Source organism: Sphingomonas donggukensis, from assembly GCF_023674425.1.
Classification (GTDB): Bacteria; Pseudomonadota; Alphaproteobacteria; order Sphingomonadales; family Sphingomonadaceae; genus Sphingomonas; species Sphingomonas donggukensis.
This window is the reverse complement of record NZ_CP098401.1, coordinates 2,834,959-2,892,445: the sequence shown is the minus strand read 5'-3', so window position 1 is coordinate 2,892,445 and position 57,487 is coordinate 2,834,959. Positions and strand designations below refer to the sequence as shown.

Genomic DNA, 57,487 nt, shown 5'->3' with positions numbered 1-57,487 from the left:
TGCCGCATGCGGCGATGGCGATGATCGAAACCGCGGAAGTGGTCGCAGAACGCTACGGCATCACTCGCGAGGCGCAGGACCGCTACGCCGCCGAAAGCCAGCAGCGTGCCGCCGCCGCCATTCCCCGCACCGCCGACGAGATCGCCCCGATCACCGTCGAAAAGGCGCTGTTCGACCGCGAGGGCAACCAGACCGGGACCGAGACGGTGACCGTCACCGGCGACGAGGGCATCCGCGCCGGCACGACCTACGACGGCCTCGCCGGGCTGAAGACCGTGTGGTCGGGCGGGACATTGGTGCCGGAGAGCCACAATATCACCGCCGGCAACGCCAGCCAGCTGTCGGACGGCGCCGCCGCGCAGATCCTGATGGAGCGCGCCGCCGCCGAGGCGGAGGGCAAGAATATCCTCGGCCTCTACCGCGGCTTCCAGGCGGCAGGCTGCGCCCCCGAGGAAATGGGCATCGGCCCGGTCTTCGCAATCCCCAAGCTGCTGGAGCGCGCCGGGCTGTCGGTCGGCGACATCGGCCTGTGGGAGTTGAACGAGGCATTCGCCAGCCAGTGCCTCTATTGCCGCGACCACCTCGGCATCGATCCCGCTAAATACAACGTCAACGGCGGCGCGATCGCGGTCGGCCACCCGTTCGGCATGACCGGCAGCCGCCTGGTCGGCGCCGCGCTGCTCGAGGGGCGCCGGCGCGGGGTGCGCTATGTCGTGGTCAGCATGTGCACCGCCGGGGGCATGGGCGCGGCGGGGTTGTTTGAACTAGTGTAGCGCAAGCCGCAGCGAAGCTGCGACGCGCACTGGCTACACGATCGGCCGGCGGCGCCAAAAGCGCCGTCCGACGACGCGGCTTTGCCGCGGCGCGCCCGTTACTGGATCACCACCGGCGTCGCCGCATCGCGCCCGACCACCGTCGTCCACGCCCGCACCCGCCACGCGGTCACCAGCCCCTCGGTCACATAAGGATCGGCCCGCGCAAACCCCTCCGCCACGGCGGCGTCGTCGCCCGCGAACAGCAGCACCGCGCGATCGACCGGATCAGCGAGCGCCCCGCCGAGCACCAGCTCACCCCGATCCACTGCCGCCTGCGCCAGCGTCAGATGCGCGCTGCGTAACGCGGCACGACGCTCCAGATAGTCGGCGGCCAGGTCGTAGGTCAGCAGCCAGTGCGCCACGCCGTCACTCCGCGAACAGCAGCACCGGCGTTTCGAGCAGCTTGCGTACGGCCTGGACATAACTCGCCGCGTCCCAGCCATCGACGACACGGTGGTCGCAGCTGATCGACAGGTTCATCACCTTCGCCCGCACGATGTCGTCGCCGCGGAAGACCGGGCGCTCGACGATCTTGTTCGGACCGATGATCGCGACCTCCGGCCGGTTGATGACCGGCGTCGTCGCGATGCCGCCGAGCGGCCCTAGCGAGGTGACGGTAAGAGTCGATCCCGACAGCTCGTCCGACTTGGCCTTGCCGGTGCGCGCCGCCTCCGCCAGACGGCCGATCTCGGAGGCCAGCTGCCACACATTCTTGTCCTGCGCGTCGCGGATCACCGGCACCATCAGACCGGCATCGGTCTGCGTCGCCATGCCCAGATGCACGCGACCCGACCGCGTCACCACGCCCGCCTCGTCGTCGTAACGCGCGTTGAGCATCGGGAAGTCGGGAATGGTGCGGCAGATCGCGACGATCAGGAACGGCAGCATCGTCAGCTTGGGCCGGTTGCCGCGGTTGGCATTCAGGTCGCCGCGCATGTCCTCCAGCGCGGTGACGTCGATCTCGTCGACATAGGTGAAGTGCGGAATCTGCCGCTTCGACGCGGCCATGTTCTCGGCGATGCGGCGGCGCATGCCGATGACCTTGATCGCCTCATCCTCGCGAGCGCGGCTGGCGTGGGGGGCGTGATAGCCCTGCCCGCCCGAATAGCGCAGGTATGCGTCGAGATCGGCATGGCGCACGTGGGCACCATCGTGCTTCACGGAGCCGAGATCGATGCCGAGATCCTTGGCGCGCGCACGCACCGCGGGGGAGGCGAGAGCGTGGCGCGCGGGTGCCTGACCTTCTTCCGTTCGTCCTGAGCTTGTCGAAGGACGTGTCTCGGGCGCGGCGCTTGGGGCATGTGCTTCGACAGGCTCAGCACGAACGGGGGTTTGTTGAGCGGGGACAGGCGTGGGCGCTTCCACCACCACTTCCTCGACCCCCGGATTCTCTGCCTCGACGCGCTCCTCGACTGCCTCGACAGCCGGCGCTTCGCCCTCGGTCTCGATCACCACCAAAGTCGATCCAATCGGGATCTGGTCGCCGACTTCGCCCGCCAGCGACACGACCGTGCCCGCGACGGGAGACTCCATCTCGACGGTCGCCTTGTCGGTCATCATGTCGGCGAGTTGCTGATCCTCCTCGACACGGTCACCGACGGCGATGTGCCAGGCGACGATCTCGGCCTCGGCGATGCCTTCGCCGATGTCGGGCAGGCGGAATTCGAAGCGGGCCATGTCAGTCTTTCCGTTCGTTTCGAGCGAAGTCGAGAAATCTGTTTGCGAACCCCGTTTCTCGACTTCGCTCGAAACGAACGGGGTGGAGGTCTTTCCTCCTAGTCCTTCATCACTTTTTTCAGCGCGTCGCCGATGCGGACCGGGCCCGGGAAATACGCCCATTCCAGGCTGTGCGGGTAGGGCGTGTCGAAGCCAGTGACCCGCTCGATCGGCGCCTCGAGGTGGTGAAAGCAGCGTTCCTGCACCTGTGCCGACAGTTCCGCGCCGAAGCCGCCGGTACGCGTCGCCTCATGCACGATCACGCAGCGCCCGGTCTTCTTCACCGACGCCTCGATCGTCTCGATGTCGAGCGGCACCAGGCTGCGCAGGTCGACGATCTCAGCGTCGATGCCCAAGGTCTCGATCGTGTTCATCGCGACATGGACCATCGTGCCGTAGGCGAGGATGGTGACGTCGTTGCCGGCCCGCACGACGTTGGCGGTGCCGAGGTCGATGCGGTAATAGTCCTCGGGCACTTCGCCGCCGGGATGCGCCGACCAGTTCTTCGACGGGCGATCGTAATGGCCGTCGAACGGGCCGTTGTAGATGCGCTTGGGTTCGAAGAAGATCGTCGGGTCATTGTCCTCGATCGCGGCGATCAGCAGTCCCTTGGCGTCGTAGGGCGTCGAGGGAATGACGGTCTTCAGGCCCGAGACATGGGTGAAGATGCCCTCCGGCGACTGGCTGTGCGTCTGCCCGCCGAAGATGCCGCCGCCGAATGGCGAGCGCACCGTGATGGGTGCGGTGAACTCGCCTGCTGAGCGATAGCGCAGCCGTGCCGCTTCGCTGACCAGCTGGTCGAGCGCGGGGTAGATGTAGTCGGCGAACTGGATTTCGGGGACGGGACGCAGGCCGTACGCGCCCATGCCGACCGCGACACCGATGATGCCGCATTCGGTGATCGGCGTGTCGAACACGCGGGTCTTGCCATATTTCGCCTGCAGCCCCGCGGTCGCGCGGAACACGCCGCCAAAATAGCCGACATCCTCACCCATCACGATGACGTCGGGATCGCGCGCCATCATCACGTCCATCGCCGAATTGATCGCCTGGATCATGTTCATGCGGGCCATCAGAGGTTCCCCCCCACGGTGACGCCGGCGCTGGCGCGTTCGGCGCGCATCTGCGCCTGCTGTTCGCGCAGATGCGGGGGCATTTCCTCAAACACGCCCTCGAACATGGTGTCGAACGGCTGGTGCATGCCGTGACCGAGGATGCCGTTCTTCTCGGCCTCCTTCTGCGCGGCCTTCACCTGGTCGGACAATTCCTTGTCCATCGCCGCATGGCGAGCCTCGTCCCATTCGCCCAAGCCGATCAGGTGATCGCGCAACCGCACGATCGGGTCGCCGAGCGGCCACGCATTGGGCTCGCCCGCCGAGCGATACTGGGTGGGATCGTCCGACGTCGAATGCCCCTCGGCGCGGTAGGTAAAGTGCTCGATCAGCGTCGGCCCCTGGTTCGTCCGCGCGCGCTCCGCCGCCCATTTCGTCGCGGCATAGACGGCGAGCGCGTCGTTGCCGTCGATGCGCAGGCCGGCGATGCCGTAGCCGACCGCCCGCGCGGCGAAGGTCGTCGCCTCGGCCCCGGCAAAGCCCGAGAAGCTCGAGATCGCCCACTGGTTGTTGACGACGTTGAAGATCACCGGCGCGCGGTACACGCTGGCGAAGGTGCAGGCGGAGTGGAAGTCGCCCTCCGCGGTGCTCCCCTCCCCGCACCATGTCGCGGCGATGCGGGTGTCGCCCTTGGCCGCCGACGCCATCGCCCAGCCGACCGCCTGCGGATATTGCGTGGTCAGGTTGCCGGAGATCGAGAAGAACCCGAAGTCCTTTTCCGAATACATGATCGGCAACTGTCGCCCCATCAGCTTGTCGCCGCGGTTCGAATAGATCTGGTTCATCATGTCGACGAGGTTGCAGCCCCGCGACAGCAGGATGCCCTGCTGGCGATAGCTCGGGAAGCACATGTCGTCGTCGGCCAGCGCGGCGGCGGCACCGATCGACACCGCTTCCTCGCCCAGCGACTTCATGTAGAAGCTGGTCTTGCCCTGCCGCTGCGCGCGGAACATGCGCTCGTCAAAGGCGCGGGTCAGCGCCATGTTGCGCAGCATCCGCCGCATCGCGTCGGGCGACAACCGCGGGTTCCACTGGCCGCCAGCGGTCCCGTCCATGTCGAGCACGCGGACCAGCCCGAAGGCGAGATCGTGGAAGGCGTCGGCCCGCTCGGACGTATCCGGGCGCCGCGCGGCATCGACCGGAGGCACCGTCACATCGGCGAAATCGACCGCGTCGCCGGGGCGGAACTTGGGCTCGGGCACATGCAGCGCGAGCGGCGGCAGGTTGGATCGACGGGACGCGTCGGACATGGGCTCTCCTACGGGCGGTCCGACCCGGACAACGCCCGAAACCGCTTTGCGACCCTTGTAATAAAATTTCAAGAGGACTCGCGACGTCCGGACGGCTTCCGCAATCGGGTCAGTCGCCGACGCGCGGGCGCAGCGCGTAGCCCATCGAGCGATCGAATCGACGCCCGGTCAGCGCCAGCGTCTTTTCGACCAACGCCCGGAGTGCAGGGTCGAGCCGGTATTCATGCCGCATCACGATCGCATACCCCGCCGCAGTCCGATGCTCGATCGTCACGCTAGTGCCATCGAGCGGGTCGGGTGCCGGCGGGATCGGCGATGGCGGCAGCGGACGACCGAATTCGTCGGTCAGCCCGGAGTGATCCCGCGTCCGCGCGTCAAGCTGCGCCGCGCGAAGCACTGCCGCGAACGCCTTCTGTTCACGCTGCGGCACGCGGTGACGTTCGCGCAGCAAAACGGGATTGCGGGCATAATCGGCTTGTCGATCCGACAGGACCACCAACTCAAGGGTGGTGCGGCCCGACCGATCGCGATCGATCGAGACGATATGCCGCTGATCGAAACTGGGTCGGACGAATATCCGGTATCGCTCCCGATAGCCCTCCAGTGCTGCGACGGGGGCGATGTCGGGGAGGCCGATGGCGCGCAGGAACGGCGCCTGCTGCGCACCGACCACGCCGGGCGTGGCGAGTGCGAGCAGGATCGCCGCGCGTCTCACTGCGTCGGAAAACCCCGGCGCCGGAACAGCGCATTGACGTCCGGATCACGCCCGCGGAACGCGCGATACGCTGCCTTGCGGTCGGTTTCGTTGCCGGTCGACAACAGGGTCGTGCGGAACCGGTCTGCGGTCGCCTTGTCCCAGACGTTGCCGGTTTCCTCGAACGCCGCCCAGGTGTCGGCGTCCATCGTTTCCGACCACAGGTAGCTGTAATAGCCCGCCGAATAGGCGTCGGACGAGAACAGATGCCCGAACTGCGGCAGGCGGTGGCGCATCACCATTTCGCGCGGCATCCCGATTTCGGCGAGCGCCTGCTTCTCGAACGCGGCGATGTCGGTGACCGGTACCTCGCGGTCGTGCAGCTTCATGTCGACGATCGCACTCGACAGATATTCGACCGTCTCGAACCCCTGGTTGAAGGTCGAGGATTTCTCGATCTTGTCGACCAGCGCCTGCGGCATCGGCTGACCCGCCGCATTCTTCGCATAGCGATCCAGCACGTCGCGGGTCAGCAGCCAGTTCTCGTTCACCTGGCTTGGATACTCCACGAAATCGCGCGGCGTGCCGGCGAGGCCCGGATAAGTCACGTTCTGCAACAGCGAATGGATCGCATGGCCGAATTCGTGGAAGGCGGTGGTCGCATCGTCCAGGCTGACCAAAGTCGGCTCGCCCTTGCCCCCCTTCGTGAAATTATTGTTGTTCGACGCCAGCACCGTGCGCGCGCCGCCCAGCGTCTGCTGCCCGCGATAGCGCGTCGCCCACGCGCCCGACCGCTTGCCCGCGCGGGCATAGGGATCGAAGTAGAAATAGCCGACATGTTTGCCGGTCTTGATATTCGTCACCTCGAAGGTGCGGACGTCGGGATTGAAGACGGGAATCACACCCGTATTCTCCTTGAACCCCAGGTCGTACAGCCGCCCCGCCGCGTAGAACGCGCCGTTCAGGATATTGCCGAGTTCGAGGTACGGTTTGATCTCGGTCTCATCCAGGTCGTACTTCGCCTTGCGAACCTTCTCGGCGTAGAAGCGATAGTCCCACGGCTCGATCGTGATGTTCGCCTTGTCGGCATCGGCGACCGCCTGCATGTCGGCGACCTCTTGGCGGACGCGCGCGACCGCGGCGGGCCACACGCGCATCATCAGGTTCATCGCATTGGCCGGCGTCTCCGCCATCGTGTCGTCCATGCGGAGGTAGGCGTGGTTCCTGAACCCCAGCAGTTTCGCGCGATCCTGACGCAGCTTCAGGATCTGCGCGATCGTCGCCTTGGTATCGTTGGCGCCGCCATTGTCGCCGCGGCCCACGAACGCCTTGAACACCCGCTCCCGTAGCGTGCGGTCGGTGGCGTAGGTCAGCACCGGCTGCACCGACGACCGGGTGTTCACGATCACCCATTTGCCGGCCAGTTTGCGCTCGTCCGCCGCCGCCTTCAGCGACGCCTTGAAGCTGGTCGGCAATCCGGCGAGCTGCGCCTCGTCGTCGATGACGATCCACGTCTCCTCATCGGCCAGCAGCTTGCGCCCGAAGTCGGTATAGGCGCTCGCCAGCTGCTGGTTGAGCGTCGACACCTGCGCCCGCTGCGCATCGGTCAGCAGCGCACCGCGGCGGACGTAGCTGCGGTACGTCCGCTCGACGAGGCGCAGTTGCTGCGCGTCGAGCTTCTGCGCAGCGCGGGTGTCGTACACCCGCTTGATCTTGGCAAACAGCAGCGGATCGAGCGAAATCTCGTCGTAGAAGGCGGCGAGCTTGGGGCTCAGCTGAGCGTCGAGCGCCTGCACCTCCTTCGTCGCGAGGTTCGACGTGTACACGCCCCACATCGACCCCACCCGGTCCATCGTGTCGCCGGCAAGTTGCAGCGGCACGATCACGGTCTGGAACGTCGGCATGCTGCGATTGTCGCGGATGGCGTGGATCTGCCGGCGGTACTCGGCCATCGCGACGTCGAACGCGGGCGGGAACATCGCCGGTGTCACCTTGTCCCACGGCGGTACGCCACCGTTCGGACCGGCCCAGGGCTTGGTCAGGATGCTCGCGTCGGCGGCGGGGGCGGCGACGGCGACGGGAGTTGAGGCGGTTTGCGCGGTGGCCATGACCGGAGAGGTCGTGGCGAGCAGGGCGAGCGTCAAGCGAAGGATCATGGCGAAACTGTAGCGGCGGCGCGGAACGGGTCCAGTGCCGTTGGCGACGCGGGGGATGCACGGAGACGCTTTCGGCTGGTCGCTGACTGGTTGACTCAGGGCTCGATTGGAACAGAATAGGAACATTCTGGTTTTCCGAGTCGTGCCCCACGTGTCCAATCCCGCCGTCCTTGCCGAACTGCGCGCGCAATTGAGCGCGATCGAGGGGGGCGGATTCCGCCGCCGCCCGGCGCTGCCGTTCGGGGTCGATGCGCTCGACGACACGCTGGCGACGGCGGGGCTGCGGCTGGATGCGCTGCATGAAGTCGCGGGCGCATCGCCGTCGATGGGCGACGATGCCGCGACGACATTGTTCCTCGCTGGCATCGCCGCGCGCGCGTGGGGCCCGGTGCTGTGGGTGGTGCGCCGCCGTGACCTGTTCGCGCCCGGATTGGCGCAGGCCGGGCTGTCCGCCGCGCGCGTGATCTATGCAGAGGCGCAGGACGATGCCGACCTGCTCGGCATCATGGAGGAGGGGTTGCGCCACAAGGGGCTGGGCGCGGTGATCGGCGAGGCGAAGCGCGCCGGCCTTGCCGCCACGCGCCGGTTGCAGTTGGCGGCGGAAGGGGGTCGCACGATCGCGCTGCTGATGAAGCGCCACGGACGCACCGGCGATGATCCGCTGGGACCGCCATCGGCGGCGGTCACCCGCTGGCGCGTCGCCACCGCGCCGTCCGCACCGCTGCCTGTCGCCGGCATCGGCCGCGCGCGATGGCAGGTCGAGTTGGTGCGGCAAAAGGGCGGCGCACCCGGACACTGGACATTGGAGGCATGCGATGAAACGGGTCGCTGCGCTCTACCTGCCAAGCTGGTCGATCGATCGGTGGCGGGTAGCGGCGCGTCGCGCGCCGCGTAGCGCAGGCGCGTCGGAGCAAAGCTCGATGGCGCCGATGCGCGGCGAAGCCGTCGCAGCGCCCCGCCCGACCAGCGCGCACAGCGCGTCCGACGACGGCGCGGGCTTTGCCCGCGACGGAGCCGCTGTCGCGCGCGCCCAAGACGGAACCGAAGAGTCACACCTCCACCTCCCCTCCCCCCGCAACCCCGGCGCCCCATCCCGACACCTCGACGCGAGCCTCGCCACGCTCGCCACCCACGTCGCCGCTGAGCGCGCCACCGCCTGCTCGGTCCCGCGCGGCGGCGGCTGGCGCCCCGGCGCGCGCTGGGCGAAGGCCGAGGTGCAGGCCGCGATCGCCGCGCTACCCGCGCACCAGCGCCCGCCGATGCGCGAACTCGGCCGCCACAGCGAGGTCGCGGACCATCCCTTCAAGCGCCTGCGCGGCGATGATGGGGGTGCGGCAAATTCCTCCCCGGCACGGGGAGGTGGCGCGCGCAGCGCGACGGAGGGGGCGGGCCGCAACAGCTTGGCGTGCGGCGAGGCGGGGCTCTCATCAATCCTCCCCGGCACGGGGAGGGGAACCGCTCGCGAAGCGAGTGGTGGAGGGGGATCGCCGCGAGCGCACCGCCCGTTGCCCGCCCCCTCCACCAGCTGCGCTGCCCCCCCTCCCCGTGCCGGGGAGGATTCGCCACTCGTCCTCACCCACAAGATCGGCTCCCGCGTCGAGGTCGCCGCCGCCTGCGAACACGCCCGCGCGCTCGGCATCGTCCCCGGCATGGCGCTGACCCAGGCACGCGCGCAGACGCCGGGGCTGGTGGCGCGCGACGCCGATCATGCCGGCGACGCCGCCGATCTCGACCGGCTGGCGGTGGTGCTCGCGCGGCGGTTCGCGCCGATCGTCGCGATCGATGGCGCGGCGGGGTTGCTGATCGACATCACCGGCACCGAGCATCTCCACGGCGGGGAAGCGGCGATGGCGCGCAAGCTCGTCCGCCAACTGGCACGACGTGGCTATGCCGCGCGCGTCGCGATCGCCGACACGCCCGGCGCGGCGCACGCGCTGGCGCGTCACGGCGGGCAAGCGATTACGCTTTGCCATGACGCGGCAACCGCGCTTGCCCCCCTCCCCACACCCGCGCTGCGCATCGGCATGGCGGCGGTCGAGCTGCTGCGGCGGCTGGGCATCGATACCATCGGCCAGTTGGCGCAGGTCGCGCGCGGGCCGCTGGTGCGGCGTTTCGGCCCCGGCATCGTCGCGCGGCTGGACCAGGCGCTGGGGTGGCTGCCCGAGCCGCTGGTCCCCGTTATCCCTGCCGAGCCGATCGCGGTCGTACAGCGTTTCGCCGAGCCGATCGCGACGGCGGAGGCGATCGAACATTGGCTGGGGATGCTCGTGCCCCGCCTGACCGCAGAGCTCGCCACCGCCGGCCTCGGCGCGCGCCGGATCGAGGTGATCGCCGACCGCGTCGATACTATGGCGCAGCGCATCCGCATCGGCCTGGCTCGCCCCAGCCGCGATCCCGCACACATCCTGCGGCTGCTCGTGCGGCGGATCGGCGATGTCGAGCCGGGGTACGGCATCGACGCGATCACCCTCCACCTGCGCGCCGCCGACCGGCTGGGGCCGGAGGCGCTGGCGCCGGAACTGGCCGAGGAGGCAACGCCCGATCTGACGCCGTTGATCGACACGCTGGCAACGCGGGGCAGCGCGCTGTGGCGCCAGCAGCCGGTCGAAAGCGATGTACCCGAACGCAGCGTCGCGTCGGTCCCGCCGCTCGATCCGCCCGAGCGCCGGCAGCAGCCGTTGAAAGCAGACGACGTCCGCCGCCTCGACCTCACCGCGCCGCTCCACCCCTGGCACCCGCGCTGGCCGCGCCCGGTGCGCCTGCTCGCGCGGCCCGAGAGGCTCGACAATGTCATGGCGCTGATGCCCGATGGCGCCCCGCGCCGCTTCGTCTGGCGCGGTCACGGCTATACCGTCGCCCGCGCCGACGGCCCGGAACGCATCGCCGGCGAATGGTGGAGCCGATCGGGCGAGCGCCACGCCGTGCGCGATTATTTCCAGGTCGAGGACGACGCCGGCACTCGCTTCTGGCTCTACCGCCGCGGCGACGGCGAACGCAGCGTCACCGGCGACCTCGCCTGGTTCCTGCACGGCTGGTTCGGGTGACCTACAGCGAACTTCAGGTGACGACCCACTTCAGCTTCCTGCGCGGCGCATCGTCGTGCGAGGAGCTGTTCGGCGCGGCATCGGTCGCGGGCATGCCGGCGCTGGGCATCACCGATCGCAATTCGGTGGCGGGCATCGTCCGGGCGCTGGTCGCGGCGGAACAGGTGTCGAAACAGGGGCCGCCGGTGCGGCTGGTCGTCGGATGCCGGCTGGATCTGGTCGATGGCGCGTCGGTGCTGGTGTGGCCGGAGGATCTGCGTGGCTGGAGCCGGCTCACGACGCTGCTGACCCTCGGCAAATCCCGCGCCAATATAAAACGGGGTGAGAAAGGGCGTTGTTTTCTGCACTGGGAAGATGTGGCCGCGCACGCAGATGGGCTGGTCGCGGCCTTGGTGACCAATAATGGTCTGGATATCCGCGCCTTTGCATGGATGGCCGACATATTCGGTTCCGACCGCGGGCATGTATGCCTGACATATCACCGGCGTCCCGGCGATGCGATGCGGCTTCACCAGATTGCGCAACGCGCACGCGCTTATGGCCTTACCCCACTCGCAACGGGGGACGTCCTCTATCATCATCCCGATCGTCGGATGTTGCAGGACGTCGTGACGGCAATCAGGGAGAAATGCACGATCGACGACCTTGGCCTGCGCAGCGAGCGCAGCTTGGATCGTCACATGAAGCCCCCGGAGGAAATGGCGCGGCGCTTTGCCGACCATCCCGGTGCCCTCGCCGCAGTCGAACGAATCGTGGAACGATGCAATTTTTCGCTGCGCCAGCTACGGTACCAATATCCCGACGAGATCGTCATGACCGGTCGATCACCCCAGGACGCGCTGGCTCATCTCGCTCAATCTGCGCTCGATCGCATGTTCGAAGGCACGCCGCCAAAGCCCTACCAGGATCTGCTCGAGCATGAACTGCGCCTCGTCGGTCAGATGGGCTATGCTGCCTATTTCCTGACGGTGAACTCCATCGTCAGCTTTGCCCGAAGTGCAAAGATACTTTGTCAGGGTCGGGGATCGGCAGCCAATTCGATTATTTGCTATGCCTTGGGCATCACATCGATCGACCCGATCGAACGTGGACTGCTGTTCGATCGCTTCATCTCCACCGAGCGCCATGAACCACCCGACATCGATGTCGATTTCGAACACGAACGCCGCGAAGAAGTCATCCAGTGGATTTATGAAACCTATGGTCACAGCCATGCTGCGTTGACCGCAGTGGTCAGCCGCTTTCGTGCTCGCGGTAGCGTGCGCGAGGTCGGCAAGGTGCTGGGGCTGTCTGAAGACATGACGGCAGCATTGGCCAGTCAAGTGTGGGGCTGGTCAGTTGAAGGGGTGAAGGACGCCCATGTCGATCAATTGAATTTTGATCGCGACGATCCACGCTTGGCACTTACGCTGGAGCTTGCGCGCGACCTGATTGGTACGCCGCGTCATCTGTCACAGCATCCCGGCGGTTTTGTACTGACGCGCGACCGGCTCGATACGCTGGTACCGGTCGAACCGGCCGCGATGCCCGAACGCTGGGTAGTCGAATGGGAAAAGATCGATATCGAAGAACTGGGTTTCATGAAGGTGGACATCCTCGGCCTCGGGATGCTGGGCTGCATGCGCCGTGCGTTCGGCCTGATGGCTGAGCACAAAGGTCAGGAGATGACACTCGCCAGTGACGAGTTGCAGTCTGACGATCCAAAGACCTTCGCGATGATCCAGAAGGCGGACACGCTGGGCGTCTTTCAGATCGAGAGCCGCGCGCAGATGTCGATGCTGCCACGGATGAAGCCGAAGGAATTCTACGATCTGGTGATCCAGGTCGCGATTGTGCGGCCGGGACCGATCCAGGGCGACATGGTGCATCCGTATCTGAAGCGGCGCGAGAATCCGGGAGCGGTCGAGTACCCCAGCCCTGCCCTTGAAAATGTGCTCAAGAAGACGCTCGGCGTACCACTGTTCCAGGAACAGGCGATGCAGGTCGCGATCATCGGTGCGGGCTTTACGGGGGGCGAGGCCGATCGCCTGCGGCGGGCAATGGCGACGTTCAAGATGACCGGCGGGGTGGGCGAATTCCGCGAAAAACTGATCACAGGCATGCTCGGCAACGGCATCACCCCCGCGTTCGCCGAGCGGCTGGTCAAGCAAATCGAGGGATTCGGCAGCTACGGCTTCCCCGAAAGCCACGCCGCGTCCTTCGCGAAGATCGCCTATGCCTCGTGCTGGATGAAGTGCCACCATCCCGACATCTTCTGCGCGGCCCTGCTCAACGCCCAGCCGATGGGCTTCTACGCCCCCGCCCAGATCGTCCGCGATGCGCGCGAACACGGCGTGGTGATCGAGGCGGTGTGCGTAAACGGCAGCGAGTGGGACACGATCGTTCTGTCTGAAAACCCTCTCCCCGAGGGGAGAGGGCTTTTGCCGCTGCGTCTCGGCATGAAGATCGTCGCCGGCCTCGCGCAGAACGATGCCGACGCCATCCTCGCCGCGCGTCGCTCCGGGCCGTTCGCGTCGATCCCCGACGTCTGGCGGCGCTCGCGCGTGAAGCCCGCCGCGCTTGAGCGGCTGGCGCGTGCCGATGCGTTCCGCTGTTTCGGGCATGACCGGCGCCAGGCGTTGTGGGCGGTGAAGGCCTTGGGCGAAAAGCCGCTGCCGCTGCTGGAAATGATGGAAGTGCGCGAGCCCGCGGTCGCGCTGACCCCGATGACCGAGGGGCGCGAGGTAGTCGAGGATTACCGATCGACGCAATTGTCACTGCGCGCGCATCCGCTGGCGTTCCTGCGCGAGCGGCTGGCGGCGGGCGGGATATTGCCGGCGGCGGCGCTGCCGCGCGTGCAGGAAGGGCGCAAGGTCGAGGTCGCCGGCGTCATCCTGGTCCGCCAGAAGCCGGGATCGGCCAAGGGCGTGCTATTCATCACCATCGAGGACGAAACCGGCGTCGCGCAGGGTATCCTTTGGCCCGACCGGTTCGAGGCGCAGCGCCGCACCGTCATGTCGGCGTCGATGATCGGCATCCAGGGGAGCGTGCAGAAGGAAGGCCAGGTGATCCACATCATCGCCGACCGCATCGTCGATTACAGCTGGATGCTGCGCGAAATCGGCGACGTCGACCTGCCGCGGCTGACGACGCGCGGCGACGGTGCGACCCACAGCGGTGCGCCCGACCGCGGCGATGCGGAGTGGCGACCGAAGGTACGGTCGGACTATCATGCGCCATTCCGCGAGGGCGTGGATCCGGAAGACGCGATCCGCATCCGATCGCGCGATTTCCATTGACGCCCGCGCCTGCGTTATGACCCGTCGCCCATGACTTCGCCCGCCCCGCGCAAGATCATCCACATCGACATGGACGCCTTCTTCGCGTCGGTGGAGCAGCGCGACGATCCGTCGTTGCGCGGGCTGCCGGTGGCGGTCGGCGGGCGCGCTGCGAGGGGGGTAGTGGCGGCGGCATCGTATGAAGCGCGGGCGTTCGGCGTGCGCTCCGCCCTCCCCTCGGTCACGGCGCTGCGGCGCTGTCCCGACCTGGTGTTCGTGAAGCCGCGGTTCGAGGTGTACAAGGCGGTGTCGCGGCAGATCCATGCGATCTTCGCCGAGTTCACGCCGCTGATACAGCCGCTGTCGCTGGACGAGGCGTATCTGGACGTCACCGCGAACCTGGCCGGACTGCCCACCGCCTGGGCGACCGCGAAGGCGATCCGGGCGCGCATCCGCGAGGAAACCGGGCTCACCGCGTCGGCGGGGATCAGCTACAACAAGTTCCTGGCAAAGCTCGCCTCCGACCACCGCAAGCCCGACGGGCAGTTCGCGGTGACGCCCGACATGGGCGCGGCCTGGGTCGAGACGCTGCCGGTGGCGCGGTTCCACGGGGTCGGGCCGGTCACCGCGCGCAAGATGGAGCGGCTGGGCATCGTCACCGGTGCGGACCTGCGCGCGCAGTCGATCGACTTCCTGCGCGCCAATTTCGGCAGCGCCGCCGACTGGTATTTCCACATCGCCCGCGGCGAGGACGATCGACCGGTCAATCCCGATCGGGTGCGCAAGTCGTCGGGGTCGGAAACGACGTTCCACCACGACCTGACCGAGGATGAGGAGATCGAGGCGGGGGTGCAGCGCATGGCCGACGACGTCTGGGCGTGGTGCGCAAAGGCGCAGGCGTTCGGGCGAACCGTGACGGTCAAGGTCAAGTACGGCGACTTCCAGCAGATCACCCGCAGCCAGACGGTGGCGGGCGCGATCGACAGCCATGCGGCGCTGAGCGAGACTGCGCGGGCGCTGATCCGGTCGGTGCTGCCGACGCCCAAGGGCATCCGGCTGGTCGGGGTGACCGTGTCCAACTTCCCCGCGGCAGAGGGCGCCACCCTGCCCCTGTTCGAGGCTCGTCAGTCCTAGCCCCGATAGCGCATCGCGACGTCGCAGCGTTCGTAGCGCGACCCGTATTCCGTCATGATTTCAGCATCATGGACGAAGCCGGCGCGTTCGTAGAGATGGATTGCCGCCGCACTCCTGCGGTTGCTGAGCAGGTATAGCGTCTCCGCGCCAAGCACCTTGGCCCGCGCGATCGCAGCGTCGAGCAGGGCCGCGCCGACGCCCCGCCCGCGCGCCGATTCGAGCACGCCCATCTTGGTCAGCTCGAACCGGCCCGGTGCGGTGCGTTGCAGGGCACAGGTGCCGACGATGCCGAGATCGGCATCCTCCACGAACAGAATCGCCCCGCCGCGATCGACGATGCGCGCGCGGGGATGGTCGAGCACGTCGCGGTCGGTCGGCTCGATCCGATACATCGCCCCGATCCATTCGGCGTTGATCCGCGCGAAATGCGGGGCCAGCGCGTCGCTGAAATCGTGGATGACGAGGCCGCCCATATCGCTACCGCGCCGCCCCGCACGACACCGGCGCCGATCCGCGCACGGTGCAGGACGGCGTGCCGGCGACGGTCACGCTGCCCTGACCATCGGCGGCGATATTGGCGGTGTCGCGCGCGGCATAGCGCCCGTCGCCCGATCCCTGCGCAGCGACCGTCAGCGCGCTTACGTCGAGCGCGCCGGCGTCGATCGTCGCGGGACCGTTCGACCGGAACCGCGCCCGCAGTGCCTGGCCCCCGACCGTCAGCGCGCCCGATCCGATCACCGTCGCCTCGACCAGGTCGGCACGGATCGCCGCCACGGTCAGGCTGCCCGCGCCCGATACGCCGACATCGACGCGCTGGCCCGACAGGCGATCGATCGTCATCCGCCCGTTGCCCAGCACGGTCGCGGCGCGCAGCATCGGTCCGCGCACCCGCACCACCGGCAGCGTCTTTGCCGCCCCCGGATAGCCGCCCCAGCCGTTGACGCCGGGCGAGATGACCAGCGTCCGCCCATCGACCCGCACCGCCAGGCGATCGAGCGCGCGGGCATCGCCCTCCGCGCTTACCGACGCGCTGGGCGCATCGCCGACGATCACCTCGAACGGCCCCTCGACCCGGATGCGGTCGAAGTCGGAGAACATGTAGCTGCGCTCGTCGGCCCGGGCCGGGGCGGCCGTCAGGACGAGAGGCACGGCGAGCAAGCGGAGCGGGAAGCGCGACATGGCCGTCACGCTCGCATCCCCGCCCCGCCCGCGCAAGCCGTCAGCCGCAGCGGACCTCGCCCGACCCCATCTTGTTGATCTTGCACCGCGCGCCCTGCCCCAGCGTCACGTCGCCCGATCCCATCAGGTCGATCGAGGCGTCACCGGTCACGTCGGCGGTGACGTTGCCGGAGCCCGCGATCGAGATGTCGGCGCTGTCCGCACGCAACCCCTTGGCATCGACGTCGCCCGACCCGGCGATCGATACCGACAGCGCGCGCACCTGCCCCGCGGCGCGGATCCCGCCCGAGCCGGCGATATCGAGCTTCGCGGAATTTGCCGCCAGTTGCCCGACACTCAGGTCGCCCGACCCGGCGAGTTCGCCGCGAAAGTCGCCGCCCGACACCTTGTCGACCTTCAGATTGCCCGATCCCGCAAGGCTGGCGAGCGCGATCGCGGGCATCGTGACGCGGACGGTGACGCCCTTGCCATCCTTGCCCCAGCCCCAGCCGTCGCCCTTGCGCCGCCCGACGTGCAGGGTCGAACCGTCCTTGCGGATGTCGAGCTTGTCGAGATCCTCCGAGCGACCATCGGCACGGACCGAGAAGGCCGGTCCGACGGTGACGTCGACATCGTCGAATCCGGCCAGTTCGACTCCGGTGAAGTCGGCGACCTGGAAGGTGCGGCTCGATCCGGCGCCGGTGCCGGCGACCTTCTCCCCCTTCGCCTCGTCGATCGTCCCGCAAGCGACCAGCGGCAATGCTGCCAGAACCCACAAAGACCGCATCATCCATCTCCCACCATGTGTATTGTTCTTATAATACACTCCGGGAGCACGCGCAAGCATTGCCGCGCGAAAGGGCCGTCAGAAGTGCCGAAAGTTCCGTGGAAAGGGTGCATATCGGAACCTTCGCCCACCGCCGACAGCGCGGCGAAGGGCCTGCGTGGCGCGAAGGGTGCGGAACGTCATGCGCCCACATAAGCATATCGCGGTGCGTGTAGCACAGCGCCGAGTTCGTGCACGGAGAGCGACCGGCAACCGACCTGTCCGGCAAGGGTTTTCGCGCGATCCGCCGGGTATCCGCCATCGCTTCCCGAGCGCCGAAACGCAGCGGGGCGACCGTTTCCGGCCGCCCCGCGTGCATTGCGACAGGTGCCGCCGCTTACGCGGGCAGCTTGTCCTTGGCGTAGGCAGGTGCCGCGACCTTCAGGATGTCGATGATCTTTTCGAGCGCCTTGGGCTCATCGACCTCTTCCATTGCCGCCAGCTCGCGGGCCAGGCGCGAGGCCGCCGCTTCGAAGATCTGGCGTTCGGAATAGCTCTGCTCGGGCTGGTCGTCGGGGCGGAACAGGTCGCGGACCACTTCGGCGATCGACACCAGATCGCCCGAATTGATCTTCGCCTCATATTCCTGCGCACGGCGCGACCACATGGTACGCTTCACCTTGGGCTTGCCCTTCAGCGTGTCGAGCGCCTCGCGCAGCGTCTTGTCCGACGACAGCTTGCGCATGCCGACGCTTTCGGCCTTGTTGGTCGGCACCCGGAGCGTCATGCGCTCCTTTTCGAAACGCAGCACGTACAGTTCCAGGCTGGTGCCCGCGATTTCCTGTTTCTGAAGCTCGATGACACGACCGACGCCGTGCTTGGGGTAAACGACATAATCGCCGACAACGAAGGACAGCGCCTTTGCAGCCATGTTGGGCAAACCTTTCATCTGGTTCGGCCCCGGGGAAAAGCGTATGCGCCATAGCAAATCGGACAGGCGCGCCGCGTCGGGGCAGATGGTCGAACGTCTCCGGATTCGGACAAGCGAGTCTTGCCGCCGTCCCGCCCCCTTTAACACGGCCGTAATAAAATTACCAGTGTTGCGTTGCAGCCTGGCCGCACGCAGGCGCCGTTCGCGCCATTTCGGGGCGCGCCGGGGACTTGCGGTGGAACAGGATCGCGCGCCGGAAGACGCGCGGTCGATCAGTCGCCCGAACCGGGCTCGGGCGAGAAATATTTGTCGAACTTGCCGTCCTCGCCCTTGTGCTCGTCGGCATCGGCGGGGGTCTGGTCGTTCTTGCGGGTGACGTTCGGCCACTGCGCGCTGAACGTCGTGTTGAGCTCCAGCCACTTCTCGAGCCCGTTCTCGGTGTCGGGCAGGATCGCCTCAGCCGGGCATTCGGGCTCGCACACGCCGCAGTCGATGCATTCGCTGGGGTTGATGACGAGCATGTTCTCGCCTTCGTAAAAGCAGTCGACGGGGCACACCTCGACGCAATCCATGTACTTGCAGCGAATGCAGGCATCGGTGACGACGTAGGTCATGGCAGGCTCCCTTGAATGGCCCTCAGCTATTCAGGGTTTGCGGGTGCGTCAATCGCCCGCGCTTTCCTGCGAGACGTTCTCAGCGGCGGGGCCGCCCGGCGGCGACAGGTCGGCGTAGCAGGCGCGCGCTTCGGGCGCGGGGCCGCGGCGGGTGGGCAGCGCGGCGATACGGATCACGCGGACATGGCCGTGAAGCGGGAAGGTGAGCGTGTCGCCGACGCGCACGCCCGCCGCCGCGCGATCGATGACGCGGCCGTTCAGGCGCAGGTGCCGCGCCTCCGCCACCCCTTGCGCCGCGCTGCGCGTCCGGGCGAGGCGGGCGTACCAGAGGAACTTGTCGAGCCGCATCGTGGCGCCTTCAACCATGGCCGAAGTCGATCCCGGCAAGCGCGGCAAAGGCATTGTCGCGGGCCGGCGCGACGATCCTGGGCGACACCAGCTTCGGGCGGCCGCGCCAGATCCAGCGGGGGACGTCGCCCTTTGCCGGTACGAAGCCGAGCCGCGCCATCAGCTTCGCCAGCGTCTCCGCGCGGACGCCGATCGAGGTGGCGAGCGCGGGGTCGGGGGCGAAGGGGTTGCGGCCCTGGCGCGCGTCGTGCGCGGCGCGGGCGATGCGTTCGACCAGGTCGACGCGGACCTGCTGGCCGGCGATGCGGCGGAAGCCGGCAGTCGGCGCGCCACCGTCGAGGATCGTCGCGCCCTCCGGCGGCAACGTCGTCGCGACGCCGCGCGCAGCGAGCAACGCCGCCCGCCACCGCGCAGCCGCGGGCTTCAGCAGGCGCGGGTCGAACAGGTCGAGCGTGCCGACGGTGATGCCGTGCTGGCGCAGGGTGCGGCGCGCGGGCGCATCGATCGCCTCGACATCGGGGATGTGCGCGCGGTCGGCGAGACCACCCGCTGCCCCTAGCGCGGTGGCGGTGGCGCGTAGAGGCGGCGGCGCGGTGCGGTCGCGGGCGAGCTGGTCGAGCTGGACGAGCGCGGGCGTGAAGCGGCGGGTCTGCGCGTCGAACCACGCCGCCAGCCGCGCGGCAACGGCGTCGCGCGCGGCCTTGTCGAGCACGTCGAGCGCGCGGTCGAGGCGGATGGCCGGGCGGGTCAGTTGCGGCCCGGCCCCGAGCGTCGCGATGCCCGCCCCGTTCCAGCGGATCGTGCCGGCGTCGAGAACGAGGGACGCATCGTCCGCCCCGGCCAGCGCCTTGCCGCGCTTGGCGAGTTCGCCCGCCAGCCGCTTTTCGGCAGCGGCGAGCAGCCGCCGCTTGTCGGTGGCGCGGGCGTCCGGGGCGACGGTGAAGCGGAAACCATCGAGGCGACCGATGGCATGATCCTCGACGCTCACTTCGCCCTGCGCGTCGATCACGACCGGCAAATGGCGTTCGTCGGCGCCGATCGTGCGGAGCAGCGCGGTGGTCCGTTTGTCGACGAAGCGCTGGGTCAGGCGGTCGTGGAGCGCGTCGCTCAATTTCTCCTCGAGCGCGCGAGTCCGCGCCCGCGCCTCGATACCGTCGCCGATCCAGCCGGCGCGGTGGGCGATATAGGCCCAGGTGCGCGTGCCCGCGATGCGCCCGGCGATCGTCTCGACGTCGCCGGTCACGCTGTCGAGCCGTGCGATTTCGCCCGCGAACCACGCGAAGGGGATGTGGCCATCGCCCTCGGTCAGATGCTGGAAGACGCGCGCGACGAAGCGGCTGTGGGGCTCGACCCCCAGCTTGCGGAAGTCGGGGATGCCACACGCCGCCCAAAGCCGCGCGACTCCGCCGCCGCGGGCGCGGTCGAGCACCCACGGTTCGGATGCCAGCCGCTTGAGCACGGCGAGGTCGACCGCCTCGGGTGCTGCGCGCAGGACGATGTCGCGCGGTTTCGCCTCAAGGCTCTCGATCAGCGCGGCGACGCTCGACAGGTCGGGTTCGCCGTCGCGCCAGTAGAGGAAGTCGAGGTCCGGGAAACGGTGTTCCTCGATCGCGAAGACTTCCTCGGGGGTGAACGCGCCCGGCCCTTCCTCGACCAGCGCGCCGAACGTGCCGTCGCGCTGGTGGCGCCCGGCGCGGCCCGCGATCTGGGCCATTTCGGCGACCGTCAGCCGGCGCGTTCGGCGCCCGTCGAACTTGGTGAGGCTGGCGAAGGCGACGTGCGCCACGTCCATGTTCAGCCCCATGCCGATCGCATCGGTGGCGACCAGGTAATCGACCTCGCCCGCCTGGAACATCGCGACCTGGGCGTTGCGGGTGCGAGGGGACAGCGCCCCCATCACCACCGCTGCGCCGCCGCGCAGGCGGCGGATCGCCTCGGCCACGGCGTACACTTCCTCCGCGCTGAACGCGACGATCGCGGAGCGTTTGGGCAGGCGCGACAGCTTCTTCGCGCCGGCGTAGCTGAGCGTCGAGAACCGCGGGCGCTCGACGATCTCGGCATCGGGGACGAGCGTGCGGACCAGCGGACGCAGCGCCGCCGAGCCGAGGATCATCGTCTCGTCCCGCCCGCGCGCGCGCAGCAGGCGGTCGGTGAAGACATGCCCGCGCTCCGGGTCGGCGCCAAGTTGCGCTTCGTCGAGCGCGACGAAGCCGACCTCCCGATCCAGCGGCATGCTTTCTGCGGTGCAGAGGAAGTAGCGCGCGTCCGGCGGTACGATGCGTTCCTCGCCGGTGATGAGCGCGACCTGTTTCTCGCCCTTCAGCTTGACGACGCGGTCATAGACTTCGCGCGCCAGCAGGCGCAGCGGGAAGCCGATCATGCCGCTCGAATGGCCGCACATCCGCTCGACCGCGAGATGCGTCTTGCCGGTGTTGGTCGGCCCCAGCACCGCGGTGACGGGCGAACGCGAGAAACGGGTCACGGTCGGAAGATCGACGCGCGCAGCCCCGGATGCAAGCCCACATCGATGTTCTGGGCGGATAAAAATCGCCGAATTGCGGATGGTTGCGCCGCCCGGCGTCGCCCGGCCACGACTCGTCGCAATGTCGGCGCGCGGCATGGCTGCTTAATTTGACTTTAGGATGTCTGGTCCACAACGGATGCTGCCTGGGCCCGGGGTTTCGGGGCGGGCCTGCTATTCGGGGGGACGCGCTCGGGTGTTCGTGCGCAACGATTCAGTGCTGGAAGGTGCAGGCGGCGCGGTGGCGCTGTCGTTCGGGCGCGCATTCGCGGCGCCGGCACCGACCCCGCTTGCCGATCGCCTGCAGGAGCGGCTGGGCGGGATCGACCTGGTCCCCGACCTCGGCGCCGACATCGGCAGCCGGACGTGGTGGCGCGGGGCCGCGACCTGCGCCGCGCTGATCGCGGCGACGTGGATGCTCTCCCCCGGCTTCGATCGCCCGACCTATGGTGTTGCCGCGCCGACATTGGCCGGGGCCGATTGGGACGAGGCGCGCGCGCAATCGATCGCGCCATTGGCGCTCGGCGCCAACAGCGGCCATCGGCTTGCGCCGACCGCCGCGGTAGTGCCGCTGACCGACACGCCCGAGCGCCCGACGCTGGAACTGGCCGCGACGCTGACCGACGGCAACCGCATCGCCGACGTGCTGGCGCGCGCCGGGGTGGGTTCGCACGATGCCGGCGCCGTCGCCGACCTGGTCGCGCAGAAGATCGCGCTCGACGAACTCAATCCCGGCACGCAGCTCGAGCTGGTGCTCGGTCGCCGCCCCGCCAAGGACGCGCCCCGCCCGCTCGAGAAATTGTCGTTCCGCGCACGCTTCGACCTCAGCATGGATATCGCGCGGCAGGCCGGAGTGCTGGCGCTGAACGCGATTCCCATCGCGATCGACCACACTCCGCTGCGTATTCAGGGTCGCGTCGGCCCCAGCCTCTATCGCTCGGCGCGTGCGGCGGGTGTGCCGGCCAAGGCGGTCGAGGCGTTCCTGCGCTCGGTCGCCAGCCGCACGCCGGTCAGCCGGATCGGCAGCGACCAGCAGTTCGACGTGATCGTCGAGCGCGCCCGCGCCGCGACCGGCGAAGTGCAACTCGGCAAATTGCTCTACGCCGGCCTGTCCGGCGACGGCAGCAAGCTACAGCTCGTGCGCTTCGAACAGGGCGGCAAGGACAGCTGGTTCGACGCCAAGGGTATCGGCGAACGCACCGCGGGCGCGGCGATGATGCCGGTCGCGGGGAGGCTGACGTCGGGCTTCGGCATGCGGACGCACCCGGTGCTCGGCTATGCGCGGATGCACAAGGGTCTCGACATCGCCGCCCCCTCGGGCGCGCCGATCGTCGCGCCGATGGACGGCACGGTGACGATGGCGGGCTGGGCGGGCGGATACGGTCGCTTCGTGAAGCTGGCGCACGCGAACAGCCTGGCGACCGGCTTCGGCCACATGAGCCGGATCGCGGTGTCGAACGGCCAGCGCGTGAGCAAAGGTCAGGTGATCGGATATGTCGGCTCGACCGGCCTGTCGACCGGCCCGCACGTCCATTATGAATTGTGGAAGGCCGGCACGCCGATCAATCCGGGCAAGGTGACGTTCGAAAGCGTCCAGCGCCTGTCGGGCGGCGCGCTCGATGCGTTCAAGAGCCGTTTTGCGAAACTGATGGCGGTGCCCGCGGCGGATTAAGCGGGCGGCGCGCACTTTGCGCAAGCAAAGTGCCGACTCGCCACGTCGGACGGGCTCCCATGAAAGTATTACTTTCATGGGTACCGGGGCAGCGGGCGCGCAGCAGCCCGTCTGACGGCGTGGCGGAAACGCTTCGTCAAGCCCGCGCGATCGTCTCCACCCACGCCCCGATCGCCGACTGGTCCATGTCGGTCGTGTTGAACACGACGATGGTTTCGCTTCGCGCCAGGCGATGGGCGATGTGGGTGCGATACCCACCGACCTTGCCCGTCTCCCACGCCCAGGGTGCACCGTCGATCAGATGCACTCGCCCGCCCAGCGCATACTCCTGCGCCGGCCACGCCACCTGCGTCAGCGCCGTGCGCGAGGGGGCACGCAGCAGGCCAGTGTGGAAAATGCCGTGCGCGGCGCGGACCGCATCGCGCACGCCGCCCGCCACATTTCCGGTCGCGGCGACGAAGGCCGGGGCCGGCGACATCTTGCGCACCGGCGGCACCGCGCTGCCATACGCCACGGCCAGACGCGGCATCGGCGGCTGGCCATCCTGCGCGAAGCCGGCGCCCGTCATGCCGAGCGCGCGGAGCACCAGCCGCTCCACGTTGGCCGCGAGCGGTGTGCCGGTCAGGCGCTCGACGATCGCCGCCACGATCACCCAGTTGAGCGCGGCATAGTCCCAGCCTTGGCCCGGTGCGAATGTCGGATCGCCGGCCCCGAACCGTGCAACCATCGCTGCCGCCGTGGCGCTCGACGTGCGCAGGCCGGGTTCCGACGCAAGCTCGCGGGAGAGCAGGTCCGGGACGCCCGAGGTATTCGACAGCAGGTGCCGCAGCAGCACGCGGTCGCCGGTGTCGTGTCGAAAATCAGGCAGGTAGGTCTTGATCGGGGCGTCGATCGAGAGAACCCCGCGCTCCGCGAGGCGCAGGACCGCGACGCTGGTCAGCCATTTCGACGCCGATCCCCAACGGAACTGGGTGGTCGGGGTAATCGGCACGGCGCTTTCGATATCGGCCATACCGACGCAGCGGACATGCTCCACCCTGCCCGCGCGGGCATGGGCGATAAGGCCGTTGAAGTTTGCCGGCAGCGCGATTCCGTCGATCGCGCGGCTGCGGGAAGTGCCGGCAGATGCGGGGCGTCCCCACGCGCGAGAGGTTGCACCGAGCAGGACGCTGCCTGCCAATATCGTCCGCCTGTCGATCACCGCTCTTCTCCCCGTCATCCCCGAAAGGGCGCGTAGGCGAGTGGCGGGGCCACGGCCAGTGCGTGTGAGCGCTCGGGGGGGAAAATGTGTCCCGTTCGGTGTTTACCCGCGGTTTCAGCTGAATGGAGGAACCGCCACGCCGTCAGACGGGACAGCTGCGCCGCCCCGCTGCCCGACGTGACGAGTCGGCGATTTGCTGGCGCAAATCGCTCGCCGCCCGCGCCTTACCGCCCCTGCGCTCTCCAGCGCTTGATGGTCCGCGCCAGGATCATGTCCTCGCCGCCGGTTTCGCGCCACAGTTCGGAGAAGATCGGATCACCCGAGGCCGGGCGCTTGGCTTCGTCGAGGGCGTCGAACAGCACGCGGATCGGGGTCGAGACGCCTTCTCCGCAAACGATGCATTCGCGGTTCCGGAGCGCGGGGATCGAATCGAGGAAGCCGCGCGCGCCTTCGGGCATCGCTGCGCGGACGTAGGCCTGGTCGCGGTCGTTGTTGAGGCGCATCGAGATAATCGTGCCGCACTGCGACAGCACGCCCTCCGCCAGATCCGACGGACGCTGGGTGATGAGGCCCAGCGAAATGCCGTATTTGCGGCCTTCCTTGGCGATGCGGCTGAGGATGCGTCCGACCGACGACCCATCGGCATTGCGTTCGTTGGGAACGTAGCGGTGGGCTTCTTCGCACACGAGCAGGATCGGGCGCTGCGGCTCGTTGCGCGCCCAGATCGCGAAGTCGAACACCATGCGGCTCAAGACCGCGACGACGACGCTGGTGATCTCGCTCGGCACGCCCGAAACGTCGATGATCGAAATCGGCTTGCCGTCGGCGGGCAGGCGGAAGATGCGGCCGATGAAGCTCGCCATGGTGTCGGCGACGAGCATGCCCGAGAACATGAACGAGTAGCGCGGATCGCCCTTCACTTCCTCGATCTTGGTCTTCAACCGCGAATAGGGCGCGGTGTCGCCGGCGCGGTCGAGCTTGCCCATTTCGAGCTGGATCAGATTGACCAGGTCGCTCAGCAGATAGGGGATCGGCGAATCGACGGTCAGCTTGCCGATCTCTGCGGCCAGGCGGTTCTTGGCTTTGGCGGCGAGCAGGCATTTGGCGAGGATGTCGCCGTCGGTCTGGCGTTCGGAGCCCGAGGTCGTGACGAACACCTCGCAATGCTCCTCGAAATTCATCAGCCAGTACGGCATCTGCAGGTTCGAGGTGTCGTACACCTCGCCGGTCGTCTTGAACGCCGCGCCATATTCGCCGTGGGGATCGATCATGACGATGTGGCCCTGCGGCGCGAGCTCGCAGATGCGGTGGAGAATGAGCGCGGCGGCAGTCGACTTGCCGGTGCCGGTCGATCCCAGTAGCGCGAAATGCTTGCCGAGCATCGCATCGACGTAGAGCGCTCCGCGAATGTCCTTGGTCGGATAGACGTTGCCGATCTCGACGTTGGGGCGATCGTCGGCGGCGTACATCTGCTTCAGGTCGCTGGTCGAGATCGGATAGACCGGCGTGCCGGGAGCCGGATAGCGGGTGACGCCGCGACGGAAGCGGTAGAGCTTGCCGGTCAGCCGCTCCTCGTCGCCCTCGCCCAGGAAATCGACCTGCGCGACGACGGCGCCCGCGCGGCTTTCATGCATGCGCAGCGCGCGCACGTTCGCGACCAGCCAGGTCGCGCCGACGCGCATCTTGATCTGGCTGCCGACCTGGCCCGAATTGGCGATCGCGCTGTCGGCGTCACTCGCCAACGCATCCATCGCATCGAGGTCGAGCAGCACCTGGCTCGACGAGCCCGAAATGTCGAAGACCGCGCCGATTTCGGCGACCGACAGCGCCGGCTGCGCTGCCGCACCCGCCCCCGCTCCGCTCGGCTCGGCGGCCTCGAAGCCGTGCCTGTGCATCAATTCCGCCATGCCGGCTCCCCCAATTCAGGGAAGACGATGCACGGGAAACCCTTAATTTTACGTTTGTTACGATGGCCGCGCCAATTCAAAAGCGCCGCGAGACGACACCTGCCCCCCATCCGAACGCCACCGACAAGGCGACTGCGGCGAGGCCGTAGAGGAACGGCGCGTGATCGGCCGACGCCGCGACGAAGCGTTCGAAGCCCGACTTGCGAATCTCGATCTCGCGCGTCGCCGCCGCCAGCACGCGCCCGTCCTGGATCAGGAACGTCTCCGCGGTGAAGCGCCCGACCGGCACGCGCGCGGGAATGGCGACATGCGCGCGGTACAGCACGCCGTCGGTGATCTCGACCGCCTTCGGATCCTCGAAATACAGGCCGCTGCGCTTCTTGAGGTCGACGAGACCCGCATCGAAGCGAGATTGCTCCGCCGCGACTGCGCCCGATGCGGGGGACAACTGGAGGCTGGACAGGCCGAGTTCGTAGATCGCCCGGGTCCGCTCGTCGACCAGCGCGGCGATCGGGCGCGACGAGGCGATGGCGTAGAAGCTGGGCGCCGAGCGATAGCGGGTGCGGTCGGCGTTGACCCAGATGCCGGCGACCTTCTCCTTCTCTCGCACCAGGATCGACTGGGCCGGCCCCTTCACCACCACGACGATATCGGTCGGCTGGTCGGGATCGGGGACGACGCCGCGCGGATAGAGGATCGCGCCGAACAGCAGCAGGTCGGCGCCGGTGAAGGAATAGGCGATCTCGATATCGCGCTGCGACACGTCGGGGACCAGCACGGGCTTGGCCGCGCCGAGCAGCAGCGGCGCGAGGAGGAGGGCGAGGAGCGCCTTCACGACAGTTCGATCGTGTAGATTTCGTCGGGACGCCACGCCAGGCCGAGCAGCATCCGCACGGCCACCAGCAGCACCATCACCGCGAGCGCGAGGCGCAGATATTCGGGCTTCATCCGGCTGGCGAGCCGCGCGCCGACCTGCGCGCCCGCGACCGAGCCGAGCAGCAGGAGTGCGGCCAGCACGATATCGACCGCCTTGGTGGTCAGCGCGTGGGTCATCGTCGCGGCGGCGGTGACGAACAGGATCTGGAACAGCGAGGTGCCGACAACGACCGTCGTCGTCATGCCGAGCAGATAGATCATCGCCGGCACCAGGACGAACCCGCCGCCGACACCCAGCAGCACGGTCAGCATGCCGGTCAGGAACCCGAGGATCAGCGGCGCAAGCGGCGAGATGTAGAGCCCAGAGCGATAGAAGCGGTAGCGCAAGGGGAGCGCGGCGACGAGCGGGTGGTGGCGGCGCTTGCTGGCCTTTGGCGCACGACCGGCGCGGAGCGCACCGATGGTGGCCAGTGCCTCCTTCAGCATCAGCCCGCCGATCGATCCGAGCAGCACGACGTACAGCACGGCGATGACGGTATCGATCTGCCCGCTCGCCTGGAGCAGGCGGAAGACGCCGGCGCCCGCGATCGAGCCGAGCACGCCGCCGGCGACGAGCACGACGCCCATCTGCACATCGACGCCGTCGCGGCGGAAATGCGCGAACACGCCCGACACGCTGGCGCCGGTCACCTGGCTGGCGGCGGACGCGGCGGCGACCGTGGGGGGGATGCCGTAGAAGATCAGCAGCGGCGTCGTCAGGAACCCGCCGCCCACGCCGAACATGCCCGACAACAGCCCCACCCCGCCGCCGAGCAGGATGATGACGAGGGCGTTCACCGACAGGTTGGCGATCGGCAGGTACAGGTCCACGCCGGCGACCGTAGCGGCTTTGGCGGGTCAGGCGAAGGTCAGAAATCGGTACCGATCGAGAGCGCGGGGCCGGAACCGGGGCGCGCGTCGCCCGCGACCCGTTCCCGCCAATCGAGCGCCAGCCGCAGCGTGCGTCCCGCGACCGGCAGCCGGGCGCCGAGCGTTGGCCCCACGTCCAGCCGCGCGGCCCCGCGTTGCGCCCCGCCCCACGCACCGCCGCCGGCGTCGATATCCACGCCCGCGATCGTGACGAGCGGGTGGGTACCGCGCACGGCGCCGTCGGCATAGGGGTCGCTGCGGGTGCGGAAGACGACGCCGGCCTGTCCGTACCCTTCGAGCCGGAAGCCCGAGGGCAGTTTTACCTCGCTGACGCCGCCGCTGATGCCGACCGCCGGGCCGCCGCGCCCGGCATCGAGCGCGATGCGCTGTTCCACCACGACGCGAACCGGCAGGCCGGCAGGGCGCCACGCGACGCCGACCGCGGCTTCGCGACCGATGCCCGAGAAGGGGGTGGCGAGCCGGCCGGTGAGCGCGAGGCCGTGCCCGAGCGCATAATCGGCGCGGATGCCCGCCTGCGACCCGCCCAGTTGCGATCCGCCGCTGCCCGCGCCGAGGCCCGAGCCGCCCCGAGCGATCACCCACGCGCTGCCCGACAGCCGCGATCCTGCGGCGCGCGCTGGCGGCGGCGGTGCGAACGGGACCGGCGGTATGCCGCGGTCGGGGGCGGGCGGCGTCGAGGCCTCCTGCGACGTGGCGCCGTAGCGGACGGGGCCGTAGCTGACGAGCGACAGCAGCGCGAGTTCGACGCGGACGGCATCGGTCGGAACGCCTGCCGGGCGGACTTCGGGCGCCGACGGCAGCGCACGCGCTCCGGGTGTAGCGGGCAGGGGTACCGCGACCAGCGCCGCCGGCGACCCCGACGATGGCGCGGCGGTCGCGATCGGTATCGCCTCGCGCAGCGCCTGGGGGAGCGATCCCGTCTCGTGCCAGATCAGCAGGACGCGCAGCCCGATCCAGCCGCCGGCAACCCCGCCCAGGAAGCGCAGCGGGCGACCGCCGGTCACGCCGCCTCCTCCGCGAGATCGGGAAATTCGTGCGCGGTCTTGTCCCACGCCGGCGCCGCGCCGCGCAGCATGGCGAGATAGCGCACCAGCGCCCGCCGCGCCGCCATCATCGCGACGATGTTGCCGACCAGCATCCGCGGCAGCGCGCGGAAGCCCTCCGCCACGCCGTAGCGGCGCGATACGAACAGGCCGCGCATCGCCAGCCGCCAGAGGAGGAACAGGCCGTTGACCGCGAGCAGAGCGGCCAGCGCCGGACCGACCGCCGGCGCCGGCGCGCCGCCCAGCAGGGTCGCGGCATGGCCGATCGCCCACAGCAACAGCGCGGCATAGGCGGCGACCAGCACCAGCACCGCGATCGGCGCGCGGCGGTCGCGCATCCGCATCCAATATTCGCCGATATGACGCGCCGGCCCCCAGCCGGTCCGGTCCCAGCCGGCGAGCGCGATCCCGATCAGCCAGCGCGCCTTTTGCCGCACGGCGGTGTCGAGCGTCGCGGGGAAATAGGCGCGGACGCCCACTGGCCCGCCGCCATCGGCGCGATCGACCAGCGCCAGCCGCGTCCGCCCGCCGAGCGCGGCGATCGTCAGCCCCAGCTCGTAATCCTCGGTCAGGCTGGACGCATCGAACGGCATGCCGCCGCGCGACGCCGCAATCCGGTCGAGCATCGGGCGCGCGATCGCGCAGCCGACGCCGGCCAGCGGCAGCCCCGCGCCGACGCATTCGCGCACCGCCAGCAGCTTGGCATGCGCCTCCGCGAATTCGTCGAGATAGGTGCCCCCCACCAGATGCGCGCCCGGTCGCGGCAGCGGCAGCACCGGCAGCTGCACCGCGTGCGCCGTCGCCAGCGCATGGTCGAAAACGGCGAGCTCGCCCGCATCGACCACGTCCTCGGCATCGTGCAGGATGATCGCCTCGAAAGGTGCGACCTCGACCCGCTCCTCGGCGATCATCGCGCGCCACAGGCTGTTGAGGCAATCGGCCTTGGTCGTCGGGCCCGAGCGATGGCCGACGACCAGCCGGATGCGCGGATCGTCGAGCGCGACCTCCGCCACCGCCTCGATCGTCGCGCCGTCATTGGGATAGACACCGACAAAGATCGCGAGCGAGGGGTGCGGCAATTGTGTCGCCAGGGTGCGCAGCATCGCGCCGATCACCGCCGCCTCGTCCCACGCGGGAATGAAGATCGCGAACCGGCGGCGCGGTGCAGGCAGCTCGTCGGTGGTCAGGCGGCGCTCGCCCGTCCAGCGGCGGCGCAGGCGGTGCACGAGGTACACGGCGTCGACCAGCAGATCATCGACCCCGCCGATCGCCATGCCGACGGCTGCGAACAGCGTCAGCTCACGCGCTGCCGCCCACACCCCCGCGGTAAATAGCCCACAGTCCAGATCGATGCCCCCGATTCGGACTGACTTTATCCATTGTCGAGGTGTCGCCCGCAAGTAGCCGTTAGCACGCAATCTTTTCGGATCGGTGCCCGCACGCAGGCTTTCGCGAGGGGCGCCACCGTACCCACGCCTGCAAAAAAGACCGGGGCGCAGCGCACGCGAACCAAAGTTCGTGTCGTGCGTTGCGCCCACGGTCCTTTACCCTTTCGGGACCGGTGCTTCGGCACACGGCCGCGTCGGCGCTTATCTGCGACGCGGCCGATAGCCTGAGGGGTTACCAGTAGAAGTTGCGGATGACGCTGACGACCGTGCCGCGGCGCGTATCGACCAGGATCACGTCGTTATAGTGGCGCACCCACCGCTGGTAGCCGCGCGCCGGCGGCAGGCGATAGCGCCACGGATCGGCGATGTAATAGCGCGTGCCGTAATAGCTCGGTGCGATGCGCCCGCCGACGCGGAACGAGGTATAGCGGAACGGCGCGCGCCACGTGCCACGGGCGTACAGGTTGCGGTTGCGATCGCGCCATCCGCGCCAGTCGTCGCGGCCCCAGCTGCGATTCCGGTCGGCGCGATCCTCGCGATATTCCTGCCGTGCCTCACGCAGGTCGCCGCGCGCGTCGCGGACGTCGCGGCGGTCGCCGGTGCGATAGGCGCGGTTCAGATCGCGCTGTTCCTGGCGAATGTCCTGGCGGTCGCGGCGCAGTTCGGCGCGCGACTGTGCGACGGCGGGCGCTGCCATCGTCGGCAGCGCGACGGCGGCCATCAGCCCCATGACGATCAGTTTACGCATGATACATCTCCTTGCCTTGTCCGGCGTTCTAAACGCCGATGGGCATGAGATGCTCCCTGTCGCCTGAACCGGTCGCGAATGCGCCGGTCATCGTGGCGACAGCTTTACGGCCCGTTGCCGCCGCCGGTCGGGGCGCCGGCGGCGCCGACCGTGCCGATGTTGCCGAACAGGTCGGAGAAGAAGCCGCGCTCGCGACCCAGCGTCGGCGTCTTCTTGCTTTCCGGATTGATCGACGCGACCTGCTCCACGCCCATGCGATCGACCGAGGCGACGTTGCCGGCAGCGTCGAAGCGGACGCGCAGCGTGATCTGGCTGACGGGCTTCGGGTTGTTGTACGCATAGTTGCGCGTGTCGCGCGCGACATAATACCAGTCGGCGTCGCTGAACTGGCCAGCGACGGTCGGGCGGCCCAGCGTCTGCTGGACGGTGGCGCGGGTATCGACGCCCGGCTGCACCGAGTTCACCAGATCGACATCGACGATATAGCCTTGGTGCCCGCGCAGCGGGGTGCAGGCGGCGGCGGACACCGCAGCGAAGATCAGGACGGGCACTACAGGACGCATTCGACTCTCCGGACACCGGGGCAGGCTTATTCGGGCACCGGGCGGCGACCGAGATTGCAACCGCGCCCGATCGCCTCAATATGCGGGCAAAGCCCCCGCGACAAGGCGCGCGCGGCGAAACGGGATATGGACGGAAACGTGGCCGGGACGAAGTGGATGGAGCGCCTGTTCGGGCGCAAGGACGAGGCACAGGCGCTGTACGAGGCGATCGTCGCGCGCGCACGCGCAGCCCATTGGTACACCGACGGCGGCGTCGCCGACACGATCGACGGGCGGTTCGACATGATCGCGGCGATCCTGTCTATCACGCTGCTGCGGATCGAGCGGGATCCGGCGGGCGATTCGCTGGGCGTGGCGCTCGCCGAACGCTTCGTCGACGACATGGACCCGCAGCTGCGCGAGATCGGGATCGGCGACGTCGTCGTCGGCAAGCATGTCGGCCAGATGATGAGCATGCTGGGCGGACGGCTGGGCGCGTATCGCGACGGGCTGGCGGCGGGGTCGATCGACACCGCGCTGGTCCGCAACCTCTACCGCGACCAGCCGCCCGCCCCGCCCGCGCTCGCGCATGTCCGGGGCGCGCTGACCGCGCTGTCGGCGGCGTTGCAGGCGACGTCGATCGAGGCGCTGGCCGCGGGGCAGCTGCCGGCATGACCGAGGCGTATGAGTTTTCCCGCCCACGCCGCCTCGACACGCTGGGCGAAGGCGAGGCGGTGACGTCGGTCGAGGCCGACGCCGGCGAGCGCGTGGCGCTGGCACGCCGCTTCGGCCTGATCGCTTTGGAGGCGCTCACCGCCGACTATAGCCTGCGCCGCGACGCCGCCGGCATCACCGCGACCGGCACGCTCGGCGCGCGGGTGGTGCAGGCCTGCATCGCGACCGGCGATCCGGTGCCCGACACCATCGCCGAGGATTTCCGTATTCGTTTCCTCCCCGAGTCGGCGGAAGGAAACGACGACGAGGTCGAGCTCGATTCGGGCGACCTCGACACGATGTTCTACGCCGGCAGCGCGATCGACCTGGGCGAGGCGGCGGCGGAGACGCTCGCGCTGGCGCTCGATCCCTATCCGCGCTCGCCCCGCGCCGCCGACGCGCTGCGCGACGCCGGGGTGATGACCGAGGAGGAGGCGAAGCCCGCGGGCGCGCTGGCCGGATTGAAGGATCTGCTCAAGGGCCAGCCATGATCCTGGGCGTCGTCATCGTCATGCTGGCGCTGTGCGTCGTCATCGGGTTGTCGACGCAGCCGCGGAAAGCCTTCGTGGCACTGCCCGCGGCGGTGCTGGCGATGGTGGTGCTGATCGAGGAAGCGGGCGTCGCACCGCGGCTGGCGGTCATCGCCGGGCTGCTGATCTCGCTGGCGCTGTCGGTGTCGTGGCGCAGCGCCGGCGTGGCGAAAGCACCGCAGCCCTCGCCCGCCGACCGGGCATGGGACCGGCTGGCCGGCTCGGCGGGGTTCCTGGCGCGCGGACGGGTCGCCGCGGTACGACGGCGGCGCGAATTGCTGGTGTCGCGCGGGGACGACATCGACCCCTTCTCCAGCTTCGGCGAGCTGCGCCTGAAACTGGAACGCCGCGTGCCCGAGCTGATCGAGAACTACCTCGACGAAGCCGCGACCGCGCCGAAGCTCCGGCGGCACCTGCTGATGTCCGAACTGCTCGGCGAGATCGAGGGGCTGGTGGCCCGCGCCGAGGCGGTCGACCCGACCGCGATTGCGCGGGCAGACCGGCGAACGGCCCTGCGCGCGCATCTGGGGCGCGGTGCGGATCGCGGGGGTGGGGAGTAGGGGTAGGCACGGGCCTGTAAGCCCTCACCCATTTCCGTTCGCCTCGAGCAGGCGTCGAGCTTGTCGAGACGCCGTATCGAGAGGGCCCTCTCGTGGCACTGACCTCTCGATACGTCGTCTCGACAAGCTCCACGACTACTCGAGGCGACCGGTGTTTGTGGTTGGCGATGCATCAATTTGGCGCCCGCCCTAGTGTGCGGCAAAGCTTCGGGTCGCACCGAGCGAAATCCGGTGCGTTTAGCGAAGGGCGGCGCATGGGCCATGCGCGTCGATTGCGATCGGCATGAACACTGGTCTGGACCGTCCTCCCGTTCGCCTCGAGTACGCGTCGAGCTTGTCGAGACGACGTATCGAGAGGTGGTTGCCCCTCAACAAGACGTCTCGATACGCGCTCTCGACAGGCTCGATCGCTACTCGACGCGAACGGTTGGGGCGGCAAACCATTCTCCATCCGCACTTAGCGAAGTCGAAGTGCCTGTCGCGGGGTGGGGTGCGTGGGCCATGTGCTTCGACTTCGCCCAGCACGAACGGGAATTTTGGCCCCTTCCCCGGCCTACCCCTTAGCGCCGATCCCTCGCGCCAGCATGTCCGCGATCGTATCGGCCACCGCGCCCTCGGGCACATCCTCGTCCCAGACACCGTAGCGCAGGCCCAGGAACACGTTCATCCCCATCACCGCCCAGGCATGGATTTCGCCCACGTCGGTGCGCAGTTCGCCGCGGGCGGCGGCGGCTTCGAGGCGGGACTGGATGCGGGTTGCGGTGGTCGCATAGTGGCGGCGGAAGCTGTCGGGGTCGACGAATTCGGATTCGTCGATGATGCGGTAGATTTCCTTGTGCTGACGCACGAACGCGATGAAGTCGGCAAGGCCGGCGCGTTCGGCGGCGATGCCGTCCTTGGCCGCGCGGATGCCGGGGGCGACGTGGTCGCGGACCTGGCCCGACATGTGCGCGACGAGCGCGCGGAACACCGCGTCCTTCGAATCGAAATAGGTGTAGAAGCTGCCCAGAGCCACGCCCGCACGGCGGGTGATGCCGCTGATCGAGGCCTCGTGGAAACCGCGCTCGCCGAACTCGGCGGCGGCGGCATCCAAGATGGCCTGTTGTGTGCGGCGCCCGCGGTCGGTGCGCGGCGCTTTCGCATCGTCGGGCACCGCGATCGGCGCGCCGCCCGTTGCCGCCGCTGTTGCAGCCGGGACACGTTCGCCCGCCATCGATAGCCTCCCCCAATTCCCAAGTTGAAACCTGGTTCAACTTTCATTAAAGACTTAGCCGTTCACGCACAACCCTGCTTCCCAGAAAGCCGGGGTGCCACTGGGGAGGGGATTGTCCATGATCGGTTTCGTCACGTCCACACGTTCGCTGTTGCAGGCCGGCGCCTGCCTTGCCGCGCTGTCCGCCACGCCGGCGTTCGCGCAGGAAGTCGCCAACCCGCAGGAAACCGCGGCCGAGGCCGGCGACCCCAACGAGATCGTCGTCACCGCGCGCCGTCGTGAGGAAACGCTGCGCGACGTGCCGATCGCGGTGACCGCCTTCACCGGCGCGCAGCTCGCGACGCAGGGCGCGATCGACATCACCGACATCGCCGCCACCACGCCGAACGTCACGCTGGAAGTGTCGCGCGGCACCAATTCGACGCTCAGCGCCTTCATCCGCGGCGTCGGCCAGCAGGATCCGGTCGGCGGGTTCGAAGCGGGTGTCGGCCTGTACCTCGATGACGTGTACCTCAACCGCCCGCAGGCCGCGGTCCTCGACATCTACGACGTCGAGCGGGTCGAGGTGCTGCGCGGGCCGCAGGGTACGCTGTACGGACGCAACACCATCGGCGGCGCGATCAAGTACGTCACGCGCCGGCTGGGCAACGAGCCGACCGTCACCGCGCGGGCGAGCTATGGCAGCTACAACCAGATCGACGGCGTGATCTCGGGCAGCGTGCCGCTGGGCGATTCGGGCTTCAAGATCGGCGGCGCGGTCGCCAAGCTGACGCGCGACGGCTTCGGCAAGAACCTGACGACGGGCGAAGAGAACTACGACAAGGACGTCTTCGGCGCCCGCGCGACGCTGCAGTACGAGCCCTCGACCACCGCCTTCTTCCGCCTGTCGGGCGACTATACGCTCGACAAGTCGGCACCGCGCGGCGGCCACCGCCTGATCCCCGGCATCGCCAGCGGCGCGCCGGTGCTGGCCGACGTCTATGACAGCCAGGGCGGCCTCGTGACCCCGAAGCAGCGGGTCGAGGCGTATGGCGGATCGCTGTTCGCCGAGCTGCAGCCGACCAACTGGCTGACCTTCCGATCGATCACCGGCTATCGCAAGGACGATACCGCCACGCCGATCGACTTCGACGCGCTGCCCGCGGTGCAGGTCGACGTGCCGAGCTTCTACAATAACGAACAGTTCAGCCAGGAAGCGCAGCTGCTGGTCAACACCGGCGGCTTCTCGGGCCTGCTCGGCATCTATTATCTCGATGCCAAGGCACGCACCGTGTTCGACGTGCGCCTGCCCGGCGGCGTCACCGCGACGACGTTCGGCGACGTCTTCACCGACACCGTCGCGATCTTCGGCGATGCGACCTACGACTTCTCGCCCCAGTTGAGCGTGTCGGTCGGCGGGCGCTACACCTGGGACAACCGCCAGGCACAGGTGCTGCGCCAGACGTATCTGAACGGCGGCTCGCCCTTCTTCGGCGGTACCGGCACGCTGTTCGCCACCACGTCGGACTTCCGCGGCGATGCGTCGTTCACCAAGTTCACGCCGCGCGCGTCGATCAGCTTCAAGCCGACGCCCGACCACAATCTCTACGCAAGCTATTCGAAGGGCTTCAAGGGCGGCGGGTTCGATCCGCGCGGTCAGTCGACCGCGTGCCGCACGCCGGCCGGCGCCACCTGCAACCGCCAGGAGGTGTATGATTTCCTGTCGTTCGATCCCGAGAATGTCGACACCTATGAAGTCGGCTACAAGGCGTCGCTGTTCGATCGCCGCCTGAACTTCGCGCTCGCCGGCTTCCGTTCGGACTATACCGACGTGCAGGTGCCGGGATCGATCGGCACGACGATCAACGGGCAGCAGACCTTCATCGGCGTCACCACCAACGCCGGCCGCGCCCGCATCAACGGGTTCGAGGCGGAGGCGACCGCGGTGCTGCTGAAGGGGCTGGCGTCGGAAACCGACCGCGTCACCCTGTCGGGCACGGCGGGCCACCTCGATGCCAAGTACACGCGCTTCATCGATGCGCGCGGGCTGGACGTGTCGGGCCGCCGCCGCTTCCAGAACACGCCAGACTGGACCGCCAGCGGCACGCTCGCCTACGCCGGCGAGGTCGGCGGCGGCACGCTCAACGTCTCGGGCACCGTCTCCTACCGCAGCGACAGCCAGCAGTTCGAGTTGCGCACGCCGATGCTCGACCAGCCGGCCTACACGCTGCTCGACGCCAACATCACCTACGACATCAACGACAACATCTCGATCGGCGTGCATGGCCGCAACCTGACCGACAAGCGCTATATCGTCGCGGGCTACAACTTCCTGGCGCAGAACCCGGACACGGGCGAGTTTCTGCGCAACGCGACGACGAATGCCTATGTCCCGACGCTGGGGACCGAGGGCGTACTGACGGCCTATTACGGCAACCCGCGGCAGGTGTTCGCGACGCTGACCGTCAAATACTGAGGTTCGCTATCCGCCGCGCGGGCGGAGAATGGGGGGGAAGGCCGGGTGCTGCCGCTGGCGGCGCCCGGCCTTTGCCGTATAGGTGGGTGAAAGGGAGAGGCTGATGCACGCTACGGGCGAGACGGAACGGGGGCGCCCCGGCGCGAATGTCGTGCTGGCGATGCTGTTGCTGGTCTATACCTTCAACTTCCTCGACCGGCAGATCCTCGGCATCCTGGCGCAGCCGATCAAGGCCGATCTGGGGCTGACCGACGCGCAGTTCGGCGCGGTCGGGGGGCTTGCGTTTGCACTGCTCTACTCCGTGCTGGGCGTTCCCCTCGCCATGCTCGCCGACCGCACCAGCCGCAGCGCGGTGATCGCGGGATCGCTGGCGGTGTGGAGCGGCTTCACCGCGCTGTGCGGGGTCGCGACCGGTTACTGGCAGCTGTTCCTGTTCCGGCTGGGCGTGGGCGTCGGCGAGGCCGGGGGGGTTGCGCCCTCCTATGCGCTGATCGCCGATTATTTCCCGCCCGAAAAGCGCGCACGGGCGCTGGCGATCTATTCGCTGGGCGTGCCGGTGGGCCTCGCCGGCGGCACGTTGCTCGGCGCGTACATCGCCGCGCTGGTTGACTGGCGCACCGCCTTCATCGTGATGGGCGTGGCGGGCATCATCCTCGCGCCGATCTTCAAATCCGTGGTGCGCGACGTGCCCAAGGCGCCCGCAGCCACGGCCGCCGCGCCGGTCGGGCAGACGTTCGGCATTCTGGCGCGCAAGCCCGCCTTCTGGCTGATGGCGGTCGCTGCGGGGTGCAGTTCGCTGTGCGGCTACGGCCTGGCGCTGTGGACGCCGTCGGTGCTGATGCGCAGCTTCGGCTTCGACCTGATCACCACGGGCCAGTTCATGGGATCGATCCTGCTGGTCGGCGGCACCGCGGGCGTGTTCGCGGGCGGCTGGTTCGCCGACCGTCTCGGGAAGACCGACCGCGGCTGGTACGCGAAGCTGCCGACGATCGCCTGGGCGATCACCGTGCCGACGTTCGCGTTCGGGCTGCTCAGCCCCTCGCCCGCGCTCGCCTGGCCGCTGCTGCTGATCCCCAATGCGATGAACATCCTGTGGCTGGGACCGGTGACGACCGCGGTCCAGCATCTGGTGCCGCGCCACATGCGCGCGACCGCGTCGGGCAGCTTCCTGCTCATCAACAACCTGATCGGCCTCGGCGTCGGCCCGCTGTTGATGGGCACGCTCTCGGACATGCTGAAATCGACCTACGGCATCGAATCGCTGCGCTACGCGGCGGTCGGGTGCCTCGCCTTCTATGCGCTGGCGGCGGTGTTGATGACGTTCGCGATCCGGCCGCTCAGGCGGGATTGGGTGGAGGATGTCGCCTGATCCGCCACGCCGTCAGACGGGACGGCTATGCCGCCCCGCTGGCCGCCGTGGCGAGTCGGCGGTTTGCTGGCGCAAACCGCACGCCGCCCGCTAACGCTCCCGTGTCGCCGCGAATTTCACCTTCGGATAGCGATCCGCAACGTAGCCGACTTCCCATGCCGACTTCGCCAGGAACACCGGGTTGCCGTCGCGGTCCTTGGCCATCGCGCCCTTGTTCAGGTCGATGAACGCCTTCAGGTCGGCGGGATCGTCGGCGGTGATCCAGCGGGCGGTGTCGTAGGGCGATGGCTCGAGCCCGGCAGCAACCTTGTACTCGGCATCGAGGCGCGAGAGCAGCACGTCGAGCTGGAGCTGCCCGACCACGCCGATGATCCAGTTCGACCCGATTTCCGGGTAGAACACCTGCGTCACCCCCTCCTCGGCCATGTCGTCGAGGGCTTTGCGCAACTGCTTCGTCTTGGTGAAATCCTTCAGCACCACGCGGCGCAGGATTTCGGGCGCGAAATTGGGGAGGCCGGTGAAGCGCACCGCCGATTTCTCCGCCAGCGTATCCCCCACCCTCAACGTCCCGTGGTTCGGGATGCCGATGATGTCGCCCGGAAACGCCTCATCCGCCAGTTCGCGTTCGCGCGCGAAGAAGAGGATCGGAGAGTGGATCGCGATCGGCTTGCCGTGGCCGGTCGGGGTCAGCTTCATGCCGCGCTTGAACGTGCCGGAGACGAGCCGCATGAACGCGATGCGATCGCGGTGGTTGGGGTCCATGTTGGCCTGGACCTTGAACACGAAGCCGGTGACTTCGGGATTGTCCGGCGCGATCGGCTCGGGATCGGCGGGCAGCGCGTGCGGCGGGGGCGCGTAGGTCGCGATCGCCTCGATCAGATCCTCGACCCCGTATTCACGCAGTGCCGATCCGAAGAACACCGGCGTCAGATCGCCGTGCTGATACGCCGCGACGTCGAATTCGGGGTAGCCGGCCTGCGCCAGCTCGACCTCGTCGCGGATCGCCTCTGGCAGGGCGTCGGTCGCGTCGCCCATCCGGTGCAGCCCCTCGTACAGCCCGCCCATCCCGATCGGCCACAGCATCGGCGCGACATCGAGCGCGAGCAGGTCGGCGATCTCGTCGAGCAGTTCGAACGGTGAGCGACCCTCGCGATCGACCTTGTTGACGAAGGTGATGATGGGGACGCTGCGCAGGCGGCAGACCTCGAACAGTTTGCGCGTCTGCGCCTCGATACCGCGGGCGGCGTCGATGACCATGATCGCCGAATCGACAGCGGTCAGCGTGCGGTAGGTGTCTTCGGAAAAGTCCTCATGCCCCGGCGTGTCGAGCAGGTTGAAGGTGATGCCGTTGCGTTCGAACGTCATCACGCTGGACGTGACCGAGATGCCGCGCTGCTGCTCGATCTTCATCCAGTCCGATCGCGCGCGCCGTGCCTGGCCGCGCGCCTTCACCTCGCCCGCCAGATGGATCGCGCCGCCCTTCAGCAGCAGCTTTTCGGTGAGCGTGGTCTTGCCGGCGTCGGGGTGAGAGATGATCGCGAAGGTGCGGCGGGGGGAGGCGGATGACACAAAAATTCCGTTCGTGCTGAGTAGCGACTGAGCTTGCCGAAGGCGCGTATCGAAGCACCGCCCCGAGCCCAAGTCCTTCGATACGCCGCTTCGACTTCGCTCAGCGGCTACTCAGCACGAACGGTTTTGGGAAGTCACGTCGTGAGTCCTACCGACATCGCGAATTCCCGCCGCTCGCCGGGAGCGAGGCGCATCACTCCGGGCTTGTCCCAGATTTCGCCGGCGAAACCGGTGGGATCGGCATGGCCCCACCACGGCTCGACACAGACGAAGGCCGCGCCGGGTTTCGTCCAGACGCCGAGCGACGGGGCGTCCCAGTCGATGCGCAAGCCGGGCGCGCCGTCCGCGCTGTACGTCAGCCCGCGCGAGGCGACCCCGGTCCAGATCAGCGCATCGTCGGCAAACAGCGTGTCGGTGAGCAGCAGGACGGTGCCGTCGAGCGGGCTCGGCTTTTCGCCTGCGATCAGGCCGTCCGCGTCGAGCACCGCAATCGGCCCCTCGGGCGCATCGAACACCATGCGGTGGTCGGCGCGCGGCGCGCCATAGGGCAGCGGCCAGGCGAAGGCGGGATGGTAGCCGAAGCTCGCCGGCAGATCGCGGTCGCCCGGGTTGGCGAGCAGTGTCTCGATCGAGAGAGTCGCACCCTCGATCGTGAAGGTCACGTCGAGCGCGAAGGCGAACGGATAGACATCGCGGGTCGCGTCGCTGTCGGTCAGCCGGAAGCGCGCCGATGTCTCTCCCGCCTCCACCATCTCGAACATCGACCGGCGCGCGAAGCCATGCTTGGGCATCGCATAGTCGCGCCCGTCGAGGCGGTAGCGATCCCCCGCCACCGCGCCGACGATCGGGAACAGCAGCGGCGCGTGGCCGGTCCAGTAGGCCGGGTCGGCATTCGTCATCAGCTCGCGCCCGTCCGCGTCGCGCAGGTGCGTCAATTCGGCGCCGAGCGGATTGATGCTCGCGCTGAGGCTGTCCGAGGCGATGGTGACGAGCGCGCTCATCCCGCGCGGTGGACCGCGAAGCCCTGCCACGACTGGTTGACCGGCATCAGTTCGAGCGCGTTGATGTTCAGGTGGGCGGGAAGCGTCGCGACCCACAGCAGGGTGGCGGCGATGTCCTCCGCGGTCATCGGGTCGACGCCCTTGTAGAGCGTGTCGGACGCCGCCTGGCTGCCGGTGCGAACGGTGGTGAATTCGGTCTCGACCATGCCCGGCTCGATCGACGTCACGCGCACGCCGGTGCCGTGCAGGTCGGCGCGCAGGTCGAGGCTGAACTGGCGCACGAACGCCTTGGTGCCCGCGTACACATTGCCGCCGGGGTACGGATAATTCGCGGCGACCGACGACAGGTTGATGATCGCGCCCTTGCGCGCGACGATGCCGGGCAGCAGCGCGTGGGTGATCGCGACGAGCGCGGTCACGTTGGTGTCGATCATCGTCCGCCAGTTGGCCAGCGACGCCTGCTGCGCCGGCTCCAGCCCGAGCGCGAGGCCGGCGTTGTTGATGAGCAGATCGATGTCGGCGAACGGCGCGGGCAGCCCGGCGAGTGCTGCTTCCCGCGCGGCATCGTCGCGAATGTCGAAGGCGAGCGTGTGGACCCGCTCCGACGCCAGCGCGGCGAGCCGATCCGCGCGCCGCCCGGTGGCGACGACGTGCCAGCCGGCCTCCGCAAACGCCGTGACGCAGGCGCGCCCGATCCCGGCAGTCGCGCCGGTCACCAAGACTGTCGGCATGTCGTTATCCCCTGAGTGTCGCGCCCGCCTTCGCGGCGGCGGCGACGACCTTGTCGGCAATCGCCTTCAACTCGGCGTCGGTGAAGCTCTTGGCCCCCGGCTGCAAAGTGACTTCGACCGCGAGGCTGGTCTGGCCGTCCTTGACGAAGCGGTCGAACAGGCGCGCGTCGACGATACTCGCCTTGTCGGCGCCCTTGATCGCGCGGACGAGATCGCCGGCGATCAGCGTGTCGGGAACCAGGAACGCGAAGTCGCGCGTCACTGCCTGCAAGGCCGGCGGCATATAGGCCGGACGCATGAAGCCAGTGCCCCCGCGCTTGGCGGGCAGCGCGTCGAGGTACAGCTCGACCGCGGCGACATCGCCCGACAGGTCGAATGCCTTCAGCGTCGCCGGATGCAGCATGCCGAATGCCGCCAGTACCGTCTTCGGTCCGAGCCTGAGCGTGCCCGACTGGCCGGGGTGCCAGGTGTCGCCCGCCTCCCCCATCACCGCCAGATTGGCGACCGGCGCGCCCGCCGCTTCGAGCAGCGCCAGCGCCTCGGCCTTGGCATCGAACGCATCGAAACCCTTGGCCTTGCCGGTCGCCCAGCCGCGCGGGCGGGCGTCGCCGGCGAGGACGACGCCCAGGGTCGGACGTTCCCCGTCGGCCAGATAGCGGCGGCCGATCTCGAACAGGCGGATCGTGGCGGCGCCGCGCTTCGCGTTACGCTCGGCAGCGGCCAGAAGGCCGGGCTGCAGCGACGGGCGCATGACCTTCATGTCCTCGCTGATTGGGTTGGCCAGCGTCCAAGCACCGCCACCGAACGCGCCGGCTTCCGCTTCCGAAATGAAGCTCCACGTCACCGCTTCCGCTAAGCCGCGGGCAGCAGCGGCGCGGCGCAGCTTGCGCTCCAGCTTCTGCGCCGGCGTCGCGGTCGGGCGGGCGACGCCCGGCACGCGCGGCAGCGGGACCGAGGGGACAGTGTCGATGCCTTCGATGCGGATGACTTCCTCGACCAGATCGGCAGGGCCATCGACGTCGCGGCGCCACGTCGGCACGGTGACGGTCCAGCTGGCGTCGACCGTGAAGCCAAGGCTTTCGAGGATCGCGCGCTGACGCTCCGGATCGACCGCGAGGCCGCCCAATGTCTCGGCCAGCGTCGGGTCGTACGCGACCACCTTCGCCTCGGTCGGCGGCGTGCCGGCGCGGGTCACGCCACTCGCCGTGCCGCCGCAAATGTCGAGCATGAGCCGCGTCGCGATGGCGAGGCCATCGTCGAGGAACGCGGGATCGACGCCGCGTTCGAACCGCTGGCGCGCGTCGCTGGTCAGTTGCAGTTTCTGGCCGGTTCGGGCGATCCCCTCCGGATCGAAATAGGCGCATTCGATGACGACGTCGGTGGTCGTGTCGGCGACGCCCGAATCCTCGCCGCCCATGATGCCGCCGATGTCGTGGACATGCGCGGCATCGGCGATGACGGTCATGGTTTCGTCGAGCGTGTAGGTCTTGCCGTTCAGCGCCAGCACCTGCTCGCCGGCCACCGCCTTGCGCGCGACGAGCCCGCCGGTGAGCTTTGCCGCGTCATAGACGTGCAAGGGGCGCCCGAGGTCGATCATCACGTAATTGGTGATGTCGACCAGCGCGGAGATCGGCTTCTGCCCGATCGCCTTCAGACGCGACGCCAGCCACGCCGGCGCGGCGCCATTGCGGACGCCCGAGACGGACTGCGCGTAGAAGGCGGGGCAGCCGGCGGGATCGTCGGTGCGGACGTCGGGGCCGGGGCCTTCGCCGGTCACCGGCGTCAAGGTCAGCGGTTTGAGTGTCCCCAGCCCCGCCGCCGCCAGATCGCGGGCAATGCCGCGCACGCCCATGCAGTCCTGGCGGTTGGGCGTGATCGCCACGTCGAACACCGCGTCGTTCAGCCCGGCATAATCGGGATAGGCGGTGCCGACCGGCGCATCGGCGGGGAGTTCGATGATGCCGTCGTGGTCGTCGCCCAGCTCCAGCTCGCGCGTCGAACACATCATGCCGTTCGACACGACGCCGCGGATTTCGGCGACCTTCAGCACCATGCCGTTGGCGGGCACCGTAGCGCCCGGCATGCCGAACACGCCGACGAGGCCCGCGCGGGCGTTCGGGGCACCGCACACGACCTGCATCGGGCCGTCGCCGGCATCGACCGACAGCACTTGCAACTTGTCGGCCTGCGGATGACGCTCGGCGGACAGCACCTTCGCCACGCGGAACGCAGCGAGTTTCGCGCCGGGGTTCTCGACGCCCTCGATCTCCAGCCCGATGCGGGTCAGCGCGTCGGCGACCTGATCGACCGTGGCCTCGGTGTCGAGGTGGTCCTTCAGCCAGGACAGCGTGAACTTCATGCCCCCACTCCCCCGCTGAGCGTCGGTACGTCGAGGGCTGCAAAGCCGTAATGCTTCAGCCAGCGCAGGTCGCCGTCGAAGAATGCGCGCAAATCGTCCATCCCGTATTTGAGCATCGCCAGCCGATCGATCCCGCAACCGAACGCGAACCCCTGCCATTCGTCGGGGTCGTAGCCGCCCGCCGCGATGACGCTGCGGTGGACCATTCCGGAGCCCAGGACTTCCATCCACCCTTCCGATCCGCCGATCACGCGCTTGCCGTTGACCACGGAGAAGCCGACGTCGACCTCCGCCGAGGGTTCGGTGAAGGGGAAGTAGCTCGGGCGCAGGCGCAGGACGATGTCGTCGCGCTCGAAGAACGCCTTCAGGAACGTCTCCAGCGTCCATTTGAGGTGGCCGAGCGTGATGCCCTTGTCGATCACCAGCCCCTCGACCTGATGGAACATCGGCGTGTGGGTGGCGTCGCTGTCGCTGCGATAGGTGCGGCCCGGCGCGATGATGCGGACCGGCTGGTTGCCGCCGGCTGCCTTCATGGCGCGGATCTGGACGGGGGAGGTGTGGGTGCGCAGGACCATTCGCTCGCTCGCGTCGGTGGCAAAGCCACCGCCGTCGGACGCCGCTTGAGCGGCGCCGTCCGTGCGAGCGCCAGTGCGCTCCACGTAGAACGTGTCGTGCATGGCGCGTGCGGGATGCGTCTCGGGAATGTTGAGCGCGGTGAAGTTGTGCCAGTCGTCCTCGATCTCCGGCCCCGTCGCGACCGCGAAGCCGAGATCGACGAAGATTTCGGCGAGTTCGTCCATCACCTGGCTGACCGGATGCACCCCGCCGGTTGCGGCCAAATCGACCGGCAGCGTCATGTCCAGCGTCTCGCTCGCCAGCCGCGCGTCGAGGGCGGCGCGCTCGAGCCCGGCCTTGCGCTCGCCAAGCGCCGCAGTCACCGCTTCACGCAGCCCGTGGATGCGCGGGCCGGTCGCCTGCCGCTCATCGGGGGTCATGCCGCCCAGCGTCTTCAGCAGCGCGGTGATCGTGCCCGCTTTGCCGAGCGCGGCGACGCGCACCGTCTCGACCGCGTCGAGGGTGTCGGCATCGGCGATCGCGGAAAGCAGATCGGTGCGGAGATGGTCGATGTCGGTGGTCATCATGTCCTCGGGCGAAGTCGCTGTGGCTGTAGTCAGAGCCGAGCCAAACGAAAAGGGCGCCGGCGGTTACCCGCCAACGCCCGTTCGTTCATCGCATCAGATGAAGGTGTCCGCCACGCCGTCAGTCGGTACGGCTGCGCCGCCCCGCTGCCCGCCGTGGCGAGTCCTGATCTTGCTATCGCAAGCTCAGGCTGCCCGCTCCTGGGGCAATGCCGCCTTCGCCTGCGCGATGATGGCGCTGAATGCGGCCTCTTCGTGCATTGCGATGTCGGCCAGGACCTTCCGGTCGAGTTCGATGCCGGCGAGCTTCAGCCCGTGCATGAACTGCGAATAGGTCAGACCCTCGGCCCGGACGCCGGCGTTGATGCGCTGGATCCACAGGCCGCGGAACGTGCGCTTCTTAACCTTGCGGTCGCGGTATGCGTACTGGCCGGCCTTTTCGACGGCCTGGCGGGCGACGCGGATCGTGTTCTTGCGACGGCCGCGATAGCCCTTCGCCTGATCGAGAATCCGCTTGTGCTTCAGGCGGGTGGTTACGCCGCGCTTCACTCTTGCCATGTCTCAGGGCTCCCTTATCGCAGGCCGTACGGCGCCCACTGGCGCACGTGGCCAACGTCGGCGTCGGAGAGCACGCTGGTGCCCCGGTTCTGGCGGATGTATTTCGCGTTGTGGCTGATCAGGCGGTGGCGCTTGCCCGCGACACCGTGCTTGACCTTGCCGGTGGCGGTGAATTTGAAGCGCTTCTTCACCCCACTCTTGGTCTTCAACTTGGGCATTTTTCGTCCTTTCGAATCGGGCGATATTCGAACAGCCCTGGCAGCCCACACTGGCCAGGCCGTTCATCCAACACATCGCGGAAGCGGGCGCCACTAAGCCACATCGCCGCGAAATGCAACCGTTCGAGCCAGTGGACGGGCGGAACGAGTGGGGGAGTTGCCGGTTGACCGTTCCATGACCGATACGACCGTCCCGGCCCCTGCCCCCGGCCCCACGCCCGCACCCGCGGAGCACGCGCCGCTGCCGATCCGAACGCCGCTGGTCGCGGCGCTGTCGGTGGTCGTCTCGATCATCGGGCTGATGGTGCTGGCCTGGGGCATATTGTACGTCACCAAGGGCCGGTTCCTGCGCGGAACGTTCGAAAGCCTGGTCGGCGCGTCCACCCACCGCGACGTGAAGGTCGGCGGCGACTTTCAGCTGTATTTCGATCCGTTCGACCTGAAATTCGTCGCGCAGAAGATGACGATCTCGAACCCCGGCTGGGCGACGAAGCCCAATCTGTTCGCCGCCGATTCGATCCACACCCGCGTCGCGCCGCTGTCGCTGATCTTCGGGCGCTATCGGATGCGATTCCTGGATTTGCAGAACGGCGCGATCGACCTGGAGTGGAACGGCGCCAAGCGGATCAACACGTGGACGTTCAGCGAGGAGAAGGGCGAGCCGGTCCAGTTCCCGATCATCGACCGCGCGACGCTGGCCGGCACGACGCTGCGCTACAAGGATCCGCGGCTGCGGCTGCTCGCCGACCTGAAGTTCGACACGGTGCGATCGGCGGGCACGCGGATCGGCGACGCGGTGCGGTTCACGGGGACCGGAACGGCGCGCGACACGCCCTTCACGATGACCGGCGCGCTGCTGTCGCCGAACGAAACCGCGGCGCGCGGGCGCAACCAGCTGACGCTGACGGCGCGGGCGGCCGGGAACGTCGTGACCGTCGATGGCACGCTGCCGAGCCTGGCCGATATCGAGGACGTGCCGCTGCGCACCACCGCGCGCGGCAGCAATCTGGCGAGCCTGCTCGGCATCATCGGCGTCGTCCTGCCCGACACGCGCGACTACCGCGCGTCGGCGAACATGGTGAAGTCGGGCGACGTGTACAGCTTCACGGGCTTGCGCGGACGTTTCGGCAACAGTGACCTTTCTGGCAAATTCGCTGCGGACAACAGCGGGCCGCGGCTGCTGATGACCGCGACGCTCGCGACGCAGGCGCTCGACATCGTCGATGCCGCGCCCTTCATCGGCTACAACCCAGATATCGTCGCGGCGCAGGGCGTGACCGCGGCGGCCGCCGCGACCGGGGCGGCACCGGCGCGGCTGATGCCCGACGCCGCCTTTCCGATCGCGTCGATGCAGCGGTTCGACGCGAAGGTCGGCTGGACGATCCGAACCGTGCGGTCGAAGAGCGTGCCGATCTCCGACGTCGACCTGACGCTCGACCTCGACCGCGGGCGCCTCGCGCTGTCGCCGCTCACCTTTGCGATGGCGCGCGGCAATGTCGCGTCCGACCTGATCTTCGACACCCGCCAGCGCCCGACCGCGGCCAGCTACGACATCCGCCTCGCACCGACCCCGCTCTCGCGCCTGCTCGCCGGGTGGGGCGTGGACGAGGCGGGGACGTCGGGCACGGTCAAGGGCCGCATCGAGCTGAAGGGCCGCGGCGACACCATCCACGACACGCTGGCATCGTCGCGCGGGCGCATCGCGTTCATCCTGCCCAAGGGCAGCTTCTGGACGCGGAACATCCAGCTGAGCGAGCTCGACCTCGGCACCTTCGCGCAGAAGATGTTCGAGGGGCGGCTGAAGGAGCCGGTGCAGATCAACTGCGGGCTGGTCGGCTTCACGGTGCGGGGCGGGGTAGCGGCGGCGGACCCGATCCTGATCGACACGCAGAAGAACGTGATGCTGGGCCGCGGCGGCTTCTCGTTCCGCAACGAGACGATCGACCTCGCCTTCCGCGCCGATTCGAAGCGCTTCAGCCTGTTCGCCGGCCAGTCGCCGGTGGGCGTGAACGGCTATTTCTCGCAGCCCGGATATGACGTCATCAGCCCCGAACTGGTCGGGCGCGCGGGCGCGGGACTTGGGCTGGCGCTGGTGGCGACGCCGCTGGCGGGCGTGCTGGCGTTCGTCGACGTGGGCGACGCCAAGGCGACCGACTGCGGCCCGGTGCTGTCCGGCGCCGGGGCCCGCGCGCAACGCACGACCAAGGGCGAGGCGCGCGACGACGTGGGCCGCGGCACGACCGCGAAGTCCGAGGACGGCTCGCGCAGCAAGGGCGAGCGCAAGGAACAGCGGAAGAAATTCCTCGGGATTTTCTGATCGAGGAGATTCGGCTCGCTGCGCGAGCGAGGCGCGGAGGCGCGGAGGGTGATGCGGACCGGCTACTACGCAGCAGCCTGTCATACAATGCGCGGCTCATGCCGGGGCGATGGCCCCGAACGAGACATCTTAGCGCCTTCGCGCCTTGCCCGCGTAGCGGGCCCCATCCCTAATTCTGCTGCAAGAGAAAAAGGTGTTCGGCCCGCTGCGCGGGCAAGGCGCGAAGCCGCGAAGATGTCGGCTTCCTCGGCAACCGAGTGCCCACAACCCGCGCTTGGAGGTCTCCCGGACGATAGCCCGGTGCGCGAGGCCCTCTGCGCCTCCGCGCCTCGTCCGCGCAGCGGCCCCGAAGCTCGCCCGCTCAGTGCCCCCTGCAGGCCAGCGCCTCGAGAATCTCCTCCACCCGCGCCGCATCGCCCGCGGCGATGACGTCGCCCGCGCTGCCGGCGTGGAGGGGGTCGCCCGACCAGTCGCACATCACCCCGCCCGCGCCCTCGACCACCGGGACCAGCGCGGCGAAATCGTGGAGCTTCAGCTGGCTCTCGACGACGATGTCGAGGTGACCCGACGCGAGGCAGGCGTAATTGTAGCAGTCGCCGCCGAGCACGGTCGATCGCACCGCCGCGTCGAGATGTTCGAACGCGTGGAGTTCGTCGTCGGCGAACAGCGCCGGGCTGGTCGTCGCCAGCAGAGCATCGGACAGGGCGCGGCAGCGGCGGGTGCTCGCCGGGAGACCGTTGAACACGGTGGTGCGCCCGGCCATGCCGACCCAGCGTTCCTTCAGTATCGGCTGGTCGATGATGCCGAGCACCGGGAAGCCGCCGTCCATCAGCGCGATCAGCGTGCCGAAGATCGGGCGCCCGGCGATGAACGCGCGGGTGCCGTCGATCGGATCGAGCACCCATTGTCGCCCGCTGCTGCCTTCGGTCGTGCCCTCTTCCTCGCCGATGATGCCGTCGCGCGGGGCCTCGGCGGCGAGCAGCCGGCGCATCGCCGCTTCCGCCGCGCGATCGGCCTGGGTGACGGGCGACTGATCGTCCTTGATCTCCAGCCCGTAGTCGGCGCGGAACAGCGGGCGGATGGCGTCGCCCGCGGCGTCGGCGAGGGCATGGGCAAGGGCGACGTCGGCGGATGTGATCGGCATCGCACAGCGCCTAGCGCGGTGCGGGGCGCTCGGCTAGGTTTTGCGGCGATGCGTGCCCTCCTCGCGATTCCCCTGATGCTGGCCGCTCCGGTGGCGGCGGCACAGCTGCGCGTGGTGCCCGGCCAGCCGGTATCGGCCAGCGCCGCGCGGCAGGGGGTCGACGTCTTCCTCATCAACGACGGCGCGGTGCCGGTCGTGGCGACGTTGCCGGCGCGGATCGAGGTGATCGCGCTCGACGGCGCCCGCCTCGCCATCGTGCCGCTCGAGCGACCGCCGGCATCGGTGCCGGCGCAAGGGGTCGTGCGGGTGCGCTATATCTCGGCGGGCGTGCTGTCGGTCGGGCCGCCGCCGGTCGCCGTCGCCCCGGTCGCGCCGCCGACGGGCGAGCCGCTGCCGCCCTCGCCTGCACCCGCGCCAGTTGCCGCGCCCGTGCGGCCGATGACGACCACCGATCTGCCCCCCTCCTCGGTCGAGCCGGCGCCGCTGCCTCCGCCGCCCGGCGATCCCCGCGCCCCGCGCGAGACCGCCGCCCTGTCGGCGACCGGCACCGCTTCGGGCTTCCTCGACCGGTTCCAGCCCTATCAGCCGACCTATGGCGCGATCGGCGTCGGCGATGCCGGTACGAAATTGCAGTTCAGCTTCGCGCTGGCTCCGTTCGGCGGCGACGGGGCGCTCTCCCATTTCCGCTTCGCGTACACGCAGACGATCTTCTGGGCGACCGACCAGTCGTCGGGCCCGATCCGCGTGACGACGTACAGTCCCGAGGCGTTCGCCGAATTCGGCGTCGCGCCGCAGACGCGACTGGCAATCGGCTATGCGCATGATTCCAACGGCGGCGGCGACCTTCGTTCGATCGACGTCAACCGCGTGTTCGTCCGCGCCGCGCGCCGCTTCGATCTGGGATCGAACTGGTATGCCGAGTTCGCGCCGCAGGCGTGGATCTATGTCGGGCGCGGGCAGGTGCGCGACGTGCAGGACTATTGGGGCAATGTCGCGCTGAACGCGGCGGTGGGGCAGGACGACGGCGTCCGCCTGGCCGTGACCGCGCGCGGCAACCCCGGCACCGGGCGCGGCGCGGCGGAGGCGTTCGCCTCCTATCCGCTCAGCCGCTTCGGCGATCTGGGCGTGTACCTGTTCGCGCAAGGCTTCACCGGATATGGCGAGGCGCTCGATGCGTTTCGCGTGCGCGACAGCCATGCCCGGTTCGGTATCGCCCTCACCCGCTGACCCGTTTCACCGCCACCACCCTCGAAAGGCTCGTCCCATGCGCATCCTCGCTTCCATCGCCGCCGCCGCCCTGCTCGCCGCCCCCGCCACCGCGGCGCTCGCGCCCGGCGCCAAGGCACCCGACTTCGCCACCCGCGGCGCGAAGGCGGGCACGGTCCTGAACGTGAAACTGTCGACCCTGCTGAAGAACGGGCCGGTGGTGCTGTACTTCTTCCCCGCCGCCTACACCGGCGGCTGCAATGCCGAGGCGCAGGCATTCGCCGCCGCCATCCCGCAGTTCGATGCCGCGGGCGCCACCGTGCTCGGCATGTCGGCGAACACGGTCGAAGTGCTGAAGGACTTCTCCGCCGAGAAATGCGCGGGCAAGTTCACCGTGGCGAGCGCGGGGCCGAAGGTGGTCGCCGGATACGATGTGGCGCTCGGCCAGGAGATCGACACCCCCCGCGGCAAGGTGAAGGCGACCAACCGCACCAGCTACGTTATCGCGCGCAACGGGCGCATTGCGTCGGTGCACGCCAATCTGTCGCCGGTCGACCACGTGAAACAGACGCTGGCCGAGGTGCAGGCGCTGAAGGCGCGCGGGGCCTGATCCAGGGCGATCGCGGTCAACAAATGTTAGGAAAGCGGCGCTAGGACTGCCGGCGAAGGCGACACGGCGCGCGCCGCTTCGTTCAAGCGCCGCATGGGGACGGGATAGCTATGGCCGGCGCGGGTGTTGCACGGGCCGAACCCGCCCGCGGTAATTCGCGGGCGCTGTTCGACAAGATCGGGGATTTTCTGGTCGCCCAGCGGCTGGAGTTCAACCCTGCCAACTATGCCTTCGCCCACGCCATCATGGCCTATCCCGACGGACAGCTGGCGCGCGAGGTCGCGCGGCTGACCGACGGCGGCGTCCGCCTGACGCTGAAGGAGATCGAGGCGCTGGGGGCGGAGGTATCGACGGACCGCGGCTCGATCGACGGACAGGCTCGCGCCGACGGGCTGGTCGCGCAGACCCAGATGCAGGTCGAGGGGTTCGAGGACGTCGTCGAGCATCTGCGCGCCGAGACGATCGGATTCGGCCGCGACCTGGCGGCCAGCGCCGATGCCATTCGCAACGCGCAGGACGACGGCCAGGGCGGCGCCCCCGCGGTCGAGGCGATCGCACGGATCACCGCGGCGATGGTCGCGCGGGTCCATGCGACCGAGGTGCAGCTCGACCTGGCGACGCGCGAGGCGGCAGAATTGCGCACCAAGCTGGAGGAAGCGCGCGACAACGCCCGCCGCGATCCCCTGACCGACCTGCCCAACCGCCGCGCGTTCGAGGAAGCGTTCGCCGCCAACCTCGCCGCCGAGACGACGCAGGTGCTGGCGGTGTGCGACGTCGATCATTTCAAGTCGGTCAACGACCGGTTCGGCCATGCCGTCGGCGACCGCGTGCTGAAGGCGATCGGCACCGCGCTGGCCGAGGCGTGCGGCGACCATATGGTCGCACGCTACGGCGGCGAGGAATTCGTCGTGCTGTTCACCGGCATCGACGCCGGCAAGGCGCGCGCCACGCTGGAGGCGGCGCGCGCGCAGGTCGAGGCCAAAAGGTACAAGCTGCGCGAGAACGACGCCCCGCTCGGCGCGGTCACCGTATCCGCGGGGCTGGCCCCCGCCGTGCCGGACGACACCGCCAAACAGGCGTTCCAGCGCGCCGACGCGCTCCTCTATCTGGCGAAGAGCGAAGGCCGCAACCGCGTCCGCGTGGGATGATCCGCCGATAATTGGCGTTCATCCGGCGGCAATGTTGGCGCATTTCACCAGCGCGATGTGTCGCACCTAACAAATTCAACGACTTCGCGAATTGGCACGGTAGCTGCAATTCCCTTTTCATCGACGCCGGATAGTCCGGACGCCGACACGAAACCGGGAGTAACCACCATGTTCGCCAACCTCCACTACGCCCAGCGCGCCACCGTCGCCTTCGTCGGTTCGGTCCTGATGACCGTCGTCCTGATCGTCGCTTCGGCCCCCGTCGTTCCGATCGCCTGAGCCAGGCTCACCATATCACACAGGGAATATCGTCATGATCCGCTCGTTCGTCATCACGCTCGCATCGTTTGCGACCACCGCGCTGCTGATCGCAGCGACCGCTTCGACGGGACCGGGCGTCTTCGCCTGATCCCGCCCGCGGGCGGCGCGCCTCAGGAGGCCGCCCCGCCATCGTCCGACTGCCGCGTATGCCGGGCTGCATCGCGGCAGATGAAGCTGATCTTGCCGTTGGTTTCCAGGATCGCCCAGGCGACCTCGTCCAGGTGCGCGATCCCCGCCAGCCGCATCTCCGCCTCCACCTCGTCCCGCGTCATGCGGTCGCGGCGCAGATTCTCGGCCAGCAACCGCCCGTCGCGCACGATGATGCGCGGCTCCCCCTCCAGCGCCTTGCGGAAGCGGGGGAACAGATAGGCGATCCAGCCCAGCACCACCGCCCAGAAGGCGAAGGTGCAGATCGCCAGCGTCGCGCCGGTCAGGCTGAAATCATTGTGGGTGATCCCCTGCTGGATCAGGTCGCCCATCACCACCAGCGTCACCAGCTCGAACGGCGTCATCTGGCCCAGTTCGCGCTTCCCCAGCAGCCGCAGCAGCAGGAAGACCACCGCGAACATCGCGGTCGCGCGCAGCACGATATCCATTACGGCAGCACCCGGATCGACAGCGGCACCGCGGCGATCGCGCGGTCGCCGTCATAGAGCGTCACGTCGCCCTGCGTCCCGACGGTCAGCGGCGGATTGATCTGGCCGTCCACCTTCACCTCCAGCACCTCGCCCGCGCCGAGCGCGCCATAGTCGAAGCGGAACGCGCCGTCCTTGAACGATTCCTCGCTCGCCGCCGGGATGACGGTGTTGACGGTCATGTCGCGCCACAGCCCGGGCGGCAGCGCCAGTCCGAGCTTCGCGATCGGCGCCTTGGCCGCCACGCGGATCCGCATTTCGAAGAATTCGCCGTTGCGCAGCGTCGTCGGCGTGGTGACGGCGACCGTCGCAGCCGCCGTCTCGGCGACGCGCGGGGCGCTGCGTCCGCCGGCGAGCACACCGCTGAGCGCCAGGGCCATCAGCGTGCCGAGCACCACCAGCGACAGCAGATTGGCGTGGCGGCCCAACCAGCCCGCACGCGCGGCGTGGCTGTCGCCCAGGCCGTCGGGGTACGGCGTCGTTTCGCCAGCGGCCATCGCGTCCTCCCAAGACATTGATTTGCATCAGGCATCTCGCCCGACACCCTTCGGAACCGGGTACACGCCAGCCCGTTGGGGCGCAAAAGGAGATTGACGATGGGCGAGACGCAGACGGTGCCGATGATCCACGAGGACGCGCTGCCCGGCCATGAAAGCGCGCTCGACCGCAAGCCCGAGTGGCAGCCGCGCTACCCCGGATCGGGGCGGCTGGAGGGCAAGGTCGCGATCGTCACCGGCGGCGACAGTGGGATCGGGCGCGCGGTCGCCGCGCTGTATGCGCGCGAGGGCGCGGACGTCGCCATCGTGTATCTGTGCGAGCATGACGATGCTGCCGAGACCAAGCGCATCGTCGAGGCGGAGGGGCGGCGCGCGATCACGATCGCCGGCGACGTCGGCGACAAGGCGTTCGGCGAGCGCGTGGTGGCCGAGACCGTCGAGGCGTTCGGGCGGCTCGACATCCTGGTGAACAACGCCGGCGAACAGCATCCCGACAAGGACATCCGCGACATTACCGAGGCGCAGCTGAAGCGCACCTTCCAGACCAATATCTTCGGCATGTTCTTCCTGGTACAAGCCGCACTGCCGCACCTCGGCAAGGGCGCGGCGATCGTCAACTGTACCAGCGTGACGATGTACCAGGGGTCGAAGGAACTGCTCGACTATTCGAGCACCAAGGGGGCGATCACCGCGTTCACGCGGTCGCTGTCCGAAAACCTGATCGGTGACGGCATCCGCGTGAACGCGGTCGCGCCGGGGCCGATCTGGACGCCGCTCAACCCGATGGGCGGTGCCTCGCCCGAAAAGATGAAGACGTTCGGCCAGGATACGCCGATGGGCCGCCCCGGCGAGCCGAGCGAAGTCGCGCCGGCGTTCCTGTTCCTGGCCTGTGAGGACTCAAGCTACATGTCGGGACAGGTGCTGCACCCGAATGGCGGGAACATCGTCAACGGGTGACGCTTACGCTCGCGCCGCCGCGCCGATCGGCCCCACGCTCGCCGGGGTGCCGCGCGAATAGGTGCCGGTCAGCAGCCCCGCGGCGAGCACCCGGCCCTTCATCGCGGCGATGATGTCGCCGCGGGTCGGCGTGTCGCCGGGGTCGGCATCGCCGGTCAGCGCGAACAGCTGGAAGGCGTAATTATGCTCGCCGTGGCCGGTCGGCGGATCGGGCGGCAGCCAGCCCTCGCGCAGGTAGGAATTGCGCCCGACGTCGCCGCCGGCATCGCCCGCGCCGTCGGCGACGATCGCGCCCTCCGCCAGCTGCCCGTCGCCGGCGGGAATGTCCCAGACGATGGCATGGACCAGCGGGCTTGGCGTCGGCGCGTCGGCATCCTCGACCAACAGCGCAAGGCGCGTCGCTTCTGCCGGCACCCCGCTCCAGAACAGCGGCGGCGACACCCCGGCCCCGTCCGCGGTGAACCGCTCGGGCAGCCGCGCGCCATTGCCGAACGCCGGGCTCCGCAGGTCGATCGCGGCGAAGCTGCCCAAACCCTCCTGCACGATCGCCAGCTTGTCCTGACCCGCGCGCACACCCTTCAGCGCCTTGCCGAGCCAATGGGGGATGTGTTCGAGCATGAATGCGTCCGCTGGTCAGTGGGGTTGGAACCAATAAACGCCGTGACCGAGGCTTCGGTGCCGCAAGAGATTGCTGGACGATGGATTTCTCGACTTCGGTACATAATATCCCCACCCGCCATCAAAGAAAGGGGTCGTGACGATGTCCACTCCATCCGTTCGCACCATCACCACATCGGGATGGAGGCTGGCGAGTGTCGGCGGCAACCGACCGTTCGGTACAATCACGTAGTTTTTCGTCGGCCATTGCCGCATCAGAATGCGCGCTTCCGTCGCAATAGCCTCGCGCTTCGAAGTACTGAACGTAGGATAATCGCAAGCGGAGATCAAAAGCGGCAGGCAGTACGAGGCCACTCTCCGCCAATGCACGCCTACAGGTCCAGCTTCTCGTAATCGGCGGGCGGGCTGATGACCTCCATCCGCTCGGCCAGCAGCGGGCGGAAGCTCGGGCGGCTCTTCATGCCGACGTACCAGCGTTTGGCCTGTTCGTGGCTTTTCCAGTCGATCCCGCCGAGATAGTCGGCCACCGAAATCTGCGCCGCCGCGGCGAGGTCGGCAAGGCTCATCGTCGCCCCGGCCAGCCAGGTGCGGTGATCGAGCAGGTAATCGATATAGTCGAGATGCCCGACCGCGGCCTTCATCGCCTCGCGCAGCATCGCCGCATCGGGGGTCATGCGGTGGACCAGGCGCTTGACCATCCGCTCCTCGAGCAAAGGCGCCGTGATGTCGCGGAAGAATTGCGTGTCGAACCACGCGACCAGCCGGCGGATTTCGGCGCGATTGGCGGCAGTGCCGTTGATCATCGCCGCCTTATCGACGGTTTCCTCGAAATATTCGCAGATCGCCATCGAATCGATCAGCGGCGCCGATCCGCGCCCGACCTCGACCATCACCGGGGTCTGGCCGGCGGGATTCATGTCGATGAACTCATCGCGACGCAGCCACGGCGATTCGCGCACCGGTTCGTAGCCGACGCCCTTTTCGGCCAGCAGCAGCCGGACCTTGCGCGAGAAGGGGCACAGGGGGAATTGATAAAGCTGCCACATGGGCTTCATTCTATGGCGAAAGCCGGTGGGCGCGGAAAGGGGATTGCGCGGTTTGGACGAAACGATTCCGCGCGGGCACGTCGCGGCCCTGATCCTGGCGAGTTTCGTGGTCGGGCTGGGGGTGCCGGACCTCGATTTCCTGCTGCCGCTCAGGCATCGCAGCGCACTGACGCACAGCGTCGTTCCGCTGCTGATCGTGCTGCTGCACCCGGCGGGGCGGCGGCTGCTACCTGGCCTTGCCCTGGGCATCGGCGTGCATCTGTCGGCGGACAGCTTCCCCAATGCGATGACCGGGTTCGCAACCGTCAAGCTGCCGTTCGCGGGCGCGCTGTCGGCGGCGGCGTCCTATATCTGGCTGGGAGCGAACGCGCTGGCTTCAGTGGCGATCGGCGCGGTGACCAGCGCGCGCGTGCTGCCGCTTGCATGGGCGACCGGGCTGCTCGGCGCAGTCGCCGCGGGGAGCGTCATCTATCTGTTCGTCACCGACGGCGGCTGGCCGGTGCTGGCATTGGCCGGCGCGGCGAGCGCGATCGGCTGGCGGGTGCGGCGGCGTCAGTAGCCGTCGTCGTAATCGTCGTAAGCGGGCGCGCCATATGCCCCGGCGATCGGCGCGACCGCGGCCTGCAGCCGGTCGGCGGTGTGGCGCAACTCGCCCATCATTGCCGCCAAATCGCCCGCCGCGGCACCCGCGGTCGCCAGCGTGCGGCGGGCATCATTGTGCAGGTGCCGCTCAAAATTCGGGTCCTCGC

Annotated in this window: 52 protein-coding genes (2 of these 52 running past the window's edge); 17 read left to right on the top strand and 35 right to left on the bottom strand. The window is 68.7% G+C overall.

Annotated features, from left to right (window positions below; all coding sequences use genetic code 11):
* Positions 1-773, top strand: the 3' portion of a protein-coding gene (locus M9980_RS14180; protein WP_250752067.1) for a thiolase family protein. 418 nt of this gene lie to the left of the window's left edge; the window shows 773 of its 1,191 coding nt (coding positions 419-1,191); the start codon falls outside the window, past its left edge; it ends in the stop codon at positions 771-773.
* Positions 774-871: 98 nt separating this feature from the next.
* On the opposite strand, the gene M9980_RS14175 is transcribed toward M9980_RS14180, so the two are convergent.
* From M9980_RS14175 to M9980_RS14150, 6 genes are all read right to left on the bottom strand, one after another.
* Positions 872-1,177, bottom strand: a complete 306-nt coding sequence (locus tag M9980_RS14175; RefSeq protein WP_250752064.1) for a YciI-like protein — start codon at positions 1,175-1,177, stop codon at positions 872-874.
* Positions 1,178-1,181: 4 nt separating this feature from the next.
* Positions 1,182-2,492 (bottom strand): dihydrolipoamide acetyltransferase family protein, encoded by a 1,311-nt coding sequence (locus M9980_RS14170; protein WP_250752062.1) that lies wholly within the window; start codon positions 2,490-2,492, stop codon positions 1,182-1,184.
* Positions 2,493-2,590: 98 nt separating this feature from the next.
* Complete coding sequence (locus tag M9980_RS14165) at positions 2,591-3,595, bottom strand: alpha-ketoacid dehydrogenase subunit beta (RefSeq protein WP_340689119.1); 1,005 nt, start codon at positions 3,593-3,595, stop codon at positions 2,591-2,593.
* Positions 3,596-3,603: 8 nt separating this feature from the next.
* Positions 3,604-4,893 carry a 3-methyl-2-oxobutanoate dehydrogenase (2-methylpropanoyl-transferring) subunit alpha gene (locus M9980_RS14160; protein ID WP_250752058.1) on the bottom strand — a complete coding sequence of 430 codons (1,290 nt, stop codon included), beginning with the start codon at positions 4,891-4,893 and terminating at the stop codon, positions 3,604-3,606.
* Positions 4,894-5,002: 109 nt separating this feature from the next.
* Positions 5,003-5,608, bottom strand: a complete 606-nt coding sequence (locus M9980_RS14155; RefSeq protein ID WP_250752056.1) for a hypothetical protein — start codon at positions 5,606-5,608, stop codon at positions 5,003-5,005.
* Positions 5,605-7,695 carry a M3 family metallopeptidase gene (locus tag M9980_RS14150; RefSeq protein ID WP_250752054.1) on the bottom strand — a complete coding sequence of 697 codons (2,091 nt, stop codon included), beginning with the start codon at positions 7,693-7,695 and terminating at the stop codon, positions 5,605-5,607. The genes M9980_RS14155 and M9980_RS14150 overlap by 4 nt, the downstream gene beginning before the upstream one ends.
* A gap of 199 nt (positions 7,696-7,894) precedes the next feature.
* On the opposite strand from M9980_RS14150, the gene M9980_RS14145 reads away from it, so the two are divergent.
* Genes M9980_RS14145 through dinB form a run of 4 tightly spaced genes read left to right on the top strand, consistent with a single transcriptional unit; the run spans position 7,895 to position 15,178 of the window.
* Positions 7,895-8,638, top strand: a complete 744-nt coding sequence (locus tag M9980_RS14145; RefSeq protein ID WP_250752053.1) for an ImuA family protein — start codon at positions 7,895-7,897, stop codon at positions 8,636-8,638.
* Positions 8,559-10,787 carry a DUF6504 family protein gene (locus tag M9980_RS14140; RefSeq protein WP_250752050.1) on the top strand — a complete coding sequence of 743 codons (2,229 nt, stop codon included), beginning with the start codon at positions 8,559-8,561 and terminating at the stop codon, positions 10,785-10,787. Before M9980_RS14145 ends, M9980_RS14140 begins: the two co-directional genes overlap by 80 nt.
* The gene (locus M9980_RS14135) at positions 10,784-14,065 is read left to right on the top strand and encodes an error-prone DNA polymerase (RefSeq protein WP_250754993.1); all 3,282 of its coding nucleotides are present in this window, start codon (positions 10,784-10,786) and stop codon (positions 14,063-14,065) included. The genes M9980_RS14140 and M9980_RS14135 overlap by 4 nt, the downstream gene beginning before the upstream one ends.
* 30 nt (positions 14,066-14,095) lie before the next feature.
* Positions 14,096-15,178 carry a DNA polymerase IV gene (dinB, locus tag M9980_RS14130; RefSeq protein ID WP_250752048.1) on the top strand — a complete coding sequence of 361 codons (1,083 nt, stop codon included), beginning with the start codon at positions 14,096-14,098 and terminating at the stop codon, positions 15,176-15,178.
* Here the strand turns inward: dinB and M9980_RS14125 are convergent.
* From M9980_RS14125 to M9980_RS14095, 7 genes are all read right to left on the bottom strand, one after another.
* On the bottom strand, positions 15,175-15,651 hold the full coding sequence (locus M9980_RS14125) for a GNAT family N-acetyltransferase (protein WP_250752045.1): 477 nt from the start codon (positions 15,649-15,651) through the stop codon (positions 15,175-15,177). The two genes, dinB and M9980_RS14125, sit on opposite strands and share 4 nt — an antisense overlap.
* 4 nt (positions 15,652-15,655) lie before the next feature.
* Complete coding sequence (locus M9980_RS14120; RefSeq protein WP_250752043.1) at positions 15,656-16,357, bottom strand: head GIN domain-containing protein; 702 nt, start codon at positions 16,355-16,357, stop codon at positions 15,656-15,658.
* A gap of 40 nt (positions 16,358-16,397) precedes the next feature.
* On the bottom strand, positions 16,398-17,126 hold the full coding sequence (locus M9980_RS14115) for a head GIN domain-containing protein (RefSeq protein WP_250752041.1): 729 nt from the start codon (positions 17,124-17,126) through the stop codon (positions 16,398-16,400).
* 373 nt (positions 17,127-17,499) lie between these two features.
* A complete protein-coding gene (locus M9980_RS14110; protein ID WP_250754991.1) occupies positions 17,500-18,033 on the bottom strand; it encodes a CarD family transcriptional regulator in 534 nt (177 codons plus the stop codon).
* Between the two features lie 272 nt (positions 18,034-18,305).
* Entirely contained in the window at positions 18,306-18,647 is a 342-nt protein-coding gene (gene fdxA, locus M9980_RS14105) for a ferredoxin FdxA (protein WP_250752039.1), read from the bottom strand.
* A gap of 48 nt (positions 18,648-18,695) precedes the next feature.
* Positions 18,696-18,995 (bottom strand): RNA-binding S4 domain-containing protein, encoded by a 300-nt coding sequence (locus tag M9980_RS14100; RefSeq protein ID WP_250752036.1) that lies wholly within the window; start codon positions 18,993-18,995, stop codon positions 18,696-18,698.
* Between the two features lie 10 nt (positions 18,996-19,005).
* Positions 19,006-21,477 carry a helicase-related protein gene (locus tag M9980_RS14095; protein WP_250752033.1) on the bottom strand — a complete coding sequence of 824 codons (2,472 nt, stop codon included), beginning with the start codon at positions 21,475-21,477 and terminating at the stop codon, positions 19,006-19,008.
* 241 nt (positions 21,478-21,718) lie between these two features.
* Between M9980_RS14095 and M9980_RS14090 the strand changes: the two genes are divergently transcribed.
* Positions 21,719-23,188, top strand: a complete 1,470-nt coding sequence (locus M9980_RS14090; protein WP_250752031.1) for a M23 family metallopeptidase — start codon at positions 21,719-21,721, stop codon at positions 23,186-23,188.
* Between the two features lie 136 nt (positions 23,189-23,324).
* On the opposite strand, the gene M9980_RS14085 is transcribed toward M9980_RS14090, so the two are convergent.
* The 8 genes from M9980_RS14085 to M9980_RS14050 form a co-directional block, all read right to left on the bottom strand.
* Complete coding sequence (locus tag M9980_RS14085) at positions 23,325-24,389, bottom strand: serine hydrolase domain-containing protein (RefSeq protein WP_250752029.1); 1,065 nt, start codon at positions 24,387-24,389, stop codon at positions 23,325-23,327.
* 224 nt (positions 24,390-24,613) lie between these two features.
* Positions 24,614-26,296, bottom strand: coding sequence for an ATP-binding protein (locus M9980_RS14080; RefSeq protein WP_250752026.1), 1,683 nt, complete (start codon positions 26,294-26,296; stop codon positions 24,614-24,616).
* Between the two features lie 76 nt (positions 26,297-26,372).
* A complete protein-coding gene (locus M9980_RS14075) occupies positions 26,373-27,131 on the bottom strand; it encodes a TIGR02186 family protein (RefSeq protein WP_250752024.1) in 759 nt (252 codons plus the stop codon).
* Positions 27,128-28,042, bottom strand: coding sequence for a sulfite exporter TauE/SafE family protein (locus M9980_RS14070; RefSeq protein ID WP_250752022.1), 915 nt, complete (start codon positions 28,040-28,042; stop codon positions 27,128-27,130). The genes M9980_RS14075 and M9980_RS14070 overlap by 4 nt, the downstream gene beginning before the upstream one ends.
* 38 nt (positions 28,043-28,080) lie before the next feature.
* Positions 28,081-29,106, bottom strand: coding sequence for a hypothetical protein (locus M9980_RS14065; protein WP_250752021.1), 1,026 nt, complete (start codon positions 29,104-29,106; stop codon positions 28,081-28,083).
* Positions 29,103-30,464, bottom strand: a complete 1,362-nt coding sequence (locus M9980_RS14060; protein WP_250752019.1) for a glycosyl transferase family protein — start codon at positions 30,462-30,464, stop codon at positions 29,103-29,105. Before M9980_RS14060 ends, M9980_RS14065 begins: the two co-directional genes overlap by 4 nt.
* A gap of 301 nt (positions 30,465-30,765) precedes the next feature.
* A complete protein-coding gene (locus M9980_RS14055) occupies positions 30,766-31,281 on the bottom strand; it encodes an RcnB family protein (protein WP_250752016.1) in 516 nt (171 codons plus the stop codon).
* Positions 31,282-31,385: 104 nt separating this feature from the next.
* Positions 31,386-31,844 (bottom strand): outer membrane protein assembly factor BamE, encoded by a 459-nt coding sequence (locus M9980_RS14050; RefSeq protein ID WP_250752014.1) that lies wholly within the window; start codon positions 31,842-31,844, stop codon positions 31,386-31,388.
* A gap of 156 nt (positions 31,845-32,000) precedes the next feature.
* Between M9980_RS14050 and M9980_RS14045 the strand changes: the two genes are divergently transcribed.
* Genes M9980_RS14045 through M9980_RS14035 form a run of 3 tightly spaced genes read left to right on the top strand, consistent with a single transcriptional unit; the run spans position 32,001 to position 33,627 of the window.
* Entirely contained in the window at positions 32,001-32,498 is a 498-nt protein-coding gene (locus M9980_RS14045; protein WP_250754989.1) for a ubiquinol-cytochrome C chaperone family protein, read from the top strand.
* Positions 32,495-33,028, top strand: coding sequence for a YceD family protein (locus tag M9980_RS14040; RefSeq protein ID WP_250752012.1), 534 nt, complete (start codon positions 32,495-32,497; stop codon positions 33,026-33,028). The genes M9980_RS14045 and M9980_RS14040 overlap by 4 nt, the downstream gene beginning before the upstream one ends.
* Complete coding sequence (locus M9980_RS14035; RefSeq protein ID WP_250752010.1) at positions 33,025-33,627, top strand: hypothetical protein; 603 nt, start codon at positions 33,025-33,027, stop codon at positions 33,625-33,627. Before M9980_RS14040 ends, M9980_RS14035 begins: the two co-directional genes overlap by 4 nt.
* Positions 33,628-34,180: 553 nt before the next feature.
* Here M9980_RS14035 and M9980_RS14030 read toward each other — a convergent pair.
* Positions 34,181-34,840, bottom strand: a complete 660-nt coding sequence (locus M9980_RS14030; RefSeq protein ID WP_250752008.1) for a TetR/AcrR family transcriptional regulator — start codon at positions 34,838-34,840, stop codon at positions 34,181-34,183.
* A gap of 118 nt (positions 34,841-34,958) precedes the next feature.
* Between M9980_RS14030 and M9980_RS14025 the strand changes: the two genes are divergently transcribed.
* Positions 34,959-37,295 (top strand): TonB-dependent receptor, encoded by a 2,337-nt coding sequence (locus M9980_RS14025; RefSeq protein ID WP_250752006.1) that lies wholly within the window; start codon positions 34,959-34,961, stop codon positions 37,293-37,295.
* Between the two features lie 103 nt (positions 37,296-37,398).
* Complete coding sequence (locus M9980_RS14020; RefSeq protein WP_250752005.1) at positions 37,399-38,664, top strand: spinster family MFS transporter; 1,266 nt, start codon at positions 37,399-37,401, stop codon at positions 38,662-38,664.
* 90 nt (positions 38,665-38,754) lie between these two features.
* Here M9980_RS14020 and M9980_RS14015 read toward each other — a convergent pair whose 3' ends face one another.
* The 7 genes from M9980_RS14015 to rpmI form a co-directional block, all read right to left on the bottom strand.
* Positions 38,755-40,233, bottom strand: coding sequence for a peptide chain release factor 3 (locus tag M9980_RS14015; protein ID WP_250752003.1), 1,479 nt, complete (start codon positions 40,231-40,233; stop codon positions 38,755-38,757).
* A 134-nt stretch (positions 40,234-40,367) separates the two neighbouring features.
* Positions 40,368-41,234 carry an aldose 1-epimerase family protein gene (locus M9980_RS14010; RefSeq protein ID WP_250752001.1) on the bottom strand — a complete coding sequence of 289 codons (867 nt, stop codon included), beginning with the start codon at positions 41,232-41,234 and terminating at the stop codon, positions 40,368-40,370.
* Positions 41,231-41,965 (bottom strand): SDR family NAD(P)-dependent oxidoreductase, encoded by a 735-nt coding sequence (locus M9980_RS14005; RefSeq protein ID WP_250751998.1) that lies wholly within the window; start codon positions 41,963-41,965, stop codon positions 41,231-41,233. Before M9980_RS14005 ends, M9980_RS14010 begins: the two co-directional genes overlap by 4 nt.
* A 4-nt stretch (positions 41,966-41,969) precedes the next feature.
* Complete coding sequence (pheT, locus tag M9980_RS14000; protein WP_250751995.1) at positions 41,970-44,324, bottom strand: phenylalanine--tRNA ligase subunit beta; 2,355 nt, start codon at positions 44,322-44,324, stop codon at positions 41,970-41,972.
* On the bottom strand, positions 44,321-45,463 hold the full coding sequence (gene pheS, locus M9980_RS13995; RefSeq protein ID WP_250754987.1) for a phenylalanine--tRNA ligase subunit alpha: 1,143 nt from the start codon (positions 45,461-45,463) through the stop codon (positions 44,321-44,323). Before pheS ends, pheT begins: the two co-directional genes overlap by 4 nt.
* Before the next feature lie 186 nt (positions 45,464-45,649).
* A complete protein-coding gene (gene rplT / locus M9980_RS13990) occupies positions 45,650-46,021 on the bottom strand; it encodes a 50S ribosomal protein L20 (protein WP_250751992.1) in 372 nt (123 codons plus the stop codon).
* Positions 46,022-46,035: 14 nt separating this feature from the next.
* A complete protein-coding gene (gene rpmI / locus M9980_RS13985) occupies positions 46,036-46,239 on the bottom strand; it encodes a 50S ribosomal protein L35 (protein WP_250751990.1) in 204 nt (67 codons plus the stop codon).
* Positions 46,240-46,414: 175 nt separating this feature from the next.
* On the opposite strand from rpmI, the gene M9980_RS13980 reads away from it, so the two are divergent.
* Positions 46,415-48,556, top strand: a complete 2,142-nt coding sequence (locus tag M9980_RS13980) for an AsmA family protein (RefSeq protein WP_250751988.1) — start codon at positions 46,415-46,417, stop codon at positions 48,554-48,556.
* Positions 48,557-48,917: 361 nt separating this feature from the next.
* Here M9980_RS13980 and hisN read toward each other — a convergent pair whose 3' ends face one another.
* On the bottom strand, positions 48,918-49,700 hold the full coding sequence (gene hisN, locus M9980_RS13975) for a histidinol-phosphatase (RefSeq protein ID WP_250751986.1): 783 nt from the start codon (positions 49,698-49,700) through the stop codon (positions 48,918-48,920).
* A 48-nt stretch (positions 49,701-49,748) separates the two neighbouring features.
* On the opposite strand from hisN, the gene M9980_RS13970 reads away from it, so the two are divergent.
* From M9980_RS13970 to M9980_RS13960, 3 genes are all read left to right on the top strand, one after another.
* A complete protein-coding gene (locus M9980_RS13970; RefSeq protein ID WP_250751984.1) occupies positions 49,749-50,927 on the top strand; it encodes a phospholipase A in 1,179 nt (392 codons plus the stop codon).
* Positions 50,928-50,964: 37 nt separating this feature from the next.
* On the top strand, positions 50,965-51,516 hold the full coding sequence (locus M9980_RS13965) for a peroxiredoxin (protein ID WP_250751982.1): 552 nt from the start codon (positions 50,965-50,967) through the stop codon (positions 51,514-51,516).
* A gap of 110 nt (positions 51,517-51,626) precedes the next feature.
* Positions 51,627-52,664 (top strand): GGDEF domain-containing protein, encoded by a 1,038-nt coding sequence (locus M9980_RS13960; RefSeq protein ID WP_250751980.1) that lies wholly within the window; start codon positions 51,627-51,629, stop codon positions 52,662-52,664.
* A 431-nt stretch (positions 52,665-53,095) separates the two neighbouring features.
* Here M9980_RS13960 and M9980_RS13955 read toward each other — a convergent pair whose 3' ends face one another.
* Positions 53,096-53,581 carry a DUF421 domain-containing protein gene (locus M9980_RS13955; protein ID WP_250751978.1) on the bottom strand — a complete coding sequence of 162 codons (486 nt, stop codon included), beginning with the start codon at positions 53,579-53,581 and terminating at the stop codon, positions 53,096-53,098.
* A complete protein-coding gene (locus M9980_RS13950) occupies positions 53,581-54,117 on the bottom strand; it encodes a hypothetical protein (RefSeq protein ID WP_250751976.1) in 537 nt (178 codons plus the stop codon). Before M9980_RS13950 ends, M9980_RS13955 begins: the two co-directional genes overlap by 1 nt.
* A 99-nt stretch (positions 54,118-54,216) precedes the next feature.
* Between M9980_RS13950 and M9980_RS13945 the strand changes: the two genes are divergently transcribed.
* A complete protein-coding gene (locus M9980_RS13945; protein WP_250751974.1) occupies positions 54,217-55,074 on the top strand; it encodes an SDR family oxidoreductase in 858 nt (285 codons plus the stop codon).
* A gap of 3 nt (positions 55,075-55,077) precedes the next feature.
* Here M9980_RS13945 and M9980_RS13940 read toward each other — a convergent pair whose 3' ends face one another.
* Positions 55,078-55,692 (bottom strand): YbhB/YbcL family Raf kinase inhibitor-like protein, encoded by a 615-nt coding sequence (locus M9980_RS13940; RefSeq protein ID WP_250751972.1) that lies wholly within the window; start codon positions 55,690-55,692, stop codon positions 55,078-55,080.
* 371 nt (positions 55,693-56,063) lie between these two features.
* The gene (locus M9980_RS13935; protein ID WP_250751969.1) at positions 56,064-56,738 is read right to left on the bottom strand and encodes a glutathione S-transferase family protein; all 675 of its coding nucleotides are present in this window, start codon (positions 56,736-56,738) and stop codon (positions 56,064-56,066) included.
* Between the two features lie 52 nt (positions 56,739-56,790).
* On the opposite strand from M9980_RS13935, the gene M9980_RS13930 reads away from it, so the two are divergent.
* The gene (locus M9980_RS13930; protein WP_250751967.1) at positions 56,791-57,297 is read left to right on the top strand and encodes a hypothetical protein; all 507 of its coding nucleotides are present in this window, start codon (positions 56,791-56,793) and stop codon (positions 57,295-57,297) included.
* Here the strand turns inward: M9980_RS13930 and M9980_RS13925 are convergent.
* A protein-coding gene (locus M9980_RS13925) for a hypothetical protein (RefSeq protein ID WP_250751965.1) crosses the window boundary here: on the bottom strand, positions 57,291-57,487 show its final stretch. Its footprint extends 244 nt past the window's final position; only the last 197 of its 441 coding nucleotides appear in the window; its start codon lies beyond the right edge, outside the window; its stop codon occupies positions 57,291-57,293. The genes M9980_RS13930 and M9980_RS13925 overlap by 7 nt on opposite strands.

Bases quoted from the DNA above. Each gene is read 5' to 3' on its own strand.
- M9980_RS14170 (WP_250752062.1), bottom strand. From the start codon at position 2,492: ATGGCCCGCTTCGAATTCCGCCTGCCCGACATCGGCGAAGGCATCGCC.
- M9980_RS14165 (WP_340689119.1), bottom strand. From the start codon at position 3,595: ATGAACATGATCCAGGCGATCAATTCGGCGATGGACGTGATGATGGCG.
- M9980_RS14160 (WP_250752058.1), bottom strand. From the start codon at position 4,893: ATGTCCGACGCGTCCCGTCGATCCAACCTGCCGCCGCTCGCGCTGCAT.
- M9980_RS14150 (WP_250752054.1), bottom strand. From the start codon at position 7,695: ATGGCCACCGCGCAAACCGCCTCAACTCCCGTCGCCGTCGCCGCCCCC.
- M9980_RS14140 (WP_250752050.1), top strand. From the start codon at position 8,559: ATGAAACGGGTCGCTGCGCTCTACCTGCCAAGCTGGTCGATCGATCGG.
- dinB (WP_250752048.1), top strand. From the start codon at position 14,096: ATGACTTCGCCCGCCCCGCGCAAGATCATCCACATCGACATGGACGCC.
- M9980_RS14125 (WP_250752045.1), bottom strand. From the start codon at position 15,651: ATGGGCGGCCTCGTCATCCACGATTTCAGCGACGCGCTGGCCCCGCAT.
- M9980_RS14120 (WP_250752043.1), bottom strand. From the start codon at position 16,357: ATGTCGCGCTTCCCGCTCCGCTTGCTCGCCGTGCCTCTCGTCCTGACG.
- M9980_RS14115 (WP_250752041.1), bottom strand. From the start codon at position 17,126: ATGATGCGGTCTTTGTGGGTTCTGGCAGCATTGCCGCTGGTCGCTTGC.
- M9980_RS14110 (WP_250754991.1), bottom strand. From the start codon at position 18,033: ATGGCTGCAAAGGCGCTGTCCTTCGTTGTCGGCGATTATGTCGTTTAC.
- fdxA (WP_250752039.1), bottom strand. From the start codon at position 18,647: ATGACCTACGTCGTCACCGATGCCTGCATTCGCTGCAAGTACATGGAT.
- M9980_RS14100 (WP_250752036.1), bottom strand. From the start codon at position 18,995: ATGCGGCTCGACAAGTTCCTCTGGTACGCCCGCCTCGCCCGGACGCGC.
- M9980_RS14080 (WP_250752026.1), bottom strand. From the start codon at position 26,296: ATGGCGGAATTGATGCACAGGCACGGCTTCGAGGCCGCCGAGCCGAGC.
- M9980_RS14055 (WP_250752016.1), bottom strand. From the start codon at position 31,281: ATGCGTAAACTGATCGTCATGGGGCTGATGGCCGCCGTCGCGCTGCCG.
- M9980_RS14050 (WP_250752014.1), bottom strand. From the start codon at position 31,844: ATGCGTCCTGTAGTGCCCGTCCTGATCTTCGCTGCGGTGTCCGCCGCC.
- M9980_RS14045 (WP_250754989.1), top strand. From the start codon at position 32,001: ATGGAGCGCCTGTTCGGGCGCAAGGACGAGGCACAGGCGCTGTACGAG.
- M9980_RS14040 (WP_250752012.1), top strand. From the start codon at position 32,495: ATGACCGAGGCGTATGAGTTTTCCCGCCCACGCCGCCTCGACACGCTG.
- M9980_RS14035 (WP_250752010.1), top strand. From the start codon at position 33,025: ATGATCCTGGGCGTCGTCATCGTCATGCTGGCGCTGTGCGTCGTCATC.
- M9980_RS14030 (WP_250752008.1), bottom strand. From the start codon at position 34,840: ATGGCGGGCGAACGTGTCCCGGCTGCAACAGCGGCGGCAACGGGCGGC.
- M9980_RS14025 (WP_250752006.1), top strand. From the start codon at position 34,959: ATGATCGGTTTCGTCACGTCCACACGTTCGCTGTTGCAGGCCGGCGCC.
- M9980_RS14020 (WP_250752005.1), top strand. From the start codon at position 37,399: ATGCACGCTACGGGCGAGACGGAACGGGGGCGCCCCGGCGCGAATGTC.
- M9980_RS14010 (WP_250752001.1), bottom strand. From the start codon at position 41,234: ATGAGCGCGCTCGTCACCATCGCCTCGGACAGCCTCAGCGCGAGCATC.
- M9980_RS14005 (WP_250751998.1), bottom strand. From the start codon at position 41,965: ATGCCGACAGTCTTGGTGACCGGCGCGACTGCCGGGATCGGGCGCGCC.
- pheT (WP_250751995.1), bottom strand. From the start codon at position 44,324: ATGAAGTTCACGCTGTCCTGGCTGAAGGACCACCTCGACACCGAGGCC.
- pheS (WP_250754987.1), bottom strand. From the start codon at position 45,463: ATGACCACCGACATCGACCATCTCCGCACCGATCTGCTTTCCGCGATC.
- rplT (WP_250751992.1), bottom strand. From the start codon at position 46,021: ATGGCAAGAGTGAAGCGCGGCGTAACCACCCGCCTGAAGCACAAGCGG.
- rpmI (WP_250751990.1), bottom strand. From the start codon at position 46,239: ATGCCCAAGTTGAAGACCAAGAGTGGGGTGAAGAAGCGCTTCAAATTC.
- M9980_RS13980 (WP_250751988.1), top strand. From the start codon at position 46,415: ATGACCGATACGACCGTCCCGGCCCCTGCCCCCGGCCCCACGCCCGCA.
- hisN (WP_250751986.1), bottom strand. From the start codon at position 49,700: ATGCCGATCACATCCGCCGACGTCGCCCTTGCCCATGCCCTCGCCGAC.
- M9980_RS13970 (WP_250751984.1), top strand. From the start codon at position 49,749: ATGCGTGCCCTCCTCGCGATTCCCCTGATGCTGGCCGCTCCGGTGGCG.
- M9980_RS13965 (WP_250751982.1), top strand. From the start codon at position 50,965: ATGCGCATCCTCGCTTCCATCGCCGCCGCCGCCCTGCTCGCCGCCCCC.
- M9980_RS13960 (WP_250751980.1), top strand. From the start codon at position 51,627: ATGGCCGGCGCGGGTGTTGCACGGGCCGAACCCGCCCGCGGTAATTCG.
- M9980_RS13955 (WP_250751978.1), bottom strand. From the start codon at position 53,581: ATGGATATCGTGCTGCGCGCGACCGCGATGTTCGCGGTGGTCTTCCTG.
- M9980_RS13950 (WP_250751976.1), bottom strand. From the start codon at position 54,117: ATGGCCGCTGGCGAAACGACGCCGTACCCCGACGGCCTGGGCGACAGC.
- M9980_RS13945 (WP_250751974.1), top strand. From the start codon at position 54,217: ATGGGCGAGACGCAGACGGTGCCGATGATCCACGAGGACGCGCTGCCC.
- M9980_RS13940 (WP_250751972.1), bottom strand. From the start codon at position 55,692: ATGCTCGAACACATCCCCCATTGGCTCGGCAAGGCGCTGAAGGGTGTG.
- M9980_RS13935 (WP_250751969.1), bottom strand. From the start codon at position 56,738: ATGTGGCAGCTTTATCAATTCCCCCTGTGCCCCTTCTCGCGCAAGGTC.